We start from the raw sequence: 57,671 nt of genomic DNA, 5'->3' as shown, positions 1-57,671 counted from the left end.
GCAATTGCATGTAGTATGGGAAATCTTTTAGAAACGGTTACTGCAAAGAAGTATCCGGAGATAGAGAAGATAAAAGAACTGATGCGGGAAAATGGTGCATTGAATGCCATGATGAGTGGAAGTGGTCCGACAGTATTTGGACTTTTTGATGAACTGGAAACGGCAAAAATGGCAGCAGCGATTGTACGCCAGAGCGGGCTCGCAAGGCAGGTCTTTGTAACAGAGATTTATAATAATAGAAGATAACAACATGCTCTTTATAAAAAGGGTTGGAGGGTTAATATATGACAGATAATCTGGAATTAAATATGAATGCATATCTTCCTTTGCGAGATGTTGTATTTAATACACTTCGTGAGGCAATATTAAAAGGAGAATTAAAACCGGGTGAAAGACTGATGGAGCTGCAGCTGGCATCTAAGCTTGGAGTCAGCCGGACTCCGATTCGTGAGGCCATCCGGATGTTAGAGCAGGAGGGGCTTGCTGTAACCATACCGAGAAGAGGAGCCGAGGTTGCCCGTATGACAGAAAAGGACATGGAAGATGTGTTACAGATCCGGGCAGCATTAGATGAACTGGCAGTGCAGCTTGCAACAGAACAGATTACAGATGAACAGTTTGGTGCATTAGAACAGGCAAGACAGAATTTTGAAAATTCTTTAAAAAGTGATGATGTAAAAGAAATTGCACAGGCAGATGTAGCATTTCATGATGCTATTTATAATGCTACCGGAAATGCAAAACTGGTATCCATGCTGAACAATCTGCGGGAGCAGATGTATCGTTACCGTGTAGAATATTTAAAGGACGAGACGATTTATCCGAGATTATTAAAGGAACATAAGGATATTGCAGAGAGTCTTCGCAGGAAGGACAAGTCCCGTGCTTCAGAAACCATGCGGGAGCATGTGAAGAATCAGGCAGAAGCAGTCAAAGATATGATCCGTCAGCAGGAACAAGACCAATAGCATAAAGAAACAGGAATAAAAAAACAAAATACGGAAACACTAAGGACAGACCGCACAGGGTCTGTCCTTTTTGCATATGCACAGGTGACTGGAAAATCGCATGCTTATATGCAGAGCTGGCGGACATCCGATACTATAAAAATTATGCCAAGGAGTTGATTTATGCAGCAGAAAGAAGAGAAAATCACAGGGCACACTGCAAAGCATATCGCAGGACACACCGCAGAACATACAACAGAACGTAATGCAGAATACAATGATGAAATTACAACCAGTTTGCAGGAAAATGCTGCACGTTTTCAGAAGATATTTTCCGGGTGTGCGGATATTAAAATGCGAACCATGAAGATTGGACAGAAGCAGCAGATTGCGTGTATGGCAGCATACATAGAGGTAACCGGTGGTGGAGCAATTTTTGAGAAATCGCTCGTTGGCAGGCTTTTAAACGAATTGTGTCATTATAATGAAAAAGAAGTCTATGAGCGGCTGTCGCAGAATGCCCTTGGCTTATCGGATGTTACGCCCTTTGATACTTTTTCGGATGCAGCAGCAGGTCTTCTGACCGGAGATACCATTCTATTTATAGATGGCTATGATAAAGCGTTAAAGATTCCGGATAAGGGATACCCGTCTATGGGAATTTCAGAAGTAAATTCAGAAAAGGTAATCCGGGGCTCTAATGAAGGATTTACCGAGTCCGTAAAAGCAAATACGGCATTAGTACGTAAAAGGATTCGTTCTCCGAAAGTAAAGGTAAAAGAGAAAAAGGTAGGGCTGCGCAGTAAGACCAATGTGGATTTGATGTATATGGAGGATTTGATTTATCCCGGAGTTTTAGAGGAGGTAGAAAAGCGGCTTGATGGATTTGAAATTGACGGAGTCTTAGACAGTGGAATTATTGAACAGCTTACAGAGGAAAAATGGTATTCTCCATTTCCACAGTTTCAGACCACACAGCGGCCAGACCGTGCAGCCATGGCGATTTTAGAGGGAAGGGTAGTGCTGATTGCGGATAATTCACCAATTGCACTGATTCTGCCGACGGATTATAACTCCTTCATACAGACCAGTGATGACTATTACAATCGCTGGGAAATTGCATCATTGGGAAGAATGTTACGTTTTCTGGCTTCCTTTTTTGCCATGACATTACCGGGACTGTATCTTGCAGTCTGCAATTTTCATACACAGATACTGCCGACGAAATTGCTGTTATCCTTTGCAGCAGCAAGACAAGGAGTGCCGTTTCCCGGGGTGGTAGAGGTACTTTTGATGGAGTTATCCTTTGAACTGTTGCGGGAAGCAGGCGTGCGCCTTCCGGGAGCTATGGGGAATACCATAGGAATTGTCGGTGGGCTGATTATCGGACAGGCGGCGGTGGAAGCAAATCTGGTCAGTCCTATCGTGGTAATTGTGGTGGCATTTACAGCACTTTGTTCCTTTGCGGTACCCAATGAAGAATTTGCAACAGCATTTCGCATCTTGAAATTTTTCTTTATTGCCATGTGTGCGTGGCTGGGCTTTTTTGGCTTTTTGATGGCTTTACTTGCGGTACTCATTCATCTGTCGCATCTTAAGAGTTTTGGCATTCCATATCTGATGCCCTTTGTAGGCGCAGATGTAACGGATTATCAGGATGAGCGGGACAGTCTGCTACGTCTGCCATTATATCAATTGCGGCACAGACCGGTTTTTGCGAGACGCCACAATCGTCTGCGGCTTAGGAGGAAAAAGTAATTATGTTTTCAGAAAATCAGAAAATATCAGAGAGGCAGATGGCAAGGCTCCTGATTTTTGATATGTGCGGAATCAGTACGTTGCTGCTTCCCGGACTGTTAGGAAAAATGCTTGGGACAGACGGCGTATTTGCCATATTGCTGGGAGCAGTGCCGGTGTATCTATTTACCTTTCTTCCAGAGCTGCTACAGGAAAAGCGGAAAAACAGTAATACCAGAAATGGCAGTAATACCAGCAATATCAGTAACATCGGGAAAAGTTATCCGGAGATTTTAAAGAAACAAGGCAATGGTTTTATTCGCATTTTTGTATTGGTAGTCTATACAGTCGAGGGAATTCTGCTGGCGGGTTATGGCTTATTTCTTTTAAGTGACCTGATGGTGAGTGAATTGTTAAAGGATAGTTCATTTGTGCTGGCAGCAGTTTTACTAATGCTTTTATGTGGCTATGGAATCTGGCAGGGCATCGAAGGGCGTGCCCGGGTGTATGAAATCCTGTTCTGGTTTGTATTTCTTCCACTTATTTTAATGCTGCTTCTGGCAACAAAGGATGTCAATACGATTTACTGGACTCCGGTAATGGTACATTCCTGGGGAAACTTTGTGAAAGGGACAGCGGCAGTTGTGCTTCTGTATGGCACAATGGCATTTGTTTTGTTTTTACAGCCCTATCTTGCAGAAAATGTCCGTGTAGGACGGACATGCCGGAAAAGCCTTTGTGTTACAGTGATTTTTAATGCTGCAATCTATCTGATTACGCTTGGCATCTTTGGCAGTGGCATGCTGCCGAAAATGAAATATCCGGCAATTACATTAATGAGCATGATAAAACTGCCGGGCGGTTTCTTCGAACGGCAGGATGCCTTTATGGTAGCAATCTGGTTCTTTACAATTTACGCATTTATCAATACCGGAATGTTTTATGCCTCAGATTTGCTGAAAGCTGTATGGCAAAAGGAAGGGCACCAGAAAGCGGATGGGAAAAATGAAGCGATTCAGGGAAAAGCCGATGCGAAAAGTATAGAAAAATTGATAATACTAATTGTAATGGTTCTTACATTTGCAGTCACATTGCTTTTTTACCGGTTACCGGAGTGGAAAATAATATTTATATGGATTCAGGCAATTGCATTTCTTCCGTTGACGGTAATTTTTCCGCTGTGCATTGGAGAGATAAGGAAATGCCGGGAAAAGGGATAGTGAAAAGGGATAGTGAAAAAGGATAGCGGAAAAAATGGTGGAAAGGAGCAGCAGTATGAAAAATAGAATCGTGACAATTGTTTCCATGATATTTTTGGCAGTCTTATGCCTTGGCGGCTGTGGGAATACAGAGTTGGAAGAACGGAATTTTCCATTGGCAGCAGCGTTGACTTTGACAAAGGAGAACTATCAGATGGCATTTGGTTTTGAGCAGCTTAAGGATGTGGCAGATGAGAAAAGCGAAAAAGAGAATACATCGGTACTTCTGGCGGAAGGAAAAGACTGCATGGAGCTGTTTTTACATGCAGATGGGGAAAATCCTGGAGAGATGGATTATAACCATTTAAAGGCATTGATTCTAAACAGGTCGCTGTTAGAGAATGAAAAGCAGCTGGGGGCATTTCTTGGGTATCTGGAAGAGGAAAATCTTTTTTCGAGGAATACGCTGCTTTTTGTTACGGAGGATGAACCGGATCAGGTGATGGAGATGGATACAGTTTTAAAAGAGCCGGTAGGAACTTATCTGAATGAAAGAATTGCCTCGGATGAACGTTTTAAGGACAGTGAGGCAGTTACCCTGGGCAGCCTGTTCCGGATATGGGAAAATGAGAACGAAAATCTGTGGATTCCCTATATTAACTGTGCAGAAGATAAAATGATACTGGAAAAATATTATCTGATGCAGGGCAGGACGGCAGCAGGCAAAGTGGACCGGGAAACGGGAGAACTGGCTTTGCTCTCAGAGCAGAAGATGAAAAGCTACAGCATTTCACTTGAAGATGCAGAAAGTGTAACACTTAGTAATTTATGCTGCAGCTATGCTTTTACGGAGCAGAATGGCCAGGTGACGGAAACCGTTACAATAAAGGCGGATGGAAAGTATCAGGGCAACAGGGAACTGCTGCAGAAAACAAGGCACAGGGATGAAAAATTGGAAGACCTTCATACAGACAGTCAGGATGAAAATGCACTGCTGGAAGTGGAAGCAGAAATAGAGCAGACTTTGGAAGAAAAGATGGATGCCATGACAGAAAAATTGCAACAGAATCAGAATGCAGATGGAACAAACAGTTATTATAAATTAGGGGCATATGCAAGAGATATTTATTTGCAATATCAGAAGGATTGGAGCAGTTACCGGAAAAACCTGACAGTGGAATATCATTGGGATGTCACGCTGGTGACATCTCCGTAGGATGCTGGACACCCGGTTACACTGGTAACATTGGCAACATCTTTGTAAGATGTCTGGTTCTGGTGATGCTGACGGCAGCCTATTATTTCTTAAGTTAATTTATTAATTTGACTTAGATTGGGCAAAAACAGAAAGATTACATTACTTTTTGCCCAAAATGAGTTGCAGAAGGAAGCATAGTCTTTGTTATTTGCTTCTGATTGGGTAAAAAGACTTCATTTTTCTAGAATCTTACCCAAACCGAGAGAACTTCGGAGATAACAGCAGAGGAGATTGGGCAAAAAAGAGTCATTTTTCTTAAATTATACCCAAATCAACTTCACCAGCGACTTTTGAGAGAAAAGTCGCAAACTCAACCGTGTCCCCAAAAAGAAAAGTTACAAGCTCAGCCGCATCCCACCAAGAAAAATTTACAACCCCACCCCATTTCTACATAAAATTTTCTCCCCCAAAAAGTTATCAAAATGTATAGAAAAAATTTTTTCGGTTATATTCCAGATAGAAAGTCAGAATAGTATGGCGAAAGAAAGTGTAGCAAGGAAAAGAAGAAATAAGAAATCAGAAACATGAAAAGGAGTTTTACCATGAAAGAATATAACCGAAAAAAATTGTATTTAAAAAGGGCGTTGTTCTATGGCATGCTGTTATTACTGTTGGTATTTACGGCAGGCAGTGCGAAAAAGGCTTATGAGGGGCGAAGAATGCAGGAGGACATTGCAGAAAAGATTCTGCGTTTCCATGTCAGGGCAAACAGTGATGGGGAAGCAGATCAGGCACTGAAGCTTAAGGTGCGGGATGCTGTTGGAAAAGAAATGGGAGAACTTTTGCAGGATGCTAAGACAGCCGAAGAAAGCAGCCGGATTGCAAGAGAACACTTCCCGGAAATTATACATATTGCAAAAGAAGTCATCCGGCAGGAGGGCTATGATTATCCGGTAGAGGTGAAATTATCTTCCGTGGAGTTCCCGGTAAAGACCTATGGCAGTTATACGTTCCCGGCGGGAACTTATCAGGCACTGGAAGTGATTATCGGAGCAGGCATGGGACATAACTGGTGGTGTGTCATGTATCCGAATATGTGCTTTGAAGGAAGTGTCTATGAGGTTGTGGATGGTAAATCAGAAAAGGTATTGAAGGATATCTTGAGTGAGACGGAATATCAGTCTCTGATGGAAGAGAAGAATTATAAGATTTCATGGAAATGGCTGGATTTCTGGGATAAATAGTGCTATACTGACCTGGATTTCTATAGAAGGAGCGGATTAGATGACAAAAGATGTAATTGTATCAATCAGCGGATTACAGATGCCGGCAGAAGGAGAAGCAGAGCCGGTTGAAGTGATTACAGTAGGGGATTATTACCAGAAAAACGGAAAACATTATGTGCTGTATGAAGAAGTAAATGAAGGTTTTGAAGGAAGCACAAAGAATATAATCAAGATGCAGGAAAACTGTATTGATATTACAAAAAAAGGAGTTTCCAATGTACACATGGTCTTTGAAAAGAACCGGAAAAATATGTCTTATTATGGAACGCCATTTGGAAATCTTCTGGTTGGAATTGATGCAAAGGATATTAAAGTGGAAGAGACAGAACATTGTATTGATGTGCAGATAGATTATGCATTGGAGGTAAACTATGAGCATCTGGCAGACTGTACCATTAAGATGAAGATTGCATCAAAAGAAAAAGGCGAATTCAGTCTTGCGTAGCTGGATGTATAAAAATAGAGCTGGGTGAAAACCCAGCTCAAGTTATTTTATTTACCAGCTTTTTCTTTTAACTTTGCCATAAAGCCTTTTTTCTTTTTGGCAGGTGCTTCGATAGGACCACGCATTCCTTTTACTGCAGTAATGTAAAGCCCGCTGACAGTAGCTTTTACTTCCTTCTTAACCGGAACGGAATCAAAAATCTGTCCGTCACAGATTAAAGTCATAACCTTTGGACCAACCTTTGCTTTGACGATTGGAAGTTTGGAACGGCGGAGCATTTTCGGGGTCTGGGCAATGACATTTGCCGGAAGACCGGAATCTTTAAGCCGCATCTTCTTCTTATCGATAATCAGCATGGAAATGGTCTGTGCTGCTGCTGCAATCTGGGCATCCTGTTCTTCTTTCTTTTTCTGAGCTCGTTTGCCCACAAAATAAAGAACAATCAGGGCAATAATCATAATAATCAGTATTGTTAATAATACAATCGCAAATTTTGGCACGATGAAAACCTCCTTAAGTAAAATCCAAATATGATTGTATCATTGATTGGCAGGATTGACAACCTGCAAATGCGAAAAATTCTATGAAATGCTTTTATTTTCGGTGAAAATGTGGTATCTTTAGAAAGTATGACTGACTGGAAAAATCCAGCCTTTGAATGAAAGACAGAAGGGAAATAAACATGAAGAAGAAAATAGTAGCAGTATTGTTATGCCTGACACTGGCATTTTCAGTAACTGGCTGTGGAAAAGACAAGAAAAGTGAATCGGTAGAGAATACAGAGAGCACAGAAGTGGTATCCAGTGCGGCAATTGATTTTGACCCGCTTGATTATGTGGAACTGGGCGATTATATGGGATTGTCAGTAGCTTTGACAGACGATTATTCCGTAAGTGATGATGATGTGAAGACTTTTATTGAGAATAGCGTAATTACCAACTATCCATACTATGCAGATACGGATAAAACAGTGGTAGAGGATGGAGATGCTGTAAATATCGATTATGAAGGATTAAAAGATGGCGTGGCATTCAGCGGTGGAACTGCAACAGATACGGTCTTAGAGATTGGAAGCAATACGTTTATTGACGGCTTCGAAGAAGGACTGATCGGTGCAAAAGTAGGGGATAAAGTAACCTTGAATCTTACATTCCCGGAAAGCTATAAAAATACAGATCTGGCAGGACAGGCGGTTGTGTTTAATGTAACCATCAATAAAATTGTTGAGAAGCAGGATATTACTTATGACAATATGACAGATGAATATGTGGCATATGTCAATGCTAAGGCCAGCCTTGGCTATGATACGGTAGATGAGATGAAGGCAGATGCACGCAATTATCTGGAATCTTCTAAGGAATCCTCCAAGAAATCTGCAATCCGTTCTGCAGTAATGGACAAGTTAGGAGAGGTATGTACCGTAAAGGAACTTCCGGATGGACTTCTGGATGCCCGTATGGAAGAGGTAATGGCACAGTATGAATCCTATTACTGCAGCGATGGAAGCAGCCTTAAGGATTATGTGGAAAATACAGCAAATCAGGATTATGATGAATTTGTAAGCAATGTAACTGACGAAGTGACATCAGATCTTAAGACACAGATGATTTTAGAGGCAATTGCAGAAAAGGAAGGCATTGAGTTTGACCAGGATGGCTTTGACAGCTACGTTGGAAATCTTATGAGCAATTACAGCTACAGCGATGAATCCACATTATACAAATCATATGGATTGAGCGCAGACAGCGGAAAAGAATATTTAAAGAAAGTATATGTATGCAATCTGGCACTTCAGAAAGTAGTTGACAGTGCAACTGTTGAAGATGAGGCAGGAACAGAAAATGTTACAGATACTGAATTAAATACAGAAAACTAAAAAGGATTAGAAAATTTTTTATCTAAGGGGGATAGAAAAATGGAACTTGTTGACATCAGAGATTTATTTCACCATCAGGAAGATTATGTAGGTAAGAAGATTACCGTCGGAGGCTGGGTAAGAAGTAACCGTAATTCTAAAAACTTCGGATTTATCGTAGTAAATGACGGAACTTTCTTTGAGCCACTGCAGGTAGTATATGCAGACGGACTGGAGAATTTTCAGGAGCTTACCAAAATTAATGTTGGTGCAGCTATTGTTGTTACCGGAGTGCTGGAAGCTACACCGGAAGCAAAACAGCCATTTGAAATTCAGGCAGAGGAAATCGTAATTGAAGGCGCATCTGCACCAGATTATCCGTTACAGAAGAAACGCCACAGCTTCGAATATTTAAGAACTATTTCACATTTAAGACCACGTACCAATACCTTTGAGGCAGTATTCCGTGTACGTTCCCTGATTGCATATGCAATTCATAAGTTCTTCCAGGAGAGGGACTTTGTCTATGTACACACTCCGCTGATTACCGGAAGTGACTGTGAGGGTGCGGGAGAAATGTTCCAGGTTACTACCATGGACTTAAATAACATTCCACACAAGGAAGACGGAAGCATTGATTATACACAGGATTTCTTTGGAAAACCAACCAATCTTACCGTAAGTGGACAGTTAAACGGAGAGACCTTTGCACTGGCGTTCAAAAATATTTATACCTTTGGACCAACCTTCAGGGCAGAGAATTCCAATACTACAAGACATGCTGCAGAGTTCTGGATGATTGAGCCGGAAATTGCATTTGCAGATCTGGAAGATGACATGGTACTGGCAGAGAGTATGCTGAAATATATTATTTCCTATGTTATGGAACATGCACCGGAAGAAATGCAGTTCTTTAATTCCTTCGTAGACAAGGGTCTGATTGAACGGCTGAATAATGTATTACATTCCGATTTCGCAAGAGTGACTTATACAGAAGCCATTGAACTTCTGGAGAAGAATAATGATAAATTTGATTATAAGGTATCCTGGGGCTGTGACCTTCAGACCGAGCATGAGCGTTTCTTAACCGAGCAGGTTTTCAAGAGACCGGTATTTGTAACAGATTATCCAAAGGAAATCAAAGCCTTCTATATGAAACTCAATGAGGATGGCAAGACAGTTGCAGCAGTTGACTGTCTGGTGCCAGGAATCGGAGAAATTATCGGAGGAAGCCAGAGAGAGGATGACTACGATAAATTATTAGAAAGAATCCATGAACTTGGATTAAAAGAGGAAGATTACAGCTTCTATCTTGATTTACGTAAATATGGTTCTGCAAGACATGCAGGCTTCGGACTTGGATTTGAAAGATGCGTCATGTATCTTACCGGTATGGCAAACATCCGTGATGTCATTCCGTTCCCGAGAACCGTTAATACCTGTGAATTGTAAGAGCAGCAGGTTATAAAAGAAGTATATAGAAGAAGGGCGTATGAAAAAACTTTCGTTTTTTCATACGCCCTTCTTTTGAATCATGGATTGATTTTATATAAGATAAATAAAGGGAGGTATTTTGCTTAACCCATAATTACTTCAACAGTAACTTCTTTCTTAGACGGATCAAATGGAATCATATTGCCATCAGCAATAACACCATCCACAGTAAGAACCTTGACACCTTTCTGTACACCATTTGGATTCTTTACCTGGATGTGATAAGTTACACCACGGAAATCACGTTTTGCGGTAAAACCGGATAAAGTAGATGGAATACATGGGTCAATTACAAGACCATCATAATCCGGACGGATACCTAAGATATACTGGGATACATCAAGGAAAGTCCATGCAGCAGTACCGGTAAGCCAGCTGTTCTTTGCTTCACCGAAGTTTGGTGCATCTTTTCCGGCAATCATCTGAGAGTACACATATGGCTCAGTGCGGTGGATTTCGCTGATATCTTCGATATAAGCAGGACAGGTTCTGGTGTATACCTGCCATGCACGGTCGCCACGTCCAACGACTGTTTCTGCAATGGAAATCCATGGATTGTTGTGACAGAAGATACCTGCATTTTCTTTGTATCCAGGTGGATAGGAAGAAATTTCACCGAGCTCTACATGGTATTTGTGATAAGGTGGCTGCAGCAGTACAATACCGTATTTGGTATCTAAGTATTTTTCAACAGACTGCATTGCCTGAAGACAATTGCCTTCTTTCAGTCCGATTTCTGCCATAACACAGAATCCCTGCGGCTCGATAAAGATTTTACCATCGTCACATTCTTTGGAACCGATTTTCTGTTTGTAGTGGTCGTAAGCTCTTAAGAACCATTCGCCATCCCAGCCGGCATCGAGAACGGTTTTTTCCATGGAAGCAATTGCTTCTTCCGCTTCTTTGGCTTCTTCTTCCAGACCTCTGTGTTTGCAGATTTCTACATAATCTTTACCATATTTTACAAACATGCCTGCGATAAATACAGACTCTGCATTTGGTCCCTCAGATGGTCCGAAGGTCTGGAAGGATTCACCCGGCTCTTCTGAGAAGCAGTTTAAGTTCAGACAGTCATTCCAGTCAGCACGTCCAATCAGAGGAAGTCCATGTGGTCCTAAGTGTGTTCTGGTATAGTTGAAGGAACGTCTTAAATGTTCCATAAAATCGGTTGCTTTGCTTTCGTCATTATCATAAGGAGTGATTTCATCTAAAATGGAGTAATCTCCGGTCTCCTTGATATAAGCAGCAGTACCGGCAATGAGCCATAACGGGTCATCATTGAATCCGCTTCCGATATCAGCATTTCCTTTTTTGGTAAGTGGCTGATACTGATGGTAAGCACTTCCATCCTCAAACTGGGTGGATGCGATATCTAAAATACGCTGTCTTGCACGGTCCGGAATCAGATGAACAAATCCTAAAAGATCCTGACAGGAATCACGGAAGCCCATGCCTCGTCCAATTCCGGATTCGAAATAGGAAGCGGAACGTGACATATTAAAGGTAACCATACACTGATATTGATGCCAGATGTTTACCATACGGTCTAACTTCTCTTCGGAAGAAGATACGGTAAAGTGGTTTAAAAGGTTATTCCAGTATTCTTTTAATTCTGCTAAAGCAGCGTCAGCTTTTTCTGGGGCATCAAAACGCTTTAATAATTCTTCTGCAGGTTTTCTGTTGATGCATCCGTTTTCAGCAGGACCATCCCATTTCTCGGCAACCGGATTCTCTACATAACCCAGTACAAAAACAAAGGATTTTGATTCGCCCGGTGCAAGAGAAACCTTGATATGGTGGGAACCAATCGGAGACCAGCCGCTTGCTACAGAGTTCTTAGAGGTTCCGTTTATGACAACTTCCGGCGCGGAATTTTCGCCATAAGCACCAAGGAAAGATTCACGGTCGGTATCGAATCCGGCAAGCTGGGTATTTACAGCATATACCGCATAATGATTACGGCGTTCGCGGTATTCTGTCTTATGATAAAGGGCAGAGCCGTGAATTTCCACTTCACCAGTACTGAAGTTACGCTGGAAGTTTGTCATATCATCCATGGCATTCCACAGACAGAATTCTACATAAGAGAATACGGAAATTTCTTTGTGTTCGCTGCCGTGGTTGGTCAGTGTCAGTTTGTTAATCTCACAGGTATTTCCCATAGGAACAAACATGGTCAGATCTGCGGATAACTGATTTTTGCTTCCCTCAAAAACAGAGTAGCCTAATCCATGCCGGCACTGATAGGAATCTAATTCAGTCTTGGCTGGCATCCATCCCGGATTCCAGATGGTGTCACCATCTTTGATATAGTAATAATGTCCATTGCTGTCATAAGGAATATTGTTGTAACGATATCTTGTAAGACGAAGGAGCTTGGCATCTTTATAGAAACTGTATCCTCCGCAGGTGTTAGAAACCAGTGAAAAGAAATCTTCACATCCTAAATAGTTGATCCATGGAAGTGGAGTCTTTGGGGAAGTGATGACATATTCTTTCGCTGCATCATCGAAATGTCCAAATTTCATAATTAAATAACCTCCTTAAATACAATAAGTCCGAAAACGATTAAGAGAGGTATTTCTTTAGGTTGAGTATAATATAAGAATCAGGAAAAAGCAACAGAAATATTGAAGAAAGTATGCATTTTAGGAGAAAAGAGCGAAAATGACAGCTTTTTGTCATATGAATCGAAAACACCGAGTGATAACGATTAAGTAAAGAGAAAGAAAAAATCGACTTAATATAGAAGAAAGAAAACAAGATTAGTAAAAAATGCACAAAACTGACGACTTAAAACTGGATAACTGTTACAAATATACAAAAAATAGTTGCATTTCACACTGAATATGTTATGATAAAGCTACGAAAACGATTAAGAAAAGCAACTCAAAACAGTGAGGTGCAAAAGATGGTATCTTTAAAAGACATTGCGAAAGAATGTGGTGTATCAACTGCAACAGTTAGCAAAGCACTGAATGGACAACATGATATTGGAGAAGAAACAAAAGCAAGAGTAAGAGAGACAGCAGAGCGGATGGGGTATTTTCCAAATGCAGCTGCCAGAGCATTAAAGACCAACCGTTCCTACAATGTAGGAGTCCTGTTTCAGGAAGAAGCAGGAAGTGGTCTGACACATGAATATTTTTCAGGTGTGCTAAATGGAATTAAGGTGCAGGTTGAGAAGATGGGATATGATGTAACATTTATCAACAACAGTTACGGAGTAAAGAAAACCTCATTTTTTGAACATTGCAGATACCGGAACTTTGAAGGAATCGTTATCGTGTGTGCTGATTTTGCCAGCCAGGGAGTGCTTGAATTAATGAACAGTGCATTCCCGGTAGTGACCATTGATTATACACATTACAATTGCACAGCAGTTTGTTCCAATAATGTAAAAGGAATGGAAGAGCTGCTGAAGTATATATATAAGAAGGGTCACCGAAAAATTGCTTACATACATGGACAGAAAAACTCGAATGTAACAAGAGAAAGACTTACAAGCTTTTACCGGACGATGGAAGAACTTCATATTAAGGTAAATGAGGATTACATTCGGGAAGCTGCTTATCTGGAAACAAAGGGAGCGGCGGAGCAGACAGAAATTTTACTTGATATGGATGACCCGCCAACCTGTATTCTTTATCCGGATGACACCTCTTTAATCGGAGGGAAAAACGTGATTATGGAACGTGGGATGCATATCCCGGAAGATGTTTCTATTGCAGGATATGACGGAACAAGAATTTCCCAGTTATCTCATCCGAGAATCACAACGATTCGTCAGGATACAGAAGAAATAGGAAGAGAAGCAGCACGGCGTCTGATTGATGCCATCGAGAAACCGAGAACTACTCTCATAGAGAGAGTCGTTATAGAGGGCACATTGATTACCGGCCAGTCGGTAGGAGAGCTGCCTGAAACAACATCCGAGGAGGATGAAAAATGAGAAGGAGGAGAACTCAATGAAAAAGAAACTTATCAGTACTTTATTATGCGTATCCATGGTAGCAGCTATGGTAGCTGGATGTGGATCAGGGGATGACACAAAGGATGCGAACAATGATGCATCCAACACAGAAGGAACAGCAGATGCAGATACGGACACAGACAGTGGTTCTGATTCTACAGAAGTAGAGAACACCATCACCGGTGATCCAAGTGCAGATGATGCATTCGTAGTATGGGGCTGGAACGATGACATCAAGAACATTTTGGATGGACCGTTTGCAGAGCAGTACCCAGACCTTGCAAAACGTATCGTATTCGTAAATGCAGGTGGATCTGATTATTATCAGACAAAGATTGATGAAATCTTAGATGATCCTGATAATGAATTGTATCCAGACCTGATGGGACTTGAGGTTGACTACGTTTTGAAATATGTAAACAGTGACTGGCTGACCTCAGTTGGTGACTGTGGAATTACAGCAGATGATTATGCAAATCAGTATCAGTACAATCTGGATCTTGGAACTGTATCCGGCGAAGATTCTTCTGATGCAAACAATGTAAAAGCATTATTCTGGCAGGCTACTCCTGGATGTTTCCAGTTAAGAGCAGACCTTTGTGAGAAATATCTTGGAACAACTGATGTAAATGAATTAAGCACAATGTTCTCTACATGGGATGGTGTTCTTGATGCAGCAAGAAAAGTAAATGATGCATCTAATGGAAAATGTAAACTGTTCTCCGGTTATGATGAGTGCTTCCGTGTACTTTCTAACTCAAGAGCAACCGGCTGGTATGGCGATGACGATGTTATTTCTGTTGATGATAACATGACACAGTATATGGAACTTGCTAAGACAATGGTAGACGAAGGATTAACCTATGAAACAGACCAGTGGTCAACAGACTGGTATGCAAACATGGAAGGTGACGGCGAGACATCTAATGCAGCAGTTGCTTACTGTGGATGCCCATGGTTCACATACTGGAGCTTAAAAGATACCTGGAAAGGTAACACAATCCTTGTAAATGCTCCGGAACAGTTCTACTGGGGTGGTACAGGACTTGCAGCAACAGCTAACTGTGCAGACAAAGAAATGGCTGGAACAATTATCAAAGCATTTACCTGTGACACAGACTTCATGGTATCTATCAATGCAAAGAACAGTGATTTCGTAAACAACAAAGAAGCTGTTAAGAAGATTTCTGAAGCAGGCGCAACATGTGACTACTTATATGAAGCAGCTGGTCAGGATATCATGGCATTCTACTTACCAATGGCTGATTCCATCAGTGCTAAGAATGCAACAGCAGAAGATCAGAACATCAACTCTGCTTGGTCTACTCAGGTGAAAGAGTATGCAGCAGGAAACAAGGATAAAGATACTGCAATCGCAGATTTCAAATCCGCAGTACATGACTCCTATTCATACTTAAAAGCTGAATAATCAGTAAAAGAACAATAACTATGCTGCCCTTTCCGGCATGGGAAGGGCAGCATTTATAAACAAAACTATTGGAGAGTTATTTTAAAATATAGGGAAATGGAAGATGGATTGAGAGGAGTTGGCAAAGATGGACAAAAAGAAAAAACGTAAACATATTGAATATGGCAGATATGGATACTTCTTTATCGCCCCATTCTTCATTGCATATTGTCTGTTTCAGTTATGGCCGTTATTTAATACATTTTACTATAGTACATTAAGCTACTATAAGAGAAACGGTAGAGAATTTATTGAATTTTGCGGATTAGACAATTTCAAAAATATTCTCGGGCTGACAGCCGGTGAAAAAGGATATGCATTGATTTATTTGAAAAATACACTGGCAATGTGGGTATGCAACTTTATTCCACAGATTTTAGTTTCATTGTTACTGGCAGTATGGCTGACTGATAACATTGTAAAATTAAAAGCTCAGGGCGCATACAAAATTATTATTTACTTACCTAGTATTATCACAGCAGCGTCTGTATCTGTTTTATTCAATGCAATGTTTTCCCAGTATGGACCAATTACACAGACTTTACGTGATATGGGAATCATTTCACAGAAATTTAACTTTATGACAAGCGTCGGCGGAACGCGGGGGTTAGTATCATTTATCCTCTTCTGGATGTGGTATGGAAATACAACCCTGTTGCTGATATCAGGAGTTTTGGGAATTGACCCAAGTCTTTATGAAGCAGCAGATATCGATGGAGCAACCGGATGGAAGAAATTCCGTTATTTAACACTTCCATTATTAAAACCGATTATGTTATACGTATTGATTACTTCCGCAATCGGTGGTTTACAGATGTACGATATCCCGGCATTATTCAATGTCAGTAAGTCAGGACTTATCGGACAGCCGGATGATTCATCCACAACAATGGCAATGTACATCATGAGATTATATCAGAGTGATGTAGGTAAGGCAGCAGCAGTATCTGTATTCCTGTTTATTCTGACCTTGATTATCAGTCTTATCTTCTTCGGAACGATGACGGATCGGAGCGAGAAGAAACATAAGAAAGGAGGGAATCGATAATGGCAAGTTTTGATATGGCAATGAGCGGACAGACATCCCAGCCGAAACAGAAAAGTTATTCGAAAGTATTACATACAAAAAGAGCAATCAGAGGTGTCATTTGTATCCTCTTCTGTCTCTTGAGTTTACTGCCTTTCCTTTTGATGATTATGAATGCAACAAGAACATCATCTGAAATCCAGGCGGGAGTTTCCTTAATTCCTTCCTCTCATTTGATTGAGAACTGGAACATGCTTCTTCAGAAGCAGAACGGTATGAGATTAACATTAGGAAGAGCAATGATTAACTCCTTATGTATCACAGTACCAGGTACCTTTCTTGCAGTATATTGTTCCTGTATGACTGCATATGGAATCCATGTATATAACTTTAAAGCAAAGAAGTTTGCATGGGCGTTCATCATGGCAATCATGATGGTGCCGAACCAGATTACAATCATTGGTTTCTACCGTTTTATGTTAAAACTGAATCTGGTAGATACTTATATCCCATTGATTATTCCTTGTATCGCAGCACCGGCAGTTGTATTCTTCATGAAACAGTATATGGAAAGTACTTTATCCATTGAAATGATTGAAGCTGCACGAATTGACGGAGCAAGGGAATTCCGGATTTTCAATACCATTATCATGCCGATTATGAAACCGGCAGTAGCAACACAGGCAATCTTCCAGTTTATTGCACAATGGAATAACCTTTTTACCCCAACCATCATGTTAACAACTGATGAGAAGAAAACACTTCCATTGTTTGTGCAGATGCTGACGGCAGATCAGTTCCGTGTAGATTACGGTGTTGTATATGTAGGTCTTACCGTAACGGTACTTCCGTTAATCATTGCTTACCTTATCCTTTCAAAGTATATTGTAGCAGGTGTAGCACTTGGTGGTGTAAAGGGCTAATAAAAATACAAGTAATTCTTTTTTTCCATTTCCTCATACAAAATATAATTAAGCGCAAAGAGAGGTTGCCGAAAGGCAGCCTCTCTTTGTGGGTGCATACAATCGCTTGCAATTAGACGAGTTCTGTGATACACTTTCAAACATTGCAAGTACCCCGTAAAACCAAGGCCTTTGGGGAAGAAGAAACCGAGTGTTCGAGACCTTCCACTCGTAAAACAAAACTAGAGGAGACAAAAGAATATGAGAAACAAAAAAGTATTATTTATTGTGCAGGCTGCGTTAATTGCAGCAATCTATGTGGCACTGACTTATCTTAGCAGTATTGCAGGACTGGCATCCGGTACGATTCAGGTGCGTATTTCAGAAGCATTATGTATTCTGCCAGTATTTACGACTGCAGCAATTCCGGGATTATGGCTGGGATGTTTTCTGGCAAATATGCTGACAGGCGGGATTCCGGTGGATGTTGTGTGCGGAAGCATTGCAACTTTGATTGGAGCGTTTGGAACTTATGCATTAAGAAAGCATAAATTCGCATGTACATGGCCGCCGGTTATTGCAAATATGGTGATTGTACCTTTTGTATTACGCTATGGTTATGGCTTTATTACAGAATATAAAGGCGTTGACTGGTCGATTCCATTTAATGCACTTACTGTCGGAATCGGAGAAGTTATCACCTGTGTGATTTTGGGCAGTGTATTACTCCGGGTACTGAATAAGTACCGCAATGTAATCTTTCATGAATAAAAATAAAATAATACTTGCAATTTAAAATGCCATAAAATATAATGGTTTTAGACCAAAGAGGGTATATTCGAAAGAATATGCCCTCTTTTTACATCTGAAAAATACTTAAAGAGGGTGATTGATTGAAAACATTAGAGACAAATGACTGGATGATTTTAAACAGTATTATTTATAAGATTTATACGACGGAAGATGCAGATATTATGCGGGAGCAGTTTTTAGAGCAGATGAAGATGGTGCTGGATTTTGACAGTGCAGATTTTTTTCTCGCAGACAGCCAGGAGAGCAGGCATCTGGTAAGACCGGTCACTTATAATTGTGATGATGAATCCTCGATGTATGATGAAATGAATTCGAACCGCGGAATTGTATATAGCGGAAAGAGTCTGGTGTACCGGGAAACAGATATGATATCGGATGAAAAAAGGGTACAGACAGAATATTATCAGAAGGTGTACCGGCCAAATAACTGGCATTATGCAATCCAGATGATATTGGGAAGAAATAAAGAATTTTTAGGCGTTGTCACTTTTTACCGGACAATCGGAAAAGATAATTTCCAGTATGATGACATTTTTATTCTGGACATGTTAAAAGACCATCTGGCATTCCGGTTATATAAGGACGGACAGCAAAAGGATGAAAGGGCAGAGAAACTAACGATAACAGAAGTAACAGAGAAATATGAACTGACAAAGCGGGAGCATACGATATTGCAGCTTCTGATGCAGGGAAAGGATAATCATACCATCTGTGAAGAATTGTCCATAAGCGTAAATACATTAAAGAAGCATATCTTAAATATCTATCGGAAGCTGGGCATCAGAAACCGTGTCCAGATGTTTAAAATGATTAAAGAAAAAGAGTGATTTTTCTATATCGAAAAGATGATGGAAAAGGAGATTTTTCTGTGAATGAGGCAGAGAAATCTTCTTTTTTTGTTTACGCGAGTAGCGAGAAAAATCGCATGCTTGCATGCAGATTTGGCGAACACCGCGATAACTCGAGAAACTCGCAAAGCGTGTTTCTCGTAGTTTAAGTTGCCAGGCATCCGCAAGAAGATGCCAGTGGCAGGTTTTGCAGTTATAAAATTTTTCTGAAATAACAGAAGGGCATATTGACTTATTAAGAAGTGGCAGGTATGATGGCAGTATCGAAAGCAAATCATTTGCTTTGATTTCGTAGAGCGGGAATATTTCCCAGATTCATTGGCATTTTCGCCAAAATTTCCAAGAAACAGGATGAAAAGTAAAAAAGAGACGGTAAAAGAGTTGGAACAAACGAACTGGTTTGGGTTGTCAAGTCGGGACTCTTTTACTATAATGAAAGGAGAACTATTGTGTATGGCAAGAAAATGTAAAAGCTATGAGGAACTGGAACTTTCCGATGATTTCATGTTTGCAAAGGTGATGCAGAACAAGGCTCTTTGCAAGGAATTGCTGGAACTGATTATGGGCTTTCCGATTGCGGATATTGTATATCTAGAGGAGCAGAAAACTCTGGATGTGGCAGCAAATGCCAAAAGTGTGCGTATGGATGTGTATGCTGCGGATGAGAATCAGACGATTTATGATATTGAGATGCAGACAGGAAAGAAAAAGCATCTTCCGAAACGAAGCCGTTATTATCAGGGGATCATAGATATTGACGAGACAGATAAGGGAATCGAATATCAGAGCTTAAATAAAAGTTATGTAATATTTATCTGCACCTTTGATCCATTTGATGCGGGCAGACATATTTATTCCTTTGAGAACCGGTGCATACAGGATTTGAATCTGGAACTGGGGGACGGAACAGGGAAAATCTTTTTGAGCGCAGTGGGGCGGCAGAACGATGTCAGCGCAGAGATGAAAGCATTTTTGGAATACTTGTCCAAGAAAACAATAGAAACAGACTTTGTGCATCGACTGGACCGGGAAGTTCAGCGGGTCCGTGATAACCAGAAATGGAGGAAAGAGTATATGCAAAGACAGTCGGATTGGATTGAAGATAGAGAAGAGGCAAAAGAAGAAGGAAAATTAGAACTGCTGAATCAGTATGTAAGCGGAATGAAAGCTAAGAACATATCAGAAACTGAAATAAAAAATAATCTGATGGATATTTTTGCATTGCCGGAAGAGGAAGCAGAAAATTTATTGCAGGGTGGTAAAGAACAGTAAAATATATATTGGAATAGCATGATTTAAGGAGAAGGTTCGCTATTGTCATAACCGATGGAAAGGGGCAATAGGGAATCTTTTTTTGCTTTACAGGAAATTGCTTTCCTGTAAAGTAAAAAACGCTCCGCGAGGATGCGCGCTGCGGCGTATAAGGTAGATGTTGCAAGCGACCGCCGCAGGCGCGAGAATTTGCCAAGGCACATTCTTTGTTCCGATAAACTTGAAAATATGTTTCAAGTAGTTTATGGCAGGAGCAGAATTTGACAATCTGGGGTATAATAATTGAAGAAGAAAAGAGAATGAGGAAGATTATATGATAGAATTTAGACCAATAACCATAGATGACAGAGACTGGATGAGTGAAAAGCTGAGGGAAGATAACAGACAGGGCTGCGAATACAGCTTTGCAAATAACTTTATCTGGTCTGTGATATATAAAGTGGAAGTGGCAGAAGTCTGCGGCTGCTGCGTGATAAAATTCGATGCAGAAGGGGAAGACTGTTATGCATTCCCAATTGGAGCAGGAGATAAGAAGGCAGCAATTATGCAGCTCCTTACACATGCAAAAGAAGATAACAGCAAGCTCTATATTGAAAGTATTGAGGAGGCAGACCGGGAGTTTTTAGAAACGTATTTTTCCGGTATTTTTCAGATCGAAGAAAACAGGGACAGCTTTGATTATATTTATACAGTGGATAAGCTGACCAGTCTGGCAGGAAAGAAGCTTCATGGCAAACGAAATCACATTGCAAGATTTAAAGATGACGAGAATTGGAGTTATGAGCCAATGACAGCGGAAAACAAGCAGGAATGCTATGATATGAATCTGAAATGGTGTGACAGAAGGGCATGCAAGTGGAATGAGGATATGAGTGATGAGCAGTGTGCCCTGAATCAGGCAATGAAATATTTTGATGAGTTGCATTTAGAAGGTGGCATATTGCGTAAGGCTGGAGAAATCGTAGCATTTACCATAGGAGAACGATTAAATTCCGATACTTATGTAGTGCATTTTGAAAAAGCATTTCCGGAAATACAAGGTGCTTATCCAATGATTAACCAGCAGTTTGTAATGCATAATTGTCAGGAGTATAGTTATGTAAACCGAGAAGATGATGCCGGGGATGAAGGACTGCGAAAGGCAAAATTATCCTATTATCCTGATATTTTGCTGAAAAATTATACTGCACGGGAGATTTAAGATGGAAATACGGTTTGCAACAAAAAAGATGATTCCACAGATAAAAGAGATTTGGCATCGGTGCTTCGGGGATGAAGAGGACTATATGGAATTCTATTTCACGCACCGGTTTACGGAAGAAAATACGCTGGTGTGTATGGAAGATAAGAAGCCTGTGGCAATGACAACATTTCTTAAGGCGTATCTTGTGACCGGGGAAGGTGAGATACCGGTACATTATGCTTATGCAGTAGCAACCCTGCCGGAATACCGGGACAGGGGCTATGCAAAAATGCTGTTAGAAAAAGGAAAACAGCATTTTCAGACACCGATTGTCTTAGAACCAGCCAGCGAAAGCCTCATATACTATTATGAGAAGCTGGGATTTTGTATGGCATTTTGCATAGCAGAGCGAACCATTCTTCCGGATGAAATTGCAGAAGCAAAAGGGGAAGAAAAAGGGCAGCAGGAATACTGGCTGCTTACGGTGACACCGGATGAGTATGTGCAGCTTCGGGATGCTTATTTTATGGGAAATGGTTATATCCGCTGGGATAAGGATGCAATCACTTATGCGTTGCTGGAAAATGACTATGCAGATGGTTATGCTTATAAAGTGCAGCACCATGGCAGAGAGGATCTTTTATTATTCCGGGAAGAGGAAAATGCAATCGAAGTATTGGAAACAACTTTGTCAGAGCAGGATTTGCTGGCGGTATTAAAGCGTCTTCGGATAAAAGTTCCGGTCAGAGTCAGAAAATCTTTGGCGGCAGTTGAAAGAGAAGAACGAGTCGGAAATGATAAAAAAGAACAGGGCTATCAGAAAAAAGATTTTGGCATGATAACCGGCTGTGATGAGGTAAAGAATGGGTACTTGAATCTTACGCTGGAGTAGAAACTTTATGAGATAAATTCTATATGAGAGAAGAATTTTATAAGAAGATAATGAAATGCTGCTTTAGAATAGCAAGTGTGAAAGGAGGTTTTATATGATTGGAATATATATCTGGATTCCGTTTGTAGGAACATTTTTAGGGGCGGCCTGTGTGCTGTTTATGACTGGGGAGTTGAAGCCGCTGGTGCAGAAATCCCTGCTGGGATTTGCATCCGGAGTCATGGTGGCAGCGTCGGTATGGTCGCTATTGATTCCGTCTTTGGAAATGTCAGAAGAAATGGGAAGGTTGTCATTTATTCCGGCAGCAGTTGGATTTGCCCTTGGAATTGCATTTTTGCTGATTTTGGATAGGATTATTCCGCATTTACATTTAAACAGTGATGAGCCGGAGGGAATTAAAGCACACCTAAAAAAAACAACCATGCTGGTACTAGCAGTTACCTTACATAATATTCCGGAAGGGATGGCAGTGGGTGTAGTATTCGCAGGATTTCTGATGGGCAGCGGAAATATTACTTTGACAGGAGCACTTGCCCTGGCAATCGGTATTGCCATACAGAATTTTCCGGAGGGTGCAATTATATCCTTGCCACTTCGCAGTGAAGGAACCGGAAAAGGAAAAGCATTTCTTTACGGTGCATTGTCCGGCATTGTAGAGCCGATAGCTGCAATTATAACCATTGCAGCAGCATCCATAGTGATTCCGATTCTGCCGTATCTGTTATCGTTTGCAGCAGGCGCCATGATTTATGTGGTAATCGAGGAATTGCTGCCGGAGGCATCCACAGGCAGCCATTCGAATATTGCAACCATATGGTTTTCAGTAGGATTTCTGCTGATGATGATATTGGATGTGGCACTGGGATAGAAAATCCCGGATAGCTGATAATTTGAGGAACATCTCATTTTTATCAGCTATCCGGGATTTTTTTGCTGTCGGAAGATACCACTTTTAAGATAAATTCAATAATTTCTGTATTGCTTCCTGCATTTCCGGGTGCTTCCGGTATTGTAGAATCAATTCTTTTTCATGTCTGGTCAGAATAATTTTTTCGGAATCGTCATAACCGAAAGTTCCAAGAATGTCATTGATTTTATATATTTCGCATAAGAGCAAAAGCGTATCGGCATCCGGCTGGGTCTGACCGCTTTCCCAGCCATAAATGGTTTTTGGCGCTACCGGGACAGATTTCTCACTTAACTGGATGGAGACATCCGTTACGGAAAGCTGGTTGCGTTTGCGATATTCTTTTAATACTTTTGCGATGTTTGCATTTTTCATTTTTTCACCTCTTTTTTAATCATAAACTAACATATTTTGAACGTCAAACAATTCTCGGATAACAGGAAAAATGAATGTTGATATTCTCTTTAAGAAAGAATATAATGCTATTTATAAGAAAATATTCCCGGAGTCAGAGAATATTATGAGTTGGAATCTTTTAAAGAGAGAAAGAAAAATGGCAAAGACAATAACAGAAAAATTAGCAATATACATAGCAGATAATCATTTATCCGTAACACAGGTTGCACGGGATACCGCCATTTCGGAGGATAAACTGCAGGTGGGAGCAAAAGAAAGCCTGAACGCAACAGAGTTTCTGGAATTGTGTTCCTATTTGAATGTGAAACCGGAAGAATTGAAGAAATGGTGAGTTAAATGCAAAGATATCGATGCACGAAAGATAATATCATAACACAGACCAGCGTCTGTCCGGTATGCAAGGAACGGGCGGAACTGGAAAAATCCGACATTTACTGGTGTGATACCTGTAACATTCCTTTATATCAGAAAAAATGTTCCTGTGGCAGTAAGCCAAGGAGAATGGTATCGGATATCCGCCCGGTATTTCCGGAGGAAAGATTGCTGTTAGAAATTTTGCTGAAAAAGCCATTTGCATTTTTAAAAGATTCGGTATGGAACGGCTCCGGAAATAAATATTATGTCAATGGCAAACGAATTGACTTTTCTGTAAAAGATTTAATAGAAGTAGACGCAGAAGAAGTGCGTAAGCAGTATGAGGATTTGAGAGAACAGAATACCTATCAGTATTTTGATTCCTATATAAAAAGATTCTTAGAGGAGAACCGGGAGCGTTATGAAGAGATAACCACAGAAGCGACCGGTTATATCAGAGAGAGCACGAAGAATTATAAGATTCAGGATATGTTTGTCTCTTTTTCCGGTGGAAAGGATTCCACGGTGGTATCCAGTCTTGTAATGCGGGCGTTATCAGAACCGAAGATACTTCATATTTTCGGGGATACTACATTGGAATTTCCGGAAACCATGCACTATGTGGAGCGGTTTAAGAAAGAGCATCCGAAGACACCGGTTCTGTCATCGAGAAATAAAGAAAAGAATTTTGAAGAACTGTGTGAACTGATGGGACCGCCAAGCCGTGTCATGCGCTGGTGCTGTACTATTTTTAAAACGGGAGCAATCCAGCGGAAGATAAAAGCGTTGTTTGGTGATAAAGATAAAATAATTACATTCTATGGAATCCGGAGAAGTGAGTCTGCCAGCAGAAGCAAATATGAGCGGGAGACAGAAGGCTCGAAGATTACGAAGCAGATTACGATTTCGCCGATTATTGACTGGATGGACTTTGATATCTGGCTGTATCTTCTGACTACAAAGACAGATTTCAATGACGCATATCGCTGGGGTTATACCAGAGTAGGCTGCTGGTGCTGCCCGAATAACAGTGCCTGGTCAGAATTTTTATCAAGAATTTATATGCCGGAGCAGTCAAAGCACTGGCAGGAATTATTGGTTGATTTTGCAAGGCGGATTGGCAAGCCGGATGCAGAAAGTTATATTCGGGATGGCAAATGGAAAGCCAGACAGGGCGGCAATGGTGTGGAATATGCCAATAAAGCAGTGGTGTCATTTAAACCCTGTGTATTGGAAGAAAACAGCTTTAATTATGAATTGCAGCGGCCGATTTCAGAAGAATTATATGAGCTATTCCGACCGTTTGGATATATCAATAAGAATCTTGGAAATGAGCGTTTGGGAGAAGTGTTTATTACCACAAAAAATGGCAATCCAAGAATCAAATTGCAGGGACGGATTGGTAAGACTACTCTGAAGGTGACAATTTATGATATGCATCTGGATGGAGCAAAAAATCTGGAAACAGCGGAAGATAAGATAAAATGCCAGCTGACCAAATATCAGCTCTGCATGGGCTGTAAGGCCTGTGAAAGTATCTGTAAACACAATGCGATTGTTATCCGGGATGAAAAGGATGGGAGTATTTCCTATCATATTTTGGATGAAAAATGTGTCCGCTGTGGAGAGTGTGTCAACCATTATGTAGGTGGCTGTTACATCAGAAAAGTGCTGGCAACAAAACGAGGAAAAAGGGAAGAGTAAGAAGAATGGGAGCAATGATAAAAAAGATTCGACTGAAAGGTCATGAGACATTTATATTGCGGGAAGGCTGGCTGACAAAGGGACTGGCAGCAGCAGAAAAGGATGGAACGGTATTCAGTAAAAACTCCGGGGCAGATGCTTTGGGAGTCGGAACCAATATGGCAAAGGCAATCCGTTACTGGATGCAGTCGGCCGGATTCATTGGAAAAACTGAAAACAGGGCAGCCGTAAAACTGGAATTACTTGGTCAATTAGTATATCAGAAGGACCCGTATTTTGAGGATGATTTTTCCTATTGGCTGGTACATATGAATCTGGTGACAAATGCCGAGGCAGTTACAAGCTGGTATCTTTTCTTTAATACGCTGCAGGCAGAAGAATTTACAAGAACAGAACTGGAAGATTATATGATGCGGGAATATGCAGTGGAAACGGGACGGACAGAGATACCAAGACGTTCGCTGGCAGATGATTGCAGTGCCATACTCCGGATGTATAGCAGGGATCATGTGGAGGATTACGACCCGGAGGATAAGAGCATCAGTCCTTTTGCACACCTTGGATTATTAAAGCTGGATGGTGGGAAATACCGGAAGAGCCAGCCGAATTTAAAACGGCTCAGCCCATTTGCAGTCTGGTATCTTATCGAAAAGATGTGGGAAGAAAATAAAACGAATAGCATCAGTATTGCAAGCCTTTTGGAGGATGCAAAAGGTCCGGGAAAAGTCCTGCAGCTAAAACGGGCTGCATTGAATGAATATCTGGATAAACTGGATAACTATGGCTATATCCGGCTGAACCGGACGGCGGGGCTGGATATGGTATACAAAAACGAAGAGAAAAAATGGGGACCGTATGAAGTTGCGGAACTATATTATGAAAAATAAAGGGAACGATGAAGATGAAGAGACTGAAAGATTTCGTTGAGATAGATAAAAGATTTCAAAATTCCATAAATTTACAACTGGATTTGCAGGATGATACCAAGCTGGAAAGTTATATTCCAACCAAATCATCTTTATTAATTCTGCAAAAATATCTGAAATCAGTAATGGGACAGGAAAAGGAAAAAGCAACGATTCTGATTGGACCTTATGGAAAAGGAAAATCACATTTACTGCTGGTATTGTTGCAGATTCTTTCTGCACCGGAAAATGAAAAGGTAAATGACCTGGTTCAAAGAATCAGCAAATTAGATGCAGAAACAGCAGAATTGATAGAGCAGTATAAGAATCAGAAGAAAAAATTCCTTCCGGTTATTGTATCCAGCTCAATTATGAATCTTTCGGATGCCTTCGTCTTAGGACTGACAGAAGCATTGCAGTATGCAGGACTTAGCGACATTGTTCCGGACAGCTATTATAAGGAAGCAGAAAAGGCAGCGGATAACTGGATGGAAAATTATCCCAAGACTTATCAGAAGTTTGCAGAACTGATGCATTCAGAGCATGGTCGCTCCATTGAGCAGTGGAGAAAACAGATGGATAAAATGCAGGAAGATGCCTTAGAAGCATTCCGGGAAATTTATCCGAAAGTGACTTCCGGCAGCCAGTTCCAGCCGATTGTAAATATTGAAACCATGAAGGTCTATGAGGGCATCAATCGTATTTTATGTGAAAAATACGGTTATGCAGGCATTTTCCTTGTATTCGATGAGTTCAGCAAATATGTGGAAGGTCATGAAGAGGCAACCTTTGCAAGAGATATGAAGGTATTGCAGGACATGTGTGAGCTGGCAAATTCCGGCAAAGAGGAAATTCATATCGTATGTGTTGCCCACAAGAGTATTAAGGAATATGGACATCAGTTATCAAAAAATATAAAGGATGCTTTTGATGGAGTAGAAGGAAGATTAAAAGAAGTCCGGTTCGTAGTATCTGCGAAGAATAATTTTGAACTGGTGATGGACGCCATTCATAAGGATATAGAGGAATGCAGACGTGTGGCAGCAAAAAATGCAGAGTGGAAAAAGGTGTTAGAAGATACCTATCAACTGCCTTGCATTTCTGCACTTTTTGAACAGGAAGAGTATGACACAGTAGTAAAGGAAGGCTGTTTTCCTTTGCTGCCGCTTACCGTTTATCTGTTATTAGGAGTCAGCGAAAAAGTGGCACAGAATGAACGCAGCGTGTTTACGTTTCTTGCAAATAATGAGCCGGGTTCACTGGTACGCCTGATTGAAGAAGATGAAAAGGAAGCCCATGGAATCGGTGCGGCAGTCGTTTATGATTATTTTTCCAGATTATTCCGGGAAAATACAGACCTTATCCATATTCATGCGGAATGGCTGAAAGCAGAGTATGCCCTTGGAAAGGCAGAGTATGAGGAAGAAAAAAACATTATCAAAGTAATGGCATTGCTTAAGATGATGGGAAATGAAGAAGAACTTCCGGTAAACGATGAAAGCATCTATCTGGCAAGCGGACTGGAATATGGAATTGTAAAAGAAAAATTAGAACAGTTAAAAGAAGCACAATTAATACAGTGGAGAAACCGGACTGCTTCTTATGATTTTAAAAATAATGTCGGTGTAGATATCGAAAAAAAGATTCAGGAAGAAATACAGAAACAGAAAAAAGTAAATATCGAAAAAGTGTTAGGTGAAATTGCAGAATTAGATTATGTCCTGCCAAAGCAGTATAATCAGGAATTCACCATGACCAGATATTTTCATTATGAATATAAAAAGTTAGAGCAGTTTCTTGCATTAAAGAAGGCAGAATATCTTTTTGAAGAGAAACCCGCAGACGGAAAGATTATCGCATTGACGGATGCAGATAAGACAACAGATATGGAAAAAGTCCAGCAGCATCTGAAGGAGTTAAAGGACGAGCGAATCGTAGTCCTCATTCCGCGAGAACCGTTAATGGAAGAAGAAAATATCCGGCGTCTGATAGCAGTTCGGCAGTTAAAAGAAGATAAGACATTTTTAGAAGAAAATGCAGTATTGCAGCAGGAATTGCAGCTATATGAAGAAGATTTGATTTATGAAATCAATGCGGCATTAGAAAAGCGTTATCTTCCGGAAAATGGAAACTGCACAGTATTATGTGGAATTGTATCCCGGAACAAGAGTAAATCAGTAGGTGAATTTAATCGTACGCTCAGTAGAATCTGTGAGGAATATTATAATCTGACTCCGAAAATTAATAATGAAATGATTAACCGCAGAAAGGTGTCGTCCCAGACAAAACGTGCCAGAAGAACCATTGTAGATGCTGTTTTAAATGGAAAAGAAATGGCGCAGTGGGAGAACGGTTCGGCGGCAGAAGCAACCATTTACCGGGCAACCTTACGGGTACTGGATGAAGGAAGAGCAGAAGAGGGAAGCCAGCAGGTATTACAGGAAATCATGGAATATATCAACCGCTGTGCCGGGAAAAAACACAGTTTTTCCGAACTTTATGAAAGTCTTTCCGGAAAAGGCTATGGAGTAAGAGAAGGTATCATTCCAATTTATATCGCAAGGCAGATTGCGGAACTTGAGGATACACCGGTCATTCTTTTGCAGGAGCGTGAGGTGGAGATTACGCCGGAAATATTTGACAACATAGAAGAACATCCGGAGAATTACAGCCTCTATGTGGAAAAGGAAACGGTAAATAAAGAGAAGTATATTAAGCAGTTAGAAGAAATTTTTTGCGGACAGGATACCTATCAGAGTATTGGAAAACGAAACCGGCTTTATGAACTGGTACGAGCAATGCAACGGTGGTACAGAAGTCTGCCGCAGATTGCTGTTTCCTTTCAGACCTGCCCGGAAGGCATGGATGAGGAAGCTTATGTATTTATCAAGGGGCTTCGTAAGATTCTTAAAAATATGGAGCCGAACCCAAGGGAAATGCTGTTTGAACAGCTTCCGGGACTGGTAGAGAAAAAGAATTTAAAGGAAACGACACGGCAAATCAAAGAGGGAAAAGAATATTTAGATACCTTCCTTTTTAAGAAAAATGAGCAGGCAATAGAGGTCACAAAGAAAATCTATGGCGCAGCAAAAGAAGACAGTCTTTCTGGCGTTTTAAAGGCATGGTATGAGGAACAGGGGAAGGCGGCAAAGAGTTTTCTGGCCAGCAATCAGGTGACGGCATTGATGGGCTATTTATCCAGAATGCAGACCCACAATGAACAGGAAATTGTAGAACATCTTTCCAAGGCAGTCCTTGATATTTATATGGAAGACTGGCGGGATGAGTCCTTGAAGCAGTATGAAGAAGAGCTTGCCCGGTTAAAGGCAGAGATTGAACACATCGGAATGGAACAGAGTGAGTCCGGCAGCAGGCAGATGATAGAATTTACCGGAAGTGATGGAAAAAAGGTAAAGAAATTCTATGAAGCAGAGGATGACAGCACCAGTTATTTTCTGAAAAATGCCATGGAAGAAGCTATGGAGGAATTCGGAGACAGTCTGGAAGTGAACCAGAAGGTAGCAGTACTGGTTCAGATGATAGAGAAACTGACGAAGTAGCAAGGAGTTGTAGTTATGAATACAGAAGAAATTATTTATCTTGACAATGCGGCAACAACATATCCAAAACCGGAAGTAGTATATACGGAAATGGACCGGGTCAACCGCAGCCTTGCATTTAATGCAGGGAGGGGTTCCTATGCCCTTGCAAAAGAGGCGGATGAAATTATCGCGGAAACAAGAGAATCACTGCTTGATTTAGTACATGCAAAAGAACAGGCAGAGGTGGTTTTATCTGCCTCTGCTACTGTTGCTTTCAATCAGATCATTGGCGGAATGGACTGGAAGGAAACGGATGTGGTTTATGTCAGCCCTTACGAACATAATGCGGTGGTTCGCCCACTGGATTTATGGAAAGAGCGGATTGGGTTTACCACAATAGAGCTTCCTTTGGAAAAAGAATCCTTAAAAATTGATTTGGAAAAAATGGAATATCTTTTTACGGAGCAGCCGCCAACTCATATCTTTCTGTCACAGGTCAGCAATGTGACAGGTTATATACTCCCCATCGAAGAAATATGCAAAATTGCAAAGAAATATGATGCAATCACAGTAATCGATGCATCCCAGTCCCTTGGGCTGACAGAGCTTGATATGCGAAAAGTTCCGGCAGATATTGTAGCATTTGCCGGTCATAAAAATCTGTATGGTCCATTCGGAACAGGAGGATTTTTCTTAAGACATGGCATAAAGCTGAAAGTTTTTCTGGCAGGAGGAACCGGCAGTGATTCCCTGAATCCGAAGATGCCATTGGAAAGCCCGGCACGTTATGAGGCAGCCAGCCCCAATATTGTAGCAATAGCAGGACTTTGGGCAGCCCTCATGGAGATAAAGGCAGCCGGAACGAAAGGCTGGCTGGCGCATGAACAACAGTTGACTGATAAATTAATTGCGCAGTTAAAACGGATTCCAGGTGTGAAATTATATGGAGATTTCGGGCAGGACAAAGTCGGAATTGTTCCTTTCCATATTCGGGGCTATCAGGCGTCCGAGGTGGGATTGCTTTTGGACACAGACTATGGAATTGCCGTAAGAACTGGATATCACTGTGCACCACTGATACATAAGCATTTAAAGGATGAAGCTTCCGGCGGCGTCGTCCGGATCGGAATCGGAAGATATACCACGGAGAAAGAGATAGATACACTGGTTGCCGCAGTAGAGGAACTGGCGGAGTAGGAGGAAGAAGATGGAGAATGAAGTTATGAGATCTCATATGATGAAATTTTCCTTGGAAGATTTAAAAAGTTTTCTTGGAGAAGATATTGTGGAATCTTTACTTGAATGGAATACAGGAAGTGAAGCTCTGCTTACGAAGAAAAGATTGGTTGATATGATCATGTGCATTTATGGGGTGAATATTTTAAAGAGTAAGGAATTCAGACATCATATTTTGAGTACCTTTCAAAAAGAAGATATTCTGGATTTTCGTGTGGAATTGCCTGAAAAATATAGAACCTGTGAGAATCCGGAATTGATTATAGATGTAGTAGCGAAGAAAAACTGGCGTGAAAGTCAGATAAATAATCATGTACTTCATTTGTTGAACTATTCGGAAAAAGATATTTTTCAGGAACAAAGTGTAGAGGAAGTTTCATCTGAAAAAATTGCATCATATGATAAGTTTTATGAATTGTTGGATTATCAATATATTATTCGCCAGAGAGCACTGAATATACTGACTTCAGAATATAAGCAAAGACGTTTTTTAATACATATGCCGACCGGAACGGGGAAAACCAAGACGGCAACTCATATTATATGTCATCACTATAATTATAATTTAAAGAAACAGGGATTGATTGTCTGGATAGCACATACCACAGAATTGTTGCAGCAGGCATATGACACATTTGTTAATGTTTGGAAGAACATAGGAAATGGAGAAATTTCAACGTATAAACTTTGGGGAGAACATAATATAGAAGCTATTCCAGAAGATATGTCTGGTTTTATGGTCTGTGGAATACAAAAATTGCAGTCTATGAAGGAAAATCAACCGGACAAATTTCAGAAGCTTGTAAATGCTACCAGATTAGTTGTATATGATGAGGCACATAAAGCAGCAGCTCAGGAGACAAGAAATGTAATTGAACATTTTATGCGTAGAACGGGAGAAATGAAGGATTGTGCGTTGATGGGATTATCGGCAACGCCGGGCAGAACAACAGAAATGAGTTTTGAAAATGATTTGTTAGCATCGACGTTTGGAAACAAAATCATATTCATTGATACGAAAGTTATGAATGAAGTGAATTTGTCCAGACAGGAAGCACTCAATGCAGAGGTGGAAAAAGATATTATCCGTTATTTTCAAAACAGAGGTGTGCTGGCAAAGATAAAGAAGAAAGAGCTTACATATGCAGAAAAATTAACAGATGAAGAACTGTCAAAGATAAAAGTAATAGCCACGAAGAATGGTTATTCCGATTTCTCGCCTGCAGCACTTAATGTGATTGGAAAAAATAAGAGCAGAAATTTGCGGATTATGCAGGAATTAAGAGCACTAAATCAATCACAGACACCTACAATCGTTTTTGCGTGTTCTGTAAAACATGGACAATTACTTTCTTCCATGCTTACTCTGGAAGATATACCTAATGCATTGGTAATAGGAGAGATGTCAGCAACTGAGAGAAGGGAAGCAATCCGGAAGTTTAAAGATACAAAAAATGATATGAATATTCTGATTAATTATGAAGTGCTGACAACAGGGTTTGATGCAACAAACATTGAATGTGTTTTTATTGCAAGGCCAACACAATCAGTAGTTCTATATAGTCAGATGTTAGGGCGCGGACTTCGTGGACCACAGATGGGCGGAAAAAAGGAATGTTTATTAATAGATGTAAAAGACAATTTGAATCAGTTTAATGAAAATATGGCATTTTCACACTTTAATAATTATTGGAATGCATAGGAGGAAAAGTTATGGCAAAAGACATATTTGTAATTCAGACAATGGGAGATGCACTGAGAAATACGGGTTATAAAAATATTGAATGTGCAATGGCAGAAATTATTGATAACTCTATTCAGGCAGAGGCAAAAGATATTTTAATAATTGTATCAGAAGAATATAATCCCGAAACAGGAAGAAATAATATCAAAGAAATCGGATTTCTGGATAATGGAAAAGGAATGGAGCAGTTAGAACTGGAAAGCTGTCTTGGAATTGGATATTCCACAAGAACTGACAGAAAAGGAATGGGAAGATTTGGAGTTGGTTTGCCGCAGGCTTCTTTATATGCATGCCCATCAGTTGATGTGTACTCCTGGCAGAATGGATATGATAATTGCAAGAAAGTATTTTTGGATATAAATAAAGTAAAGGATGGAGCGCAGACCGTATTGGAAGATCCGGTGCAAAGTGAGATTCCTTCAAAATACAAGAAGTATTTAACCTATAAAATGCAGGGGCAGAATGATGCTGTAAAAGAATACAATTTTATGGAGAGTGGCACATTTGTATTGTGGAAAAACTGTGATAGAGTAGTGCCTAAAACAGTATCATTTCTGTTTAAAAAATTGGAATTTGCATTAGGACAAAAGTTCAGATATTTTATTCATGATGGAATCTGTAATATCAGTTTAATTCATCATGAAAATCAGGATAATTCAAAAAGAATAATGCCAAATGATCCGCTGTTTCTCATGAAACCAAATTATGTATTGGGAAATCCTGCAACACCGGAAAATATCTGTCCAGGCGATAATATAAATTACACAGAAAGTATTTTTGAACCTTATACAGATGAGAAGCATACAGATGGAGTTATTTATTTTCCTATTCAATATATTGATAAGATAACAGGAGAAACAAAGGAACACAACATTGAAATTCGTTTTTCAAAAGTAAAAAAGGAATTTTATGACAAGACAGCAGTAGCAGGAGATCCGGGTGGAAAGCCATTAGGAAGCTATGTAAAAAAATTGGAAGGAATATCAATTGTACGGGCAAATAGAGAAATTGATTTTGGACAGTTCGATTTTTATGAAAATATTAATCAGCCGCAACATAGGTGGTGGGGCTGCGAAATTAAATTTGATCCTGTTCTGGATGAAGCGTTTGGAGTGGCAAATAACAAGCAGTTTGTCGAATTGAGAAAGATAGATAAAGATGATTATTTGGATGAGCCTGTAAAACCGGTATGGGTACAGTTGTATAGCATAATTCATCCTACAATAGAACGGATGTATAAAGAAAATAAGAAGACCAGAGAAAATGCAAGGTCTTCAAAGGATATAGATTCTCCGACAACGAAAATAATAAATAAAGTAGAAGAAAGTGAAATACCGAATGAGGAAAGTGAATCCGCAGAGGTAAGAAGAACTACTTCCAAAGAGGAATTATACGAAAAGAGCAAACAACAGTTAGAAGAGAGAGGGGTTATAGATCCTCAGCAGGAAGAAATCGTAAATAATCTTAAAAATCAGGTTAATATAGACTATCAGAATATGGGAAAACTGGCAGCTTTATTTGACTATTCATTTGGTTTGGGAAACTGTTATGTAAAGTTTAATATGGATCATATTTTTTATAAGACATTTCTTGAAGATTTGATAAAATCAAATGATGCAAAGGTTGCATTTGAACTTTTTGTGGCATCCTTAGTTAAGGCAATTGATGAGACTAATCGCAGACAGGAAGATGAGAATGATAATCTTATTGCTACATGGAATGAAAAATTAAGAAAATATATCAATGCACAACATGGAAGTTTGAAATAGCAGGTGATAACGTGAGTATCTTAATATCTGATGAAATAAAGAAATGTATCTATAAGGAATTACAAAGTTGTCATCAATCCATTGTAGTTATTACTGCGTTCTGCAAGCAAAATGCACTTGAGTTTATGCAGAAAAATTGTAATGAGACAATAAAGGATAAGACGTTAATTGTGCGTTTTCAATTAAAAGATATTATTAATGGTGCAACTGATTTGCAAATTTATGAGTATTGTAAATCACATGAATGGAAAATGTATGCTTATTTTGATTTGCATGCAAAAATGTATATATTTGATGATAAGAATGGAGTGATAGGAAGCGCAAATTTAACAAATAAAGGAATACTGCTGGAAGAAGGCGGTAATCTTGAAATGGCTGAAAAATGTGAAGTGGATGAAACAGATATACAAAGAGTAAACTGTCTTATAAAAGGCTCCGTGGAAATGGATGACCGAATATATAGTATTATGAAGGCAGAAGCATTAGACAAGATGAAAAATAGAACTTCTTCTGAGTTGGGCTGGTCAAAAAGGATTACCGACTTGTTTCGTCCGGTAGAAAACATGTTATTCGTAAATGATTTTCCGGAATATGATACAGCGAAGGAAAGCTTAGGGCAGAAAATAGAATTTCTGGAAATGAGTAAAGGAGAATCATTAACTGAAATACAGCAAGCATTTTCGTTATGCAGAGCATACCGATGGCTCTTAGAATTATTGCAGAAACATGGTGGTGAAATGTATTTTGGTGAAATTACGGTAGAATTACATAGTGCATTAGTAAATGATCCAAAGCCATATCGAAAAGATGTAAAAGTACTTCTGGCAAGATTGTTAGAGTGGACACAGGAGTTGGAATGCAAAGAAGTCATTGTGGACAGACCGAGGCATTCGCAACGGGTGAGATTGAGCCAGAAAGTGAATTAGAATATTTAAATAGTATTTTTAATAGACTACACATTTTGAATGAATTTTCAAGGTGTGTAGTTTTTTTGGGTCGAAAAATGTAGATGGAATTCATGGAAGTGGAAATCTTTGCCACAATGTTAAGTGGTGAACTTAAATTATTTTTGATTTTGTGCTTGTGTAGCAGGAATGAAGGAACTTCTCTTATATGGTTATTTATGGTATCATATAAGAGAAGTAGTACTATATAATCAGAAAGAAACAAATAACCTTGATTACAGGAGGTATGGCAATGAGAAATTGGATGGATTTAAATGGCGATGGAGAAATAGATAGCTCAGAAATGATGTTTGCAGGAGAAATGCTTTGCACTAGCAGGGAAGAACATGAAGTATTATTTGGAGATGCCGGAGACTTCGAGGATGACGCAAAGGATGATTTGTATGAGAAAGAATTCATTTGGACAGGGACTGGCAATATTCCTTGTAATAATAGGCGTTCTGTTTGTAATAGGTTCCATAGGTGAAGCAAGTGAGCCTAAGTGCATTAAGGCAGGATGTGATAATAAGCAGGCAAGTGGAAGCAGCTATTGTTATTTGCATAAACCATATACGGGAAGCAGTACATCCCATAGCAGTTCATCATATAGCAATAAATCGTCTGGCAGTACTTCTAAGAGCAGTACAAGTAACTCTGGTTCAAGTAGCAGTTACAATAATAAATCAAATTCTACAAACAAGTCATCATATAGCAGTGGTACAAAGAAAAGTACAACGACAAAGAAGAGTACATATGACTCTTATGATGATGGCTATGATGATATCTATATGGATGACGATTATGACTATGACAGATATGACAGAGACAGCGATTATGCAGATGGTGTAGATGATGCAATGGATGAGTATGGAGAAGATTGGTAATGCTGACAAAGTTTTACGGAAAGGAGACCACTATGGAAGAACTTTATTTTACCATCAGGAGTTTTCAGTTAAGAACCAATACTTGAATCACCACACCATACTTCATTTATGTGAGGTCTTTCATAGCGGCGCATATCCTGATTGCTGGTTGTTTTGAGCTTAAGAGCCAGGAGATTAATATATCTGTTAACCGTGGATTCAGATACATCCCCTTTTTTGATGCTTCCGTTTTCATGAAGCTGTCTGTAGATAGCAGAAAGTCTGATGATGTTATCGTTCCAAGCGTACCTAAAACCGGAAAGGCAAGGTAAGTGCTTATGACAGATAAAGAGAAAAGGTACTGGGCATATTTTCTGAATGGAGGGCGATTCATCTTATGGTGGATTGCTCTTTTTGTCGTTTTGCTTGAAAAAGTAAAAAAATTCCAGGTATATTTTTTTGAGAAAAGCAAAATATATTAATGGCACTAAAATAATAATAGTGCCGAAAAAATATTGACAAATATGAAAAGAGATATTACGCTATTCATATATTTCCGGCACTTGGCTGGGTGAAGTGCCGGAAAAATAATTGGAGGTGATATCACGATGACTGAAGAAATTTATTTCAGGGGTGTTCATAATGTGACGGAATTTACGCGCAATGAATTATTCGTCTCTTTTCGTCAGGGAGGATATCAATTAAGTGAAGCTTCGTTCTACAAAAAGGTTGAAGATATGGTCAATGATGGTGAGATAGTAAGGGTGGGACGTAATCATTATTGTTTGCCGAATGATAAGCGGCAGGTGTACCGTCATGACTATTCGGAATTGGCGGAAGAAGTGGCATTGCAACTAGAGGAACAATATCCATATTTGAATTTTACAATATTTGAATTTGTTCAAATGAATGATTTCGTAAATCATTTAGTGGCTCATAATGTTATATTCCTATCAGTAGAATCAGATATTATGGAATTTGTTTTTGATACATTAAAGGAGAAATATCCTGGAAAAGTGCTTATCAATCCAACGGCAGATATCTACCATCAGTATTGGTCGGATAACATGATTGTAATTGTAAAGCTTATAACAGAAGCACCAAAAGGACAGGAAAAATCGTGGCATACAAGATTGGAGAAGCTATTAGTAGACATTATGTCAGAACCGTTACTTCTGGCATCTATAAGTGAGTCAGAATATCCGGGTGTATATATGGATGCTTTTGCAAGATACTATATTGATGAAAATTGTTTGTTTCGATATGCAAATCGAAGAAAGAGCGCAAAGAAAATAAAGAAACTGCTACATGATAAAACGGATATTATATTAAAAACAAAGGAATAGGTGCAAATGCTTTTGAAAGAAAATTTTAGTGAGGAATATATTCGCAGTCTACAAAAGGACAGCAAGAGAGATCCGGTGCTTTTAGAACGTACTGTATATGCTTTTGGACTTCTTGAAGCTTTGGCAAGGGTGAGGATGCCATTTATTTTTAAAGGTGGTACCTGCCTTATGATGCTAATGGATAAGCCACGTCGATTATCTACAGATATTGATATTATTGTGGAACCAGGGACTGATTTGGATGATTACTTAGAAAAAGCATCTGCTATATTTCCATTTCAGATGGTGGAAGAACAGAAGAGAGTCGGAAAAAACAATATAGAAAAGCGGCATTTTAAATTTACTTATGATTCACCAATTAACAATAAACAATTTTATATATTATTGGATGTGCTAGAAGTTGAGACAAAGGAAATAAGAAATGATTTACTACTGACGGAAGAAGAGTATCTAACAGTTAAAATTCCGAGTGCAGATTGTATTCTTGCAGATAAACTGACTGCATTTGCTCCTCATACGACAGGTGTCGAACTTAATAAAGGTAAGGATATGGAAGTAATGAAGCAGCTTTATGACGTGTGTTCTTTAATAGAGGTTTTTAAAGAATGCGATGTTGTAAAGCGTACATATGAACCGATTGCGTTGGCGGAGATTGCATACCGTGGAATAAATGCAACACCAACGGACTGCTTATGGGATAGCTTTGAGTCAGCTTTATGTATTGCGTCACGAGGCAAGGTCGGAGCAGAGGAGTATCCGATATATGTTAAAGGTATACGTGACTTACGTGGACATATTTATGCAGAAAACTATAGTCCGGAAATTGCAGCAGGGAGAGCAACCATGGTTATGTACATGGTAATGTGTTTGTTGACAGATACAGAGTTTGAAAAGGTGAGGGACTTCCGGGAATATGCCAATCATAAATTAGTGCATGAAAAGTTATTGACTCTTCGTTACTTGAAAAAGGCAAATCCAGAGGCCTATGCTTATGTGGTGAAGACTGATGAGATAATGAAATAAAATGATACTTGAAGAATTAATATCAAAAGCTAATCTTTGAATAAATATTTTTTGAATTTAAGTGACTCTTGACACATTTTCCCCGTCTATTAGGGTGAAAGGCCTTAATACAAAGGAGGAGAAGCCTATGGATGATAAACAGATATTAGATTTATATTGGGAGCGCTCCGAAGCTGCTATATCCGAAACTTCAAAAAAATACGGAAAGTATTGCAGATACATAGCCTTTAATATTCTTCACAATGACGAAGACAGCGAGGAATGTGTAAATGATACTTATTTAAGAGCTTGGAACAGCATACCGCCTAACCGTCCATCTGTTCTAAAAACTTTTTTAGGGAAGATTACTCGCAACTTATCTTTGGACAGGTACGAACTGCTCAATGCAAAGAAACGTAATGGCGGGCAAATGCCATTGATTTTTGATGAAATACAAGAGTGCATACCATCGTTGGATAGTACAGAAAACATTGTTGAAGAAATTGCTCTAACGGATATTCTCAACCGCTTTCTTTCTTCCCTGTCATTAGAACAGCGAAAAATCTTTATGAGAAGATATTGGTATTTATCGCCCATTAAAGAAATTGCAACGGAATATGGTATGAGCGAGAGCAAAATCAAGATGTCATTATTTCGTTCAAGGAACGAACTCAAAAAATTGTTAGAGAAAGAAGGTATCTCTGTATGAAAGAAAAGAAACTTTTAAGGGCATTGGGAAATGTCGATAATCAGTATATTAAAGAAGCTGAACCTATGAAAAAAACAAGTAAAATAACTAATCGGCAAAAATGGGTGTCTGTTGCTGCTTGCTTCGTACTCGTTGCTGTGATTGGAGTGGGAGTTTTTCAAAGCAAACTGTTTGGTACAAAAAACGATATTGCCACGCTGGATAGTGGAGAAACAATTACTTTTGTTAAAAATGACTTATCACAATCTTCAATTGACTTAAATGTAACAACAAGACCTTTGAGCGATGCTGAAATTGAAATGCTTTTTGCAGACTTGCCTGTTACCGCAGATGCTTACTTTGATGCTGACAATCATAATATTCTGGGTTTTGAGGGAAAAATTGGTGATACAAGAATGGTAGTTTCTAAACAGGGTGTAAATCTATTAGATACTATCATTGATGGAAATACAATCACTTCAAGTGTAGACGGCGTTGATATCAATGCAGGATATTTCATAACAAAGTCAAATAGTCAAGGTATCAAAACCGTAATATATTATGCAACCTTTGATATGGGAGAGAACACTATTTATGTAGAGTATTCTGGCACTGAAAATGAAAGTGAAACTGTAAAGAACAACTTGGTAGACACAATTTTGCAGTTGATTGAGAACGGTGCATTTGATTTGAGCCAAATCCAAGAATAATCTGCAAATTTGTACGATAAGGCAAAGCTAACAGCATTGCATATTATGGAACGGTGTGCATTGTGCTGCTTGGATTAATGTGGAGTATAGTCATGGAATTGAAGCAGGAATTAAAAGAAGACCTTTTGGGGTTTCCACAGGAACATTGGCTTGTTCCGTGTTCTAATAGTTCGAGATATAACAAGGTGTTTCGTTTTATATGGTTAGTAGGCGTCGTTTTAAGAACGATATTTTTATTAATGATTAAAAGGGGGATGAGTCTTTGATAAAAGTTATATTTTATTTTTTGCTTGTAAGTATAGGAGCAGGTTTGGTGCAGATGAAAATACCGCTGTTTGGTGGTCATGGCAAGCGGTGGGAAGAACAAAATTATGCACAGCGGTTTGGCGGTATCTTTTTTCCGGCATTCATTGCGCTTGTAGTTATCTTTTTATTTAATGAGTATAAGACGGCTCAATTACCCACTTTGAATGAAGAAATGCTGATGAATGGAGCGGAGTATTGTTTGGTAACTGATCTGAATGAGATAGGAGATGCGGATTATGCTTATGAGATAAAAAGCGGAAGCTCACAAGAGGAGATTTGTGGAATTATATCAAGTATATGTATAGACTTAAAAAGGGAAGATGATTTGGTAAATGCCAGATATGAAAACGGAGAATATATTATCATCAGCAATGGCATAACAATAGGACGGGCTGTCATAAATGACAAAGCAACAACAGATTTGTTGAAAATATACTTTTGCGACTAACAGTGGATGAGCGTTTCTGTGTAACTTTAGGCGAGAATATCAAAAAATTTTCGTTCTGTTCACATTAACTGCTATATATTCGTTGAAGAATTTGCTATAAAATAAGTGGTTAAGGATACCTGTTAGCCCATAACACGAAAGGCGATGTTATGTATGCGTATGTAAGCTCAGTAACAATTCTGTCTTTCTGCTAACGACAAGGCTTCCTATGACGTGACGTAGATTATAAAAGATATTAAAGAATGGATTACATCATGGAACGAGTAGTACAATTTTTAAAAGAAGCAAGACAGTCTATGCTTGATGCTTATCCTTCTTTAACTATGGAAAAGTAAGAGGATTGCGTGATGTAATAGATTATCGTACAATGGATTATTATCAAAGAAGATATATGGCAGGAAAGGAACAGCAAACCAACCAAAGTGAAATAAAATTATGAGCAGTAAAGCAGAAAGCAGAAGAAAAAGTATCGGGATGACATCCGGCTCTTTATGGAAGAACATCTTCCTCTTTAGCATACCGTTGATGTGTTCTCAGATATTAGAAGTATTATTTAATTTAAGTGACGTAGCAATTGTAGGAAAATATGCAGGATATATCCCCCTTGGGTCGGTTGGCTCGACCACGCTGTTGGTGTCCTTATTTACCGGCTTCCTGATTGGAATGGGTGGCGGTGTTAATGTAAGGGTAGCGCATAAACTGGGCGTAGGCGATGCGAAGGGAACGGAAGAAACCGTGCACACGGCGGCATTGATTTGTCTGGTGGCAGGACTTATACTGTGCCTGATATGTAATATATTTGCGGAGCCATTTTTAAACATTTTACATACAAAATCAGAGTTTATGGATGGCGCAGTACTATATTTTCGGATTTATGCACTGGGGCTTCCGGCACTTGCAATTTACAATTTTGGAAATGGTGTTTTAAGTGCATCCGGCGAGACGAAGCTTCCACTTATTTATCTGAGTATTGCCGGTGTGTTAAATGTGTTATTAAATCTTTTCTTTGTTATCCAGTGTAATATGGCAGCAGGCGGAGTGGCAATTGCCAGCGTTATTGCTCAGTATGTGTCAGCTATTTTGGTGGTTTCTCATCTGTGCCGGAGAAAGGATAGCTGCAGGCTTTACTTTTCCAGACTGCGTTTTCATAAGGAAGCGGCGAAAAGTGTGCTGATGCTTGGCGTTCCGGGCGGAATGCAGAATGCAATCTTTGCAATTGCAAATCTTTTTGTGCAGACCGGAGTCAACTCCTTTGATGCGGTTATGGTGTCCGGCAATTCAGCGGCAATCAATGCAGATACGCTGATTTTTAATATTATGACAGCATTTTATACGGCATGCGCCAGTTTCATGGGACAGAATATGGGGGCAGGAAACAGGGAACGCATGATAAAAAGTTACCGCATCAGTTTATTGTATTCGTTTCTGGCAGGCGTAATTTTTGGTGGGCTGCTGGTGGTTTTCGGAAGACAGTTCCTGTCTCTTTTTGCCAGCAAACCGGAGGTAATTGAAGCCGGAATGGAGCGGATTAAGATTATGGGATTTTCCTATGCACTTTCCGCATTTATGGACTGCACTATTGCGGCATCCCGCGGAATTGGAAAGAGCATTGTGCCGACCATTATTGTTATCATGGGCTCCTGCGTATTCCGTGTAATCTGGGTATATACAATTTTTGTATATTTTGGAACCATTGCATCCTTATATCTTTTGTATGCATTTTCCTGGTCGATTACAGCAATTGCCGAGATTATTTATTTCAAAGTATGCTTCCGGAAGCTTCGGATAGCGGCATAGAACCATAGAGTCATGGAAGAAAGTAAAAAAGAAAGCGGAAGAGAGAAAGAAAAATGGAAGAAAGACGTTCGGAAAATACAACGCTTTGCTATATAGAAAAGGAAAATTGCTACCTGATGATGCACCGGGTGAAGAAAAGCCATGATGTAAATAAAGATAAATGGGTTGGTGTTGGCGGTCATTTTGAAGCCGGAGAATCTCCGGAAGAATGCCTGCTTCGGGAAGTAAAAGAAGAAACCGGGCTTACTTTGGATGCCTATCGGCTGCGGGGCGTGGTAACTTTTGATTCCGATGCGTGGCCGACAGAATATATGTTTCTTTATACGGCAGATGAATTCCACGGTACGATGACCGAGTGCAACGAAGGAACACTGGAATGGATGCCAAAGGAAGAAGTATATAATCTGCCTATCTGGGAAGGTGATAAGATATTTTTCAGGCTGTTAGAAGAGAGGGAGAGTTTCTTTTCGTTGAAATTATCCTATCAGGGAGATACTTTGACCCATGCCATATTAGATGGGACAACCCGATTGAAATAAAAGTAAATTATAAGTAGAAATAAGCAACTAGATACCATTAATTAGAAAAACTAATTAGTGGTATTACTATATATAATTGGTCTTTATAAGCAAATGACGTTATAATGTAAGTAGCATTGAGCAGTGCCAGACCTTATAAGCAGTCCGTTGGGCTGCTGGCAGTCCAAACGGGCTGCTTATAAGGTTGCCAAGCATCCGTAAGAAGCTGCCGGTGGCAGGTTCTGTAGGTCTGATAGGGCGAAAGCCCGTAGTATGGAAATGCGAAGCATTTCCATACTTGCACTGAAAAAATAAAGAGCAAGATAAAGAATAATTTCAGGAGGAAGAACAATGGATTACAAGAACGCAGGCGTGGATATTGAGGCAGGATATAAGTCCGTAGAACTGATGAAGGAGCATGTAAAGAAGACCATGCGTCCAGAGGTTCTTGGAGGACTGGGCGGATTTTCCGGAGCATTTTCATTAGAGAAGATTAAAGAAATGGAAGAACCGGTACTGTTATCCGGAACAGATGGCTGTGGCACGAAAGTAAAGCTCGCCATGATTATGGACAAGCATGATACCATCGGTATTGATGCAGTAGCAATGTGTGTAAATGATATTGCCTGTGCAGGTGGAGAACCATTATTCTTCTTAGATTATATTGCATGTGGTAAGAATTATCCGGAGAAAATTGCAGCCATCGTAAAAGGTGTAGCAGAAGGCTGTCTTCAGTCTGATGCAGCATTAATTGGTGGAGAGACTGCAGAGCATCCGGGTCTGATGGCAGAGGATGAATATGACCTGGCTGGATTTGTAGTAGGTGTATGTGATAAGAAAGATATGATTACCGGCGAGACCCTGGCAGACGGTGATGTTCTGATTGGTATGGCATCAACCGGAGTACATTCCAATGGATTTTCACTGGTTCGTAAAATCTTTACCATGGATAAAGAAACCCTTGATACATACCATGAAGAACTGGGAACTACTTTGGGAGAAGCATTACTTGCACCAACCAGAATTTATGTAAAAGCACTGCGTGCCATCAAAGATGCCGGCATCCGTGTAAAAGCCTGCAGCCATATCACAGGCGGTGGTTTCTATGAAAATGTTCCACGTATGCTTCCGGAAGGAAAACATGCAGTGATTGAAAAGAACAGCTATCCGATTCCGCCAATCTTTACCCTGATGGCAAAAGAGGGAAATGTAGAAGAGAAAATGATGTACAATACCTACAACATGGGACTTGGTATGGTACTCGCAGTTGCACCGGAAGATGTAGATAAAACCATGGAAGCAATCAAATCTGCCGGAGACAAGCCATATGTTGTTGGTAAGATTGAAAACGGAGAAAAGGGTGTTACATTATGCTAAAAGTTGCAGTATTAGTATCCGGTGGTGGAACCAATCTTCAGGCAATTATCGATGCCATGGATAATGGAACCATTACCAATGCAAAGATAGAAGTGGTAATCAGTAATAATCCAAATGCCTATGCCTTAGAGCGTGCAAAAAAACATAATATCAAGGCACTTTGCATTTCTCCGAAATCCTATGAGAACCGGGCGGCATTCAATGCTGATTTCTTAGAAAAATTGAATGAATATAAAGTAGATTTGGTTGTGCTGGCAGGATTTTTGGTGGTAATTCCACCGGAAATGATTGCACAGTACCGCAACCGGATAATCAATATTCATCCATCCCTGATTCCATCTTTCTGTGGAACAGGCTTCTATGGATTGAAAGTTCACGAAGGAGCACTTTCCCGTGGAGTGAAGGTAACAGGAGCTACGGTGCATTTTGTGGATGAAGGAACAGATACCGGCCCAATCATTTTACAGAAAGCAGTTGCAGTTGAAGAGGATGATACGCCGGAGATTCTGCAGCGTCGTGTGATGGAACAGGCAGAGTGGAAGATCATGCCACAGGCAATTGATTTAATTGCCAATGGAAGAGTAGAGGTAGAAGATGGCAGGGTGAGAATTCTGCCAGAGACGAAGTAGAATTACCCGCATAAATAGAAAACCAGATAGTGTGTCATAAGTTGGTACACTAGCTGGTTTTTGCAGAAAACAGGAGGATTAACATGAACGTATTAGTAGTTGGAAGCGGCGGAAGAGAGCATGCAATTGTGACAAGCGTAGCAAAGAGCAGCCGTGTAGATAAGATTTACTGTGCACCGGGCAATGCCGGAATCGGACAGCTGGCAGAATGTGTGAACATTGGAGCCATGGAATTTGACAAGCTGGTAGCTTTTGCAAAGGAAAAAGAGATTGATTTTACCATTGTAGGAATGGATGATCCATTGGTCGGTGGAATTGTAGATGTATTTGAAGCAGAAGGATTAAAAGTATTCGGACCGAGAAAGAATGCTGCAATCTTAGAGGGATCCAAAGCATTTTCCAAAGATTTGATGAAGAAATATAACATTCCGACCGCAGGATATGAGACCTTTGATGACCCGAAAAAGGCATTGGAGTATCTGGAAACTGCAAAAATGCCAATCGTATTAAAGGCAGACGGACTGGCACTTGGTAAAGGTGTTCTGATTTGTAACACCTTAGAGGAAGCGAAAGCCGGAGTAAAAGAAATCATGGAAGATAAGAAATTTGGTTCTGCCGGCAACCATATGGTAATAGAAGAGTTCATGACAGGCCGTGAAGTATCCGTGCTTTCTTTCGTAGATGGCAAGACCATTAAGATTATGTCTTCCGCACAGGACCACAAACGTGCCAAAGATGGAGACCAGGGCTTAAATACCGGTGGAATGGGTAACTTCTCTCCAAGTCCTTTCTATACCAAAGAAGTAGATGATTTCTGTAAGAAATATATCTATCAGGCAACCGTAGATGCCATGGCAGCAGAAGGAAGACCATTTGTAGGTGTTATTTTCTTCGGTCTGATGCTGACAGAGGATGGACCAAAGGTATTAGAGTACAATGCCCGTTTTGGTGACCCGGAGGCTCAGGTAGTTCTTCCGAGAATGAAAAATGACATCATTGATGTAATGGAAGCCTGCGTAGACGGTAAATTAGATACCATTGATTTACAGTTTGAAGATAATGCAGCCGTATGCGTTGTTCTTGCATCTGACGGATATCCGGTGGCATATGAAAAAGGATTTGAAATCAAAGGCCTTGAGAACTTTGATGGCAAAGAAGGTTACTACTGTTTCCATGCCGGAACCAAGTTAAATGAGGAAGGAAAAATTGTAACTAACGGAGGCCGTGTACTTGGCATCACAGCCAAGGGAGCTACCTTAAAAGAAGCAAGAGCCAATGCTTATAAGGCAACGGAGTGGGTAGACTTCGAAAACAAGTATATGCGCCATGACATTGGAAAAGCCATAGATGAAGCATAAAGTTAAAAAATGATTTAACGAATCGACAAAATAGAAAGATAAGAAAAGTATCCGTAAAAAACAGAAAAATTTACGGGTACTTTTTCTATACTTAAAAATGCAATGCAATAAAGAGACGAGAATCAATGAAGAATTCTTGAAATTAAAACAAGACATAATAAATTTTGATAAAATAAAAACCAATCATACTACGATAATTCAATTCATATTAGAACAGACCGGTTCATATTGGGATAGACCAATTCTTCCGCCCATCCCCCAGTCCGGCATATTCCCTTCTTCTAAAAAATAATAAAATCAGAAAACAAATTAACATAAATCTTAAAAGAAAGATTTTAAGATTACATAATATATAAAATAATAAAAATTGATAAGACAACTTGCAGGAGAAAAAGAAAATGCACAAGCTGCAATCATAAATTTGTAATGTTAAATTTTCTACTCTTGCGCTTGGTGGGATTATCCGATACAATATTAATTTAGAATATACTCTAAACAGTGAAAAAACTAGCGCAGGAGGTGCCGCAGCATGAGTCTGGCAGATAAAATTTTTATCGATATGTGTCAGGATATATTGGACAACGGGGTAAGTACAGAAGGAGAAAAGGTCCGCCCACATTGGGAGGATGGAACCAGTGCTTATACAATTAAGAAATTTGGTGTGGTAAACAGGTATGATTTATCCAAAGAATTTCCGGCAATTACATTACGAAAGACAGCAATCAAGAGCTGTACCGATGAGATGTTATGGATCTGGCAGTTGAAGTCCAATAATGTCAATGACTTACACAGCCATGTCTGGGATGAATGGGCAGATGAGACAGGCTCCATTGGAAAAGCATATGGCTACCAGATGGGAGTAAAGCATAAATATAAGGAAGGAATGTTTGATCAGGTAGACCGTGTGATTTATGACCTTAAGAACAATCCTTTCAGCAGAAGAATCATGACCAACATATATGTACATCAGGATTTAAGTGAGATGCATCTTTATCCATGCGCATACAGCATGACCTTTAATGTAACTCAGAAGAAGGGGGACGATAAGCTGACTTTGAATGCAATTTTAAATCAGCGTTCCCAGGATATCTTAGCTGCCAATAACTGGAATGTCTGCCAGTATGCAGTACTGATGCATATGCTGGCACAGGTGTGCGATATGCGTGTGGGAGAGTTAGTGCATGTGATTGCAGATGCACATATTTATGACCGGCATATTCCTATTATAAAGGAACTGATTCAAAGACCGACGTATGACGCACCGACATTCTGGCTGAATCCGGATGTAAAGGATTTTTATGAATTTACCAGAAATGATGTACGTCTTGATAATTATGTGACAGGACCACAGATTCAGGATATTCCAATCGCAATATAAAAGGAGCAGGTGAAAGAGATGAATTTAATCGCAGCAGTAGATGCTAATTGGGCAATTGGCTATAAGAATAAATTACTGGTAAGCATTCCGGATGATATGAAATTTTTCCGTCAGACCACAACCGGGAAAGTGGTAGTCATGGGACGTAAGACCTTGGAAAGCTTTCCAAATGGACAGCCTCTTAAGAACCGTGTCAATATTGTACTGACCAGTGATAAGAATTATAAAGTGAAGGATGCCATTGTGGTGCATGATTTAGACGAACTGCATAAAGAGTTAGAGCAGTATAACAGTGAGGATGTCTATGTTATTGGCGGTGAAAGCATTTATCGTCAGCTTTTGGATGAGTGCGATGTAGCACATATTACGAAGATTGACTATGCATATGATGCAGATGCCTATTTCCCGAATCTGGATGAAAAGGAAGAATGGCAGATTACAGAAGACAGTGATGAACAGACCTATTTTGATCTGGAGTATTACTTCTTAAAATATGAAAGAATAAGATAAGCAGAAAGAAACGTGTAAGAAATGAATAATCTTATTTTCAGTTTAAATACCACCATGCCAATCTTTCTTGTGATGGTAATCGGTTATATCTTAAAGCAGATTGGTATGCTCAATGATAATTTTGTAACGGTGGCGAATAAGTTTAATTTTAAGGTGACCTTGCCATTTATGTTATTTCGGGATATTTCTACGGTAAATATCCGGGAAATCTTTGATTTGAAATATGTGCTTTTCTGTGCACTGGCAAGTACCGCCTGTTTCTGGGTAATCTGGGGAGCTACAAAGCTTTTTGTAAAGGATAAATCCATCCGTGGTGCATTTGTGCAAAGCTCCTTCCGGAGCAGTGCCGCAGTCATGGGACTGGCATTTATAGAAAATATTTATGGCAGTTCTGCCATGGGACCATTGATGATTATCGGGGCAGTGCCGCTTTATAATATCTTTTCTGTTATTGTACTGACCTTTGAAGCCAATGAAGATGGAGCGGGAGAAGAGGCAGTACATGGTGGCAGAATCAAGAAAGCATTTCTTAACATATTAAAGAATCCGATTATCCTTGGAATTGCCTTTGGTATGGTGGCAGCATTATTGTCCCTTGATTTTCCTACCATGGTAGATAAGACCATTGAGAATGTGGCAAAGATGGCAACACCACTGGCGTTGATTGCACTGGGTGCAGGCTTTGAGGGAAGAAAGGCCCTGGCAAAAATCAGACCGACCCTTGCAGCATCTGCAATCAAGCTTGTGATACAGCCGCTTTTATTACTTCCGGTGGCAGCAGCCTTGGGATTTACCGGAGAAAAAATGATTGCAATTCTGATTATGCTTGCATCACCGACTACACCAAGCTGCTATATTATGGCAAAGAACATGAAAAATGATGGTGTGCTGACAGCAAGTATTATTGTGACAACAACGCTTTTGGGAGCATTTACCTTAACTGGCTGGATTTTTATTCTTAAGACCATGGGATTGATATAGAGGAGGACGTTAGATGGATATTACAGGAAGAAAATTATTTGTAAAGGCGATGATGGAAGAAGGCGTGGATACCATATTTGGCTATCCGGGCGGAATGGTCACCGACCTTTTTGATGAATTATATAAACAGGATGATATTCACCTGGTGCTTCCCAGACATGAGCAGGGACTGATTCATGAGGCAGAAGGATATGCGAGAGCTACCGGAAAGCCAGGCGTATGCCTGGTAACCAGCGGACCGGGTGCCACCAATATTATTACAGGACTCGCAGATGCGCATTTTGACAGCATTCCGCTTGTCTGTATTACCGGTCAGGTGCCACTTCCGTTGATTGGAAATGATGCCTTTCAGGAGGTTGATATTGTAGGAATGACCCGTTCCATAACAAAATACGGCGTAACCGTTCGGGACAGAAAAGATTTGGGAAAAATAATCCGCATGGCATTTCACATTGCAACCACCGGAAAACCGGGACCGGTTCTTGTGGATATCCCAAAGGATATCCAGTTAGAGAGTGGACCATCCGATTATCCAAAGAGTGTGCAGATTCGTGGTTACAAGCCAAATGAAGGCGTACATATCGGACAGTTGAAAAAGGCATATAAGCTTTTAAAGAGTGCCAAGAAACCATTGATTCTTGCCGGAGGCGGAATCAACATTGCCCGTGCCAATGATATTTTTGATGAATTTGTTACTAAAATGCAGGTGCCGGTTGTTACCACCATTATGGGAAAAGGAGCCATTGGCACATCCAATCCTTATTATATGGGAAACTGCGGTATGCATGGAAGATATGCAGCCAATATGGCAGTTTCTGAGTGTGATGTATTATTTTCCATCGGAACAAGATTCAATGACCGCATTACCGGCGATTTGAATGAGTTTGCGCCAAAGGCAAAAATTGTTCATGTGGATGTGGATACAGCATCCATTTCCAGAAACGTTGTGGTGGATGTACCGGTAGTAGCAGATGCAAGAACCGCACTGGAAAAATTATCAGAGTGGGCAGAACCGAAGAAAACAACAGCCTGGATAGCCCGCATTGAGGAATGGAACAAAGAAAATCCTCTGGAAATGCGAAGAGATAAGGGACTTTCCCCACAGATGATTATGGAAGGAATCAATGAGCATTTCAAAGGAGCCATTATTGCAACAGATGTTGGGCAGCATCAGATGTGGGCAACCCAGTATCTTGAGATGGAACGTGGCGGAACCTTTATTACATCAGGGGGCCTTGGAACAATGGGCTTTGGATTCCCGGCAGCAGTCGGAGCAAAAATCGGCTGTCCGGAAAAAGAGGTTATCTGTATCACCGGAGATGGTGGATTCCAGATGAATATGCAGGAAATGGCAACTGCAGTATGCCAGGATGCACCGGTAATTGTCTGCATTTTAAATAATTTTTATCTTGGCATGGTTCGCCAGCAGCAGCAGCTTTTCTACGGAAAACGTTATTCTGCAACCTGCCTGCGTCAGCATAAGGAATGTCCAAGCAACTGTAAGGGACCGGGAAAAGACTGCCCGGTATATGAACCGGATTTTGTGAAATGGGCAGAAAGCTATGGCACAAAGGGTATTCGTGTAACGAACACCGAAGAAATGAATGCAGCCTTCGAAGAGGCAAAGAAGAATAAAAAGACTTCTACCGTAATAGAATTTATGATTGCAACAGAGGACATTGTACTTCCGATGGTTAAGAGTGGAACTGCAATGAGCCAGATGATTTTGAAATAGGAGGAACGTTGGTATGAAAAACAGATGGATTGCATTATATGTAGAAAACCAGGTTGGTGTACTGGCGAAGGTTTCCGGACTTTTTTCCGGCAAATCCTATAACCTCCAGAGTCTTACCGTAGGAACCACGGAAGATGAGAGTGTGTCCCGTATGACAATCTGTGTAACCAGTGATGATATTACATTTGAACAGATTAAGAAGCAGTTAAACAGTATGGTAGAGGTCATTAAGGTAATTGATTTAACCAATGTACCAATCCATATGAAAGAGATTCTTTTTGCAAAAGTGCTGCATTGCAGCGTGGAAGATAAAGCGGAGGTATTTCAGATTGCAACAACCTTTAAAGTAGATGTGGCAGATATTGGGGAAGACAGCGTATTGTTAGAGTGCAAGCTGACAGAACGCCGCAACAATGAACTGATAGCTCTTTTAAAACGCCGCTTCAGGACCATCGAAGTAGTGCGTGGCGGGGCAGTAGCCATTGAATCAATCAGCACATCCTGCCGGTAATATTAAATACCAGGAATATGGGAAGTCCGTAATGCGGAATTCCCATATTTTTTATAATCTTTTTTTCAACAGTGCAATAAACTTCTCAAACTGCAATGGTGTTCCCTGAATTTCCTGTACCTTCAGGCGGTTCTTTTCGTTGAAGCCTACAAGAATATCATGATTTGCTTCTGCTAAGTAGTCGATGATACCGTCGATATCGGATTTTAAGTTCTTCGGACACTGGATGTATAAGTGCTTTTTCGCAGAGATACACAGCGTATAGGAGATACTGAAATGGTACCAGAAGAACTTGTGCAGGGTGGAATGTTTATAAAGCCAGATGATTTCCTGAATCGGAACAAAGGCAATTCCATCCGTAGAGATTTCAATAAAGAAATGCTCGGTAATAAACATATCTTCCGTAGCCAGCTGTGGCAGTGTCGCCAGTTCTTCTTCTGCCTGCATAAGAAGAGTCTTCGGAGAACCGAACCGGGCAAGCTGCTGGCAGGGCGGTGACAGCCATGGAAAATGAATGTATACAAAATAACATATGATACTGAAAATGGCATAAAGTCCACTGCATGCAAAAAGCAGAATCAGAAAGATACTGAAGCCGTAACGGAAACCGGGCTCACTGATATAATAGGAGGAGCTTTCTCCGTAAATACCGCTGTCTGTCCAGTTCAAATCTGCTGCAATTTTAGAAAGCAGGGTATGGTAGGATTTGGTTGCGGTCTGGATTTTGGCATGAACGGTTACTTTGTTAATATTCGGAAGTCCCTCTTCGCTGGTCTTCGGAGAGAGCAGTACGATATTACAGCACCCATCCTGAATCGTATAGTAGTAATATCCATGGGTCTGCCCTAAGACTTCCTGTGTGTATCCGGTAAATTTTAAATCCGTCAGCGTAATACTGACATACCGGTCATTCTCTTTATATAATTTATCAAGAGAAGTTTTTTCGTTGATAACCTTCGGACTTAAGATGGTGCCGATGGGAAAGATAATCCAAAGAACAATCAACAGTATCATATATAGAATCGGCGAAAAAAGCTTATGCCGGTAAAGACTTTTGATGTGGTTGGATATATAGTGGTCTAATTGGTTTGTCATAATTCCTCCCAGTAGTGTTATGATTTTAAGTATAAAGTTTTAGGGAAAAATAATCAAGCCTTAGGGCGCGACTACTTGCTTTTATCAGGGAAAATTGTTAGTATTACAGAAGAATAGGACAGAAAGAGTGGTTGTGTGGAAGCATATACAGAATTTGCAACAGTTTATGATACATTTATGGACAATGTCCCTTACGAAGCATGGAAAAAATATCTGGTGGACATATTAAAAGCAGAGGGAATAAACGATGGCCTGCTTTTGGAACTTGGCTGTGGAACCGGAAGGATGACGAGACTTTTAGCGGCAGAAGGTTATGATATGATTGGGGTGGACAATTCCGAGGAAATGCTCTCGGTAGCCAGAGAATATAGCATGGAAAATACAGAGATACTGTATCTTCTTCAGGATATGAGGGAGTTTGAATTGTATGGAACCATCCGGGCAGTAGTAAGTGTCTGCGATTCCATGAATTATATCCTGTCAGAAGAGGATTTGAGACAGGTATTTTCCCTGGTCAATAATTATCTCGACCCGGGCGGAATCTTTATTTTCGATATGAATACCAGATATAAATATGAGGAACTCTTAGGAGACAACAGCTTCTGCGAGACCAGAGAGGACAGCAGCTTTATCTGGGAAAATTATTATGACCCGGAGGAACAGGTCAATCAGTATGATTTAACACTTTTTATCAAAGAAGAGGATGATTTGTTCCGGAGATATGAAGAAACACATTTTCAGCGGGCGTATGAGATAGAAACTGTACGAAAATTAATCGAAGAAGCTGGTATGAAATGGGAAGGTGTCTTTGATGTAGAGACGGGAAAAGAACCGACAGCCTGCAGTGAACGGATTTATATCATCGCAAGAGAACAGGGGAAATAAGAAGAAAGAGGAAGAAGAAATGTCAGATTATATGGTGAGAGCAACAGCTGCAGATGGACAGATTCGTGCATTTGCGATTACATCAAAAGAGATGACGGAGGAAGCAAGAGTCCGTCATAACAGCAGCCCGATTGTAACAGCTGCATTAGGACGTGCCATGAGCGCAGCAGCAATGATGGGCAGCATGATGAAGGGAGAAAAAGACCTTCTGACCCTGCAGATTCAGGGAGATGGTCCGATGCATGGCCTTACGGTAACTGCCAATGCTAACGGGGGTGTAAAAGGCTATCCCGGCGTGGCAGATGTGATATTGCCACCCAATGCAGCCGGTAAATTAAATGTAGGCGGAGCCATTGGAAATGGTGTTTTAAGTGTTATAAAGGACATGGGATTAAAGGATCCGTATGTAGGACAGACCGAGCTTCAGACCGGTGAAATCGCAGAAGATTTAACCTATTATTTTGCAGTATCCGAGCAGGTACCATCTTCCGTGGGTTTAGGAGTTCTCATGAATAAGGACAATACAGTGCGTCAGGCAGGCGGGTTTATCATTCAGCTGATGCCGTTTACAGAGGATGCAGTCATTGATGCCTTAGAGCAGAAAATCGCACAGATAGCATCCGTAACAGAAATGTTGGAAAAGGGCATGACACCGGAAATGATTTTAGAGGAAATCTTAGGAGAGATGATGCTTGAAATCAATGATACGATGCCGGTTACCTTCCACTGTGACTGCTCCAAAGAGCGTGTGGCAAAAGCACTGGCAAGCTTAAGCAAGAAAGATTTGGATGATTTAATCAAAGATGAAGAACCGATTGAAGTAAAATGTCATTTCTGTAATGAGAATTATGTATTCAGTCCGGATGATTTAAGGGAGATAAGAAAATGAGAGATGGATTTATCAAAGTAGCAGCAGTAACACCAAAAGTAGTAGTCGCAGATCCGGTAGAAAATACCATTCGAATAAAAGCGGCAGTAATGGAAGCAGCAGCAAACGGAGCCAAAGTCATTGTGTGCCCGGAGCTTTGCATTACCGGATATACCTGTGGCGATTTATTTTTACAGGAGACTTTATTAAGAAGCGCAAGGGAGCGGCTGGTATGGCTTGCAAAGGAACTCGGTGCTTTGGATGCCGTTGTATTTGTTGGTCTGCCCCTGATGCATGAAGGCAAGCTTTATAATGTGGCAGCAGCTTTAAACAAAGGCGAGATTATCGGCATCGTGCCAAAGACCCATATTCCAAATTACAATGAATTCTATGAAGCAAGATATTTTACTCCGGGAAAAGAAGAAGCAGAGGGTGTAGATATTGCACCGGCTTATCATGTACCGATGGGAAGCCACATTTTGTTCCAGTGTGATGATGTATTGCCGGAGCTGGTAATCGGTGTGGAAATCTGCGAGGATGTATGGACACCGAACCCGCCGAGTATTTCCCATGCTCTGGCAGGAGCAACTTTAATCGTAAATCTTTCTGCCAGTGATGAGACAACCGGAAAGGATATTTACCGGAGAGAGCTTGTTGCAGGACAGTCTGCCCGCCTGCTCTGCGGTTATATCTATGTCAGTGCCGGAGATGGAGAATCCACACAGGATGTAGTATATTCCGGGCATAATATCATTGCAGAAAACGGAGCGGTTTTAGCAGAATCCGAACGTTTTACCAATGAGACGGTATATTCTGAAATTGATATGGAACGTCTGGTATCCGAAAGACGGAGAATGAGCACTTTTGCAGCAGGCAGCAGAAGAGAGGATTATCTTAGATTTTCTTTCTTTATTGATAAATCAGATACAACGCTGAGCCGTTTCGTGGATCCGGCGCCATTCGTTCCGGGCAATAAGGACAAGCGTGATAAACGTTGTGAAGAGATTTTAGCTATTCAGTCCATGGGACTTAAGAAACGGTTAGAGCATACCGGATGCAAATGCGCAGTGGTGGGCATTTCCGGTGGACTGGATTCCACACTGGCACTTTTGGTTACGGTACAGGCATTTGACCGGCTGAATCTTCCGAGAGAACAGATATATGCGGTTACCATGCCGGGCTTTGGAACCACAGACCGTACTTATGAGAATGCATTAAGTCTCATTCGCTGCCTTGGAGCAAAGCTGATAGAAGTAGATATCAAAGAAGCAGTACGCATTCATTTCCGGGATATTGGTCAGGATGAGAGCGTACATGATGTCACTTATGAAAATGGACAGGCAAGGGAACGTACCCAGATTCTGATGGACATTGCCAATAAGAATAATGGTATGGTAATCGGAACCGGAGATATGTCAGAGCTGGCATTGGGCTGGGCTACCTATAACGGTGACCATATGTCCATGTATGGAGTGAATGCATCCGTACCAAAGACTCTGGTGCGTCATCTGGTACACTACTATGCGGACACCTGTGGAAATAAGGAACTTTCAACTGTGCTGTATGATGTCTTAGATACACCGGTCAGCCCGGAACTGCTTCCGCCGGAAAATGGAAAAATCGCCCAGAAGACAGAGGATATTGTAGGACCGTATGAACTCCATGATTTCTATTTATATTATGTGATGCGATTTGGCTTTGCTCCGGCAAAAATATATCGTCTGGCACAGGTGGCATTTGCCGGACAGTATGACAATGCAGTGATTTTGAAATGGTTAAAGACCTTCTACCGCCGTTTCTTCTCACAGCAGTTTAAACGTTCCTGTCTGCCGGATGGACCAAAGGTCGGTACGGTAGCAGTATCACCAAGAGGTGATTTACGAATGCCAAGTGATGCATCGGCACGTATCTGGATGGATGAAATCGAACATCTGGAATAAAATGTGAAAAATGAACTACGAGAAAAGAACTGCTGCTCAAAATGGAGCGGCAGTTCTTTTATAAAAACTATATGTGCTTAAGTTGTTTTTCAAAAGATTCTTTTGCCTTGCTGCGGCCGAAAGCAAAGTTCCTGCCGTAGACGAAAGAGTACATGACAGCAGCCATTACAAATGCAGTAACCACATCAAATACAGAATGCTGTTTTAAGAACATGGTTGCAAGAATAATGCTGAACATAAGAATGAAAGAAGCCAGCTTTAACTTCGGACGATTCTTAAATTCTTTACTGTTACAGATTGCAATGTGAACACCGAGCGAATTATAAACATGAATACTTGGAAACAGGTTTGTCGGTGTATCGGTTGCATAAAGCCAGGCTACCATATGGGTGAAGACATTGTCATGCTCAAAGGAATGCGGGCGGAGATAATGTCCGTTTGGATAGAGGCTGGATACTACCAGAAATACAGTCATTCCCACAAACAGGAATGTACAGAGCCGGTAATAATCTTCTTTATTTTTGAAGAAAAAGTAAAGAACCGCATATGCGACATATCCAAACCATAACATATATGGTACGATGAAAAATTCTATAAATGGGATTTTATCATCCAGTGCAGTATGTATTACGTTGAAATTTGAAGTCACATGTTTTTCCAGATAG

At 40.3% G+C, this 57,671-nt stretch carries 52 protein-coding genes and 1 pseudogene (2 of these 53 running past the window's edge); 47 read left to right on the top strand and 6 right to left on the bottom strand.

Features of this window, described 5'->3' with window-relative positions; all coding sequences use genetic code 11:
• The 7 genes from ispE to DWX65_RS09780 form a co-directional block, all read left to right on the top strand.
• On the top strand, window positions 1-246 hold the final stretch of the coding sequence (gene ispE / locus DWX65_RS09810; RefSeq protein WP_117947545.1) for a 4-(cytidine 5'-diphospho)-2-C-methyl-D-erythritol kinase. The gene continues 624 nt to the left of window position 1, outside the view; 246 of the gene's 870 nt are visible here — the last part of the coding sequence; its start codon lies beyond the left edge, outside the window; it ends in the stop codon at window positions 244-246.
• A 38-nt stretch (window positions 247-284) separates the two neighbouring features.
• Complete coding sequence (locus DWX65_RS09805; RefSeq protein WP_117697986.1) at window positions 285-968, top strand: GntR family transcriptional regulator; 684 nt, start codon at window positions 285-287, stop codon at window positions 966-968.
• 162 nt (window positions 969-1,130) lie between these two features.
• A complete protein-coding gene (locus tag DWX65_RS09800; RefSeq protein ID WP_118173358.1) occupies window positions 1,131-2,705 on the top strand; it encodes a spore germination protein in 1,575 nt (524 codons plus the stop codon).
• A 2-nt stretch (window positions 2,706-2,707) separates the two neighbouring features.
• A complete protein-coding gene (locus tag DWX65_RS09795; RefSeq protein ID WP_117697988.1) occupies window positions 2,708-3,904 on the top strand; it encodes a GerAB/ArcD/ProY family transporter in 1,197 nt (398 codons plus the stop codon).
• A gap of 55 nt (window positions 3,905-3,959) precedes the next feature.
• Window positions 3,960-5,099 carry a Ger(x)C family spore germination protein gene (locus DWX65_RS09790; RefSeq protein ID WP_158564727.1) on the top strand — a complete coding sequence of 380 codons (1,140 nt, stop codon included), beginning with the start codon at window positions 3,960-3,962 and terminating at the stop codon, window positions 5,097-5,099.
• 584 nt (window positions 5,100-5,683) lie between these two features.
• Entirely contained in the window at window positions 5,684-6,325 is a 642-nt protein-coding gene (spoIIR, locus tag DWX65_RS09785; RefSeq protein ID WP_242997851.1) for a stage II sporulation protein R, read from the top strand.
• Window positions 6,326-6,365: 40 nt separating this feature from the next.
• On the top strand, window positions 6,366-6,812 hold the full coding sequence (locus DWX65_RS09780; RefSeq protein WP_118057301.1) for a DUF1934 domain-containing protein: 447 nt from the start codon (window positions 6,366-6,368) through the stop codon (window positions 6,810-6,812).
• A 47-nt stretch (window positions 6,813-6,859) separates the two neighbouring features.
• Here DWX65_RS09780 and DWX65_RS09775 read toward each other — a convergent pair whose 3' ends face one another.
• Entirely contained in the window at window positions 6,860-7,270 is a 411-nt protein-coding gene (locus tag DWX65_RS09775) for a hypothetical protein (protein WP_117698024.1), read from the bottom strand.
• A 224-nt stretch (window positions 7,271-7,494) separates the two neighbouring features.
• Between DWX65_RS09775 and tig the strand changes: the two genes are divergently transcribed.
• Window positions 7,495-8,688: a trigger factor gene (tig, locus tag DWX65_RS09770; protein WP_158552022.1), complete on the top strand. Its 1,194-nt coding sequence runs from the start codon at window positions 7,495-7,497 to the stop codon at window positions 8,686-8,688.
• Between the two features lie 39 nt (window positions 8,689-8,727).
• On the top strand, window positions 8,728-10,119 hold the full coding sequence (asnS, locus tag DWX65_RS09765; protein ID WP_117697991.1) for an asparagine--tRNA ligase: 1,392 nt from the start codon (window positions 8,728-8,730) through the stop codon (window positions 10,117-10,119).
• A 125-nt stretch (window positions 10,120-10,244) separates the two neighbouring features.
• Here asnS and DWX65_RS09760 read toward each other — a convergent pair whose 3' ends face one another.
• Window positions 10,245-12,689 (bottom strand): GH36-type glycosyl hydrolase domain-containing protein, encoded by a 2,445-nt coding sequence (locus DWX65_RS09760; RefSeq protein WP_118173356.1) that lies wholly within the window; start codon window positions 12,687-12,689, stop codon window positions 10,245-10,247.
• Window positions 12,690-13,072: 383 nt separating this feature from the next.
• On the opposite strand from DWX65_RS09760, the gene DWX65_RS09755 reads away from it, so the two are divergent.
• From DWX65_RS09755 to DWX65_RS09710, 10 genes are all read left to right on the top strand, one after another.
• Window positions 13,073-14,113: a LacI family DNA-binding transcriptional regulator gene (locus DWX65_RS09755; protein WP_117697993.1), complete on the top strand. Its 1,041-nt coding sequence runs from the start codon at window positions 13,073-13,075 to the stop codon at window positions 14,111-14,113.
• Between the two features lie 16 nt (window positions 14,114-14,129).
• Window positions 14,130-15,563: a hypothetical protein gene (locus DWX65_RS09750; protein WP_147326025.1), complete on the top strand. Its 1,434-nt coding sequence runs from the start codon at window positions 14,130-14,132 to the stop codon at window positions 15,561-15,563.
• Window positions 15,564-15,690: 127 nt separating this feature from the next.
• Complete coding sequence (locus DWX65_RS09745) at window positions 15,691-16,650, top strand: carbohydrate ABC transporter permease (protein WP_118173355.1); 960 nt, start codon at window positions 15,691-15,693, stop codon at window positions 16,648-16,650.
• Complete coding sequence (locus DWX65_RS09740) at window positions 16,650-17,552, top strand: carbohydrate ABC transporter permease (protein ID WP_242997850.1); 903 nt, start codon at window positions 16,650-16,652, stop codon at window positions 17,550-17,552. Before DWX65_RS09745 ends, DWX65_RS09740 begins: the two co-directional genes overlap by 1 nt.
• A 240-nt stretch (window positions 17,553-17,792) precedes the next feature.
• A complete protein-coding gene (locus tag DWX65_RS09735) occupies window positions 17,793-18,302 on the top strand; it encodes a QueT transporter family protein (RefSeq protein WP_022243700.1) in 510 nt (169 codons plus the stop codon).
• 122 nt (window positions 18,303-18,424) lie between these two features.
• Window positions 18,425-19,171: a helix-turn-helix domain-containing protein gene (locus DWX65_RS09730; protein WP_118057304.1), complete on the top strand. Its 747-nt coding sequence runs from the start codon at window positions 18,425-18,427 to the stop codon at window positions 19,169-19,171.
• 474 nt (window positions 19,172-19,645) lie between these two features.
• Window positions 19,646-20,464, top strand: a complete 819-nt coding sequence (locus DWX65_RS09725; protein ID WP_158564726.1) for an Rpn family recombination-promoting nuclease/putative transposase — start codon at window positions 19,646-19,648, stop codon at window positions 20,462-20,464.
• A gap of 313 nt (window positions 20,465-20,777) precedes the next feature.
• A complete protein-coding gene (locus tag DWX65_RS09720) occupies window positions 20,778-21,665 on the top strand; it encodes a DUF2156 domain-containing protein (protein ID WP_118173354.1) in 888 nt (295 codons plus the stop codon).
• A 1-nt stretch (window position 21,666) separates the two neighbouring features.
• Window positions 21,667-22,539, top strand: a complete 873-nt coding sequence (locus tag DWX65_RS09715; RefSeq protein ID WP_118173353.1) for a GNAT family N-acetyltransferase — start codon at window positions 21,667-21,669, stop codon at window positions 22,537-22,539.
• 94 nt (window positions 22,540-22,633) lie between these two features.
• Complete coding sequence (locus tag DWX65_RS09710; protein WP_117947773.1) at window positions 22,634-23,407, top strand: ZIP family metal transporter; 774 nt, start codon at window positions 22,634-22,636, stop codon at window positions 23,405-23,407.
• 84 nt (window positions 23,408-23,491) lie between these two features.
• Here DWX65_RS09710 and DWX65_RS09705 read toward each other — a convergent pair whose 3' ends face one another.
• Complete coding sequence (locus tag DWX65_RS09705) at window positions 23,492-23,821, bottom strand: helix-turn-helix domain-containing protein (protein WP_117698000.1); 330 nt, start codon at window positions 23,819-23,821, stop codon at window positions 23,492-23,494.
• Window positions 23,822-23,999: 178 nt separating this feature from the next.
• On the opposite strand from DWX65_RS09705, the gene DWX65_RS15190 reads away from it, so the two are divergent.
• The 10 genes from DWX65_RS15190 (at window position 24,000) to DWX65_RS09660 (ending at window position 36,945) form a co-directional block, all read left to right on the top strand.
• Window positions 24,000-24,194: a helix-turn-helix domain-containing protein gene (locus DWX65_RS15190; RefSeq protein WP_118087739.1), complete on the top strand. Its 195-nt coding sequence runs from the start codon at window positions 24,000-24,002 to the stop codon at window positions 24,192-24,194.
• Between the two features lie 5 nt (window positions 24,195-24,199).
• A complete protein-coding gene (locus DWX65_RS09695; RefSeq protein WP_117947772.1) occupies window positions 24,200-25,921 on the top strand; it encodes a phosphoadenosine phosphosulfate reductase domain-containing protein in 1,722 nt (573 codons plus the stop codon).
• A gap of 5 nt (window positions 25,922-25,926) precedes the next feature.
• On the top strand, window positions 25,927-26,808 hold the full coding sequence (locus DWX65_RS09690; RefSeq protein WP_158564725.1) for a DUF4007 family protein: 882 nt from the start codon (window positions 25,927-25,929) through the stop codon (window positions 26,806-26,808).
• 14 nt (window positions 26,809-26,822) lie between these two features.
• Window positions 26,823-30,386, top strand: coding sequence for a hypothetical protein (locus DWX65_RS09685; protein WP_117947770.1), 3,564 nt, complete (start codon window positions 26,823-26,825; stop codon window positions 30,384-30,386).
• Window positions 30,387-30,401: 15 nt separating this feature from the next.
• Window positions 30,402-31,565 (top strand): aminotransferase class V-fold PLP-dependent enzyme, encoded by a 1,164-nt coding sequence (locus tag DWX65_RS09680; RefSeq protein WP_117947769.1) that lies wholly within the window; start codon window positions 30,402-30,404, stop codon window positions 31,563-31,565.
• 10 nt (window positions 31,566-31,575) lie between these two features.
• Window positions 31,576-33,306, top strand: coding sequence for a DEAD/DEAH box helicase (locus DWX65_RS09675; protein ID WP_118173352.1), 1,731 nt, complete (start codon window positions 31,576-31,578; stop codon window positions 33,304-33,306).
• A gap of 11 nt (window positions 33,307-33,317) precedes the next feature.
• Window positions 33,318-35,117, top strand: a complete 1,800-nt coding sequence (locus DWX65_RS09670; protein WP_117698006.1) for an ATP-binding protein — start codon at window positions 33,318-33,320, stop codon at window positions 35,115-35,117.
• An 11-nt stretch (window positions 35,118-35,128) separates the two neighbouring features.
• Window positions 35,129-36,043 (top strand): phospholipase D-like domain-containing protein, encoded by a 915-nt coding sequence (locus tag DWX65_RS09665; protein WP_158552028.1) that lies wholly within the window; start codon window positions 35,129-35,131, stop codon window positions 36,041-36,043.
• Window positions 36,044-36,314: 271 nt separating this feature from the next.
• On the top strand, window positions 36,315-36,548 hold the full coding sequence (locus tag DWX65_RS14995; RefSeq protein WP_118540901.1) for a hypothetical protein: 234 nt from the start codon (window positions 36,315-36,317) through the stop codon (window positions 36,546-36,548).
• Window positions 36,466-36,945: a hypothetical protein gene (locus DWX65_RS09660; protein ID WP_199534303.1), complete on the top strand. Its 480-nt coding sequence runs from the start codon at window positions 36,466-36,468 to the stop codon at window positions 36,943-36,945. The genes DWX65_RS14995 and DWX65_RS09660 overlap by 83 nt, the downstream gene beginning before the upstream one ends.
• 74 nt (window positions 36,946-37,019) lie before the next feature.
• Here DWX65_RS09660 and DWX65_RS15765 read toward each other — a convergent pair.
• A pseudogene (locus DWX65_RS15765) lies at window positions 37,020-37,202 on the bottom strand (IS481 family transposase); the annotation flags it as partial.
• A gap of 330 nt (window positions 37,203-37,532) precedes the next feature.
• Here DWX65_RS15765 and DWX65_RS09650 point away from each other — a divergent pair.
• From DWX65_RS09650 to ilvN, 15 genes are all read left to right on the top strand, one after another.
• On the top strand, window positions 37,533-38,270 hold the full coding sequence (locus DWX65_RS09650; protein WP_117698008.1) for a DUF6577 family protein: 738 nt from the start codon (window positions 37,533-37,535) through the stop codon (window positions 38,268-38,270).
• 6 nt (window positions 38,271-38,276) lie between these two features.
• A complete protein-coding gene (locus DWX65_RS09645; RefSeq protein ID WP_117947768.1) occupies window positions 38,277-39,293 on the top strand; it encodes a nucleotidyl transferase AbiEii/AbiGii toxin family protein in 1,017 nt (338 codons plus the stop codon).
• Between the two features lie 127 nt (window positions 39,294-39,420).
• The gene (locus DWX65_RS09640; protein ID WP_022243687.1) at window positions 39,421-39,981 is read left to right on the top strand and encodes an RNA polymerase sigma factor; all 561 of its coding nucleotides are present in this window, start codon (window positions 39,421-39,423) and stop codon (window positions 39,979-39,981) included.
• Window positions 39,978-40,670 (top strand): hypothetical protein, encoded by a 693-nt coding sequence (locus DWX65_RS09635; RefSeq protein ID WP_117698010.1) that lies wholly within the window; start codon window positions 39,978-39,980, stop codon window positions 40,668-40,670. The genes DWX65_RS09640 and DWX65_RS09635 overlap by 4 nt, the downstream gene beginning before the upstream one ends.
• 319 nt (window positions 40,671-40,989) lie before the next feature.
• On the top strand, window positions 40,990-41,424 hold the full coding sequence (locus tag DWX65_RS09625; protein WP_227710007.1) for a hypothetical protein: 435 nt from the start codon (window positions 40,990-40,992) through the stop codon (window positions 41,422-41,424).
• 435 nt (window positions 41,425-41,859) lie between these two features.
• The gene (locus DWX65_RS09620; protein ID WP_118087732.1) at window positions 41,860-43,221 is read left to right on the top strand and encodes an MATE family efflux transporter; all 1,362 of its coding nucleotides are present in this window, start codon (window positions 41,860-41,862) and stop codon (window positions 43,219-43,221) included.
• Between the two features lie 53 nt (window positions 43,222-43,274).
• Window positions 43,275-43,760: an NUDIX hydrolase gene (locus tag DWX65_RS09615; protein WP_118173351.1), complete on the top strand. Its 486-nt coding sequence runs from the start codon at window positions 43,275-43,277 to the stop codon at window positions 43,758-43,760.
• 330 nt (window positions 43,761-44,090) lie between these two features.
• Complete coding sequence (purM, locus tag DWX65_RS09610; RefSeq protein WP_118173350.1) at window positions 44,091-45,116, top strand: phosphoribosylformylglycinamidine cyclo-ligase; 1,026 nt, start codon at window positions 44,091-44,093, stop codon at window positions 45,114-45,116.
• Window positions 45,110-45,745, top strand: a complete 636-nt coding sequence (purN, locus tag DWX65_RS09605; protein ID WP_118173349.1) for a phosphoribosylglycinamide formyltransferase — start codon at window positions 45,110-45,112, stop codon at window positions 45,743-45,745. Before purM ends, purN begins: the two co-directional genes overlap by 7 nt.
• Window positions 45,746-45,828: 83 nt before the next feature.
• Entirely contained in the window at window positions 45,829-47,103 is a 1,275-nt protein-coding gene (purD, locus tag DWX65_RS09600; RefSeq protein WP_117841760.1) for a phosphoribosylamine--glycine ligase, read from the top strand.
• A gap of 529 nt (window positions 47,104-47,632) precedes the next feature.
• Window positions 47,633-48,481: a thymidylate synthase gene (gene thyA / locus DWX65_RS09595; protein ID WP_117698015.1), complete on the top strand. Its 849-nt coding sequence runs from the start codon at window positions 47,633-47,635 to the stop codon at window positions 48,479-48,481.
• An 18-nt stretch (window positions 48,482-48,499) separates the two neighbouring features.
• Complete coding sequence (locus DWX65_RS09590) at window positions 48,500-48,991, top strand: dihydrofolate reductase (RefSeq protein ID WP_117841761.1); 492 nt, start codon at window positions 48,500-48,502, stop codon at window positions 48,989-48,991.
• A gap of 21 nt (window positions 48,992-49,012) precedes the next feature.
• Window positions 49,013-49,972 (top strand): AEC family transporter, encoded by a 960-nt coding sequence (locus DWX65_RS09585; RefSeq protein ID WP_118173348.1) that lies wholly within the window; start codon window positions 49,013-49,015, stop codon window positions 49,970-49,972.
• Window positions 49,973-49,985: 13 nt separating this feature from the next.
• Complete coding sequence (gene ilvB, locus DWX65_RS09580) at window positions 49,986-51,707, top strand: biosynthetic-type acetolactate synthase large subunit (RefSeq protein ID WP_118057713.1); 1,722 nt, start codon at window positions 49,986-49,988, stop codon at window positions 51,705-51,707.
• A 13-nt stretch (window positions 51,708-51,720) separates the two neighbouring features.
• Entirely contained in the window at window positions 51,721-52,218 is a 498-nt protein-coding gene (gene ilvN, locus DWX65_RS09575) for an acetolactate synthase small subunit (protein ID WP_117698016.1), read from the top strand.
• Between the two features lie 51 nt (window positions 52,219-52,269).
• Here the strand turns inward: ilvN and DWX65_RS09570 are convergent, their stop codons facing one another.
• Window positions 52,270-53,313 (bottom strand): DUF6709 family protein, encoded by a 1,044-nt coding sequence (locus DWX65_RS09570; protein WP_022243394.1) that lies wholly within the window; start codon window positions 53,311-53,313, stop codon window positions 52,270-52,272.
• A gap of 135 nt (window positions 53,314-53,448) precedes the next feature.
• Here DWX65_RS09570 and DWX65_RS09565 point away from each other — a divergent pair, with 135 nt between their 5' ends.
• The 3 genes from DWX65_RS09565 to DWX65_RS09555 are packed head-to-tail and all read left to right on the top strand — an operon-like array spanning window position 53,449 to window position 57,006.
• A complete protein-coding gene (locus DWX65_RS09565) occupies window positions 53,449-54,198 on the top strand; it encodes a class I SAM-dependent DNA methyltransferase (protein WP_118173347.1) in 750 nt (249 codons plus the stop codon).
• A 19-nt stretch (window positions 54,199-54,217) separates the two neighbouring features.
• Entirely contained in the window at window positions 54,218-55,087 is an 870-nt protein-coding gene (gene hslO / locus DWX65_RS09560; RefSeq protein ID WP_118173346.1) for an Hsp33 family molecular chaperone HslO, read from the top strand.
• Complete coding sequence (locus DWX65_RS09555) at window positions 55,084-57,006, top strand: NAD(+) synthase (RefSeq protein ID WP_118173345.1); 1,923 nt, start codon at window positions 55,084-55,086, stop codon at window positions 57,004-57,006. The genes hslO and DWX65_RS09555 overlap by 4 nt, the downstream gene beginning before the upstream one ends.
• A gap of 67 nt (window positions 57,007-57,073) precedes the next feature.
• Here DWX65_RS09555 and DWX65_RS09550 read toward each other — a convergent pair whose 3' ends face one another.
• Window positions 57,074-57,671, bottom strand: partial view of a phosphatase PAP2 family protein gene (locus tag DWX65_RS09550; RefSeq protein WP_118173344.1) — the 3' portion only. 101 nt of this gene lie beyond the right edge of the window; only the last 598 of its 699 coding nucleotides appear in the window; its start codon lies beyond the right edge, outside the window; its stop codon occupies window positions 57,074-57,076.

Source organism: Roseburia sp. AF20-18LB, assembly GCF_003461185.1.
GTDB classification, from domain to species: Bacteria; Bacillota; Clostridia; order Lachnospirales; family Lachnospiraceae; genus Roseburia_C; species Roseburia_C amylophila.
The sequence above is the reverse complement of the archived record's forward strand: the minus strand, read 5'-3'. Positions and strand labels throughout refer to the sequence as shown.

Excerpts from the sequence above, each read along its gene's own strand:
- DWX65_RS09780 (WP_118057301.1), top strand. The coding sequence starts at position 6,366 with ATGACAAAAGATGTAATTGTATCAATCAGCGGATTACAGATGCCGGCA.
- DWX65_RS09800 (WP_118173358.1), top strand. The coding sequence starts at position 1,131 with ATGCAGCAGAAAGAAGAGAAAATCACAGGGCACACTGCAAAGCATATC.
- asnS (WP_117697991.1), top strand. The coding sequence starts at position 8,728 with ATGGAACTTGTTGACATCAGAGATTTATTTCACCATCAGGAAGATTAT.
- DWX65_RS09670 (WP_117698006.1), top strand. The coding sequence starts at position 33,318 with ATGGCAAAAGACATATTTGTAATTCAGACAATGGGAGATGCACTGAGA.
- DWX65_RS09725 (WP_158564726.1), top strand. The coding sequence starts at position 19,646 with ATGGCAAGAAAATGTAAAAGCTATGAGGAACTGGAACTTTCCGATGAT.
- DWX65_RS14995 (WP_118540901.1), top strand. The coding sequence starts at position 36,315 with ATGAGAAATTGGATGGATTTAAATGGCGATGGAGAAATAGATAGCTCA.
- thyA (WP_117698015.1), top strand. The coding sequence starts at position 47,633 with ATGAGTCTGGCAGATAAAATTTTTATCGATATGTGTCAGGATATATTG.
- DWX65_RS09735 (WP_022243700.1), top strand. The coding sequence starts at position 17,793 with ATGAGAAACAAAAAAGTATTATTTATTGTGCAGGCTGCGTTAATTGCA.
- DWX65_RS09795 (WP_117697988.1), top strand. The coding sequence starts at position 2,708 with ATGTTTTCAGAAAATCAGAAAATATCAGAGAGGCAGATGGCAAGGCTC.
- DWX65_RS09660 (WP_199534303.1), top strand. The coding sequence starts at position 36,466 with ATGAGAAAGAATTCATTTGGACAGGGACTGGCAATATTCCTTGTAATA.
- DWX65_RS09615 (WP_118173351.1), top strand. The coding sequence starts at position 43,275 with ATGGAAGAAAGACGTTCGGAAAATACAACGCTTTGCTATATAGAAAAG.
- DWX65_RS09680 (WP_117947769.1), top strand. The coding sequence starts at position 30,402 with ATGAATACAGAAGAAATTATTTATCTTGACAATGCGGCAACAACATAT.
- purD (WP_117841760.1), top strand. The coding sequence starts at position 45,829 with ATGAACGTATTAGTAGTTGGAAGCGGCGGAAGAGAGCATGCAATTGTG.
- DWX65_RS09625 (WP_227710007.1), top strand. The coding sequence starts at position 40,990 with ATGAAAATACCGCTGTTTGGTGGTCATGGCAAGCGGTGGGAAGAACAA.
- DWX65_RS09590 (WP_117841761.1), top strand. The coding sequence starts at position 48,500 with ATGAATTTAATCGCAGCAGTAGATGCTAATTGGGCAATTGGCTATAAG.
- DWX65_RS09685 (WP_117947770.1), top strand. The coding sequence starts at position 26,823 with ATGAAGAGACTGAAAGATTTCGTTGAGATAGATAAAAGATTTCAAAAT.
- DWX65_RS09650 (WP_117698008.1), top strand. The coding sequence starts at position 37,533 with ATGACTGAAGAAATTTATTTCAGGGGTGTTCATAATGTGACGGAATTT.
- DWX65_RS09775 (WP_117698024.1), bottom strand. The coding sequence starts at position 7,270 with ATGATTATTGCCCTGATTGTTCTTTATTTTGTGGGCAAACGAGCTCAG.
- ilvB (WP_118057713.1), top strand. The coding sequence starts at position 49,986 with ATGGATATTACAGGAAGAAAATTATTTGTAAAGGCGATGATGGAAGAA.
- DWX65_RS09570 (WP_022243394.1), bottom strand. The coding sequence starts at position 53,313 with ATGACAAACCAATTAGACCACTATATATCCAACCACATCAAAAGTCTT.
- hslO (WP_118173346.1), top strand. The coding sequence starts at position 54,218 with ATGTCAGATTATATGGTGAGAGCAACAGCTGCAGATGGACAGATTCGT.
- purM (WP_118173350.1), top strand. The coding sequence starts at position 44,091 with ATGGATTACAAGAACGCAGGCGTGGATATTGAGGCAGGATATAAGTCC.
- DWX65_RS09635 (WP_117698010.1), top strand. The coding sequence starts at position 39,978 with ATGAAAGAAAAGAAACTTTTAAGGGCATTGGGAAATGTCGATAATCAG.
- DWX65_RS09675 (WP_118173352.1), top strand. The coding sequence starts at position 31,576 with ATGGAGAATGAAGTTATGAGATCTCATATGATGAAATTTTCCTTGGAA.
- DWX65_RS09695 (WP_117947772.1), top strand. The coding sequence starts at position 24,200 with ATGCAAAGATATCGATGCACGAAAGATAATATCATAACACAGACCAGC.
- DWX65_RS09750 (WP_147326025.1), top strand. The coding sequence starts at position 14,130 with ATGAAAAAGAAACTTATCAGTACTTTATTATGCGTATCCATGGTAGCA.
- DWX65_RS09640 (WP_022243687.1), top strand. The coding sequence starts at position 39,421 with ATGGATGATAAACAGATATTAGATTTATATTGGGAGCGCTCCGAAGCT.
- DWX65_RS09745 (WP_118173355.1), top strand. The coding sequence starts at position 15,691 with ATGGACAAAAAGAAAAAACGTAAACATATTGAATATGGCAGATATGGA.
- DWX65_RS09805 (WP_117697986.1), top strand. The coding sequence starts at position 285 with ATGACAGATAATCTGGAATTAAATATGAATGCATATCTTCCTTTGCGA.
- DWX65_RS09690 (WP_158564725.1), top strand. The coding sequence starts at position 25,927 with ATGGGAGCAATGATAAAAAAGATTCGACTGAAAGGTCATGAGACATTT.
- purN (WP_118173349.1), top strand. The coding sequence starts at position 45,110 with ATGCTAAAAGTTGCAGTATTAGTATCCGGTGGTGGAACCAATCTTCAG.
- DWX65_RS09720 (WP_118173354.1), top strand. The coding sequence starts at position 20,778 with ATGATAGAATTTAGACCAATAACCATAGATGACAGAGACTGGATGAGT.
- DWX65_RS09555 (WP_118173345.1), top strand. The coding sequence starts at position 55,084 with ATGAGAGATGGATTTATCAAAGTAGCAGCAGTAACACCAAAAGTAGTA.
- DWX65_RS09715 (WP_118173353.1), top strand. The coding sequence starts at position 21,667 with ATGGAAATACGGTTTGCAACAAAAAAGATGATTCCACAGATAAAAGAG.
- DWX65_RS09620 (WP_118087732.1), top strand. The coding sequence starts at position 41,860 with ATGAGCAGTAAAGCAGAAAGCAGAAGAAAAAGTATCGGGATGACATCC.
- DWX65_RS09585 (WP_118173348.1), top strand. The coding sequence starts at position 49,013 with ATGAATAATCTTATTTTCAGTTTAAATACCACCATGCCAATCTTTCTT.
- DWX65_RS09645 (WP_117947768.1), top strand. The coding sequence starts at position 38,277 with ATGCTTTTGAAAGAAAATTTTAGTGAGGAATATATTCGCAGTCTACAA.
- DWX65_RS09740 (WP_242997850.1), top strand. The coding sequence starts at position 16,650 with ATGGCAAGTTTTGATATGGCAATGAGCGGACAGACATCCCAGCCGAAA.
- DWX65_RS15190 (WP_118087739.1), top strand. The coding sequence starts at position 24,000 with ATGGCAAAGACAATAACAGAAAAATTAGCAATATACATAGCAGATAAT.
- DWX65_RS09710 (WP_117947773.1), top strand. The coding sequence starts at position 22,634 with ATGATTGGAATATATATCTGGATTCCGTTTGTAGGAACATTTTTAGGG.
- DWX65_RS09790 (WP_158564727.1), top strand. The coding sequence starts at position 3,960 with ATGAAAAATAGAATCGTGACAATTGTTTCCATGATATTTTTGGCAGTC.
- spoIIR (WP_242997851.1), top strand. The coding sequence starts at position 5,684 with ATGAAAGAATATAACCGAAAAAAATTGTATTTAAAAAGGGCGTTGTTC.
- DWX65_RS09705 (WP_117698000.1), bottom strand. The coding sequence starts at position 23,821 with ATGAAAAATGCAAACATCGCAAAAGTATTAAAAGAATATCGCAAACGC.
- ilvN (WP_117698016.1), top strand. The coding sequence starts at position 51,721 with ATGAAAAACAGATGGATTGCATTATATGTAGAAAACCAGGTTGGTGTA.
- DWX65_RS09760 (WP_118173356.1), bottom strand. The coding sequence starts at position 12,689 with ATGAAATTTGGACATTTCGATGATGCAGCGAAAGAATATGTCATCACT.
- DWX65_RS09755 (WP_117697993.1), top strand. The coding sequence starts at position 13,073 with ATGGTATCTTTAAAAGACATTGCGAAAGAATGTGGTGTATCAACTGCA.
- tig (WP_158552022.1), top strand. The coding sequence starts at position 7,495 with ATGAAGAAGAAAATAGTAGCAGTATTGTTATGCCTGACACTGGCATTT.